We start from the raw sequence: 55,170 nt of genomic DNA, 5'->3' as shown, positions 1-55,170 counted from the left end.
GATCTCGGCCAGCTGGGCGAGCAGGGCCACGTGACCGTCGCCGCGGGCGGCGATCGCCACGCAGAGCACGACCTGCTCGCCACCCCAGTCCACGCCGGCCGGGAAGCGGAGCACCGCGAGCGCGTCCCGGCGGACGGCGTCCTTGCCGGCGAGGGTGCCGTGCGGGATGGCCACTCCCTCGCCCACGTACGTCGACACCGCGCGTTCCCGCGCCAGCATCGTCTCGACGTACGCGGGATCGACGGCACCGGTCTCGACCAGCACCGCGCCGCTGCGCCGGATCGCGTCCTCCCGGTCGGCGGCGGTCTCGCGGAGCCGGATCGCCCGTCGGTCGAGCAGCGCGGCGAGCCGTCCGGTCGTCACCTCAGCCATCGACCGCACCGCCGTTCTTCACCGCGGCGACGACCTTTGCCACCGCCGGGTCGCCGACGAACACCTGGAACGGCACGACGACCTTCTCGGGGGCGACAGCCCGGGCGCGGGCGGCGAGTCCGGTGTGGACGACGACCACGTCGGCGTCGGCGGGGATGTGCTCGACCGGGGTGTGCTCCACCGCCACCGAGTGCTTGCCGAGCTGCTTCCGGAGCTGGCTGGCGAGCATCACGCTGCTGCCCATGCCGGCGTCGCAGGCGACGACGATCTTGCGGATGTCGCTTCCCTGGATGGTGGTCATGTCGCTCAGGCCTCCGAAGCTGCGGTGGGGGTACTGGTTCCGGCGGTCTGCCGCGGCAGGGGCGCCCCGTGGGCGGTCGCCGGCGTGGGTTCCGCGTCGTCGCCGCCCGCCTGGTCGTCCGGCTGGTCGTCCTTGAGCCGGCCGAAGCCGAGCAGCGCGGACGCCACGACGAACGAGACCGCCGCGGCGATGAGGACACCGAGGAAGACGCCGAACCAGCCACCCCGCGGCGTGACGGCCGCGTAGGCGAAGATGCTGCCCGGCGACGGGGTGGCGACCAGACCGGCGCCGGTGATCATGAAGGTGCCGACGCCGGCCGCCCCTCCGGCGATCATGGCGAGGATGAGCCGCGGCTTCATCAGCACGTACGGGAAGTAGATCTCGTGGATACCACCGAGGAACTGGATGATGATCGCGGCCGGCACGGTGGGGCGCAGCGTGCGGGGCCCGAAGAACAGGAAGGCCAGCAGCAGCCCGAGCCCGGGACCGGGGTTGGACTCGATCATGAAGAGGATCGACTTGCCGGTCTCCGCCGCCTGCGCGACGCCCAACGGGCCGAGCACGCCGTGGTTGATCGCGTTGTTGAGGAAGAGCACCTTCGCCGGCTCGACCAGGACCGAGGCGACGGGGAGCAGGTTGTTCGAGACCAGCCAGTCGACACCGTCACCGGCGAGGTCGGTGAACCACCGGACGACCGGACCGATGACCCAGACGCCGACCAGCGCCATGCCACCGCCGATGATGCCGGCGGAGAAGTTGTTGACCAGCATCTCGAAGCCGGCCCGGACGCGGTCCTCGACGGCCTCGTCGAAGAGCTTCAGCAGGTATGCGGTCAGCGGGCCGATCAGCATGGCGCCGAGGAACATCGGCACCTCACTGCCGACCACGATGCCCATCGTGGCGACGGCGCCGACGACCGCTCCGCGCTGGCCGTGCACCAGCCGGCCCCCGGTGTAGCCGATCAGCACCGGAAGCAGGACCGTGATCATCGGCCCGACGAGCTCGGCGAGGGTTTCGTTGGGGATCCAGCCGGTGGGGATGAACAGCGCGGTGATCAGGCCCCAGGCGATGAACGCACCGATGTTGGGCATGACCATCCCGGCCAGGTGACCGCCGACCCGCTGGATCCGGGCCTTGATGCCGGTCCCCGTGACGGCGGGGGTGTAATCCGTGGCCATGGGTGGCCTCCTGTTCGACTGCCGGCCGCCGGGCCGGTGCGGGTGGTGGGGGTGGGTCGGGTCAGTCAGTCCCTTGTGAGCAGGTGCCGGACCAGGTCCGGCCGATGGTGGATGTGGACGTGGTCGCGGCGCAGGTCGCCGGGTCCGGGCATCCGGCTGCCCGGCAGGCTGACCGCCGCCGCGCCCCAGGCGAGTCCCTCGGCGAGCGCCTCCCCGCCGGTGGCGCCACCGGCCAGGAAGCCGGCGAGCAGGGCGTCTCCGGCGCCGACGTTGCTGCGCCGCTCGGCGACGGGTGCGGTTCCGGTGACGACGCCGTCGCCGTCGACCAGGACCGCGCCGTCCGCGCCCAGGCTGGCCACCACGGCCCGGGCGCCCAACGCGCGTAGGTGCTGGGCGGCGGCGACGACGTCCTGGATCGAGTCGACCGCCCGCCCGGTGGCCTGGGCGAGCTCCTCCCGGTTGGGCTTGAGCAGCCATGCTCCCGCGGCCGCCGCGGCGACCAGCGCCGGGCCGCTGGTGTCGACCGCCAGCCGGACTCCCGCGTCGAGCAGCCGGCGGCACAGCTTGCCGAACTCGTCGACCGCCAGGGACGGCGGGTTGCTGCCGCACACCACAACCCAGTCGGCCGAGCCGGCGGCGGACAGCACCAGCTCGGTCACCGCCTCCAGCTCGGCGCCGGAGAGCGCCGGACCCGGTTCGTTGATCTTCGTGATCGTGCCGTCCGGCTCGGCGAGGGTGATGTTGGACCTGGTCCGTCCGGCGATCGGCACGGCGACCATGGGTACGCCCTCCGCTGCCAGCAGCCGGACCAGTTGCTCCCCCTCCGGGCCGCCGCACGGGATGACGGCCCGCGACGGCACGTCGTTGGCGAGCAGCGCCCGCGCGACGTTGACTCCCTTGCCGCCGGGGTCGAGGTGCGCGGGTGCCGCCCGCAGCACCGCTCCGCGCACGAGCGATTCGACGGCGACGGCCCGGTCCAGGCTCGGGTTGAGGGTGACGGTGAGGATCATGCCCGGATCACCTCCGGGCCGGCGTGCCGCAGCGCACCGGCGGCGGCGGTGCTCAACCCGGTGTCGGTGATGACCACGTCGACATCGGCGAGCCGGCCGAACCGTGCGAGGTAGTCGTTGCCGAACTTCGTGTGGTCGGCCAGCAGCACGGTACGCCGGGCCGCGGCGATCATCGCCCGCTTGACGGCCGCCTCGGCGGGATCCGGCGTGGTGAGTCCACGCTCGACCGAGCAGCCGTTGGTCGCCATGAACGCCACGTCGACGTACATCTGGGACAGCGCCTGCAGGGCCCAGTCGTCCACCGTCGCCATCGTCCGGCCCCGAACCCGACCGCCGAGCATGATCACGTTGAGATTGGGCCGGGCGGCCAGCAAAGTCGCCAGCGGCGGGGCGTTGACGATCACCGTCAGCTCGCGCTCCGTGTTCAGCGCCTGGGCCAGCCGCCCGGTGGTCGTGCCCGCGTCGATGATGACGGCTCCCTCGTCCGGGACTTCGGCGAGGGCCGCCTTGGCGATGCGTTCCTTCTCCGCGGTCAGCACCGCGTCCCGAGCGGCGAGTGCCGGCTCGAAACCCAGCCGCTCGACCGGGATCGCACCCCCGTGCACGCGGCGCAGCACCCCCGCGCGCTCCAACGCGGTCAGGTCCCGCCGGATGGTCTCGCTGGTCACCGCCAGTTCCTCGGCCAGGACCATCACATCGACGCGCCCCTGGGCCCGGGCCCTGCGGAGGATCTCCTGTTGCCGTTCCTCGGCGTACATCGCTTGGTTTCACCGCCGTTTCGATGTGGCTTCCTCTTTGTTTACGCCCGAGTGTGTGGGAGGTCAAGAGGTCAGCACTGGCAATCTGCCGCCACCGCGCCCCGGGATGGGCGACGACCACGACCTGGGCCAGGGCCGCCCTGGTCAGGATCAGACCGGCGAGGGGCCGCAGCACGTCCGGATGGAGAAAGGTCAGCGCCGGCGTGGGCGAGAACCGGCGTCCGGGTGCCGATCTGCGGGCGGCGTGCCGGCGCGACCGCGTCGTGCACGGACGGTCAGCAGCGGCCGTCCCGGATGCGCAGCGCGGTGCCCGACGGCGCGGAATCCGCCAGCAGCCGGAGCGCCCGGTACAGGCTCGACTTGCCGGTGCCGTTCGGCCCCGTCGCCACCGTCCGGCGGCCCAGCGCTCACCAGTACGTGTTGAGCTCCCGGATCAGGTTCCAGGTCGCCCCGCCCTCGGGCTTCTGGTAGAAGTCCACCGCGACGTAGTTGGGCTTGCGCCGGGCCGACGGGCCGCAGATCCGCTGCACGCGGTCCCGCAGCTTCGCCCCGTTGTCGGCGGCCGCCGCCCACTCGGTGGGGATGTCGCGGTAGTGGTTCATCACGTGCAGCCGGCGGAAACCCGGCTCCTCCTTCGCCAGCGGCACCCCGGCCCAGCGGCTGTGGCAGTCCAGCGCGCCCCCGCCGGTGCCGACGGACCAGTAGTTCTCGGCGGTCCAGTCCCGGTCGTACATCACGCCGAACGCTTCCCGCCCCGGCCGCTGAGAGAAGATGAGCAGCCGCTGGTTGCTCGCCCGCAGCTCGGACAGGCGGGGCCACCCGTGGTCGCGGACGCCGGACCGGTCGGGGCGGAAGAGCAGCGCGTCCAGCCCGGCGACCCGTCCGACGGCGGCACGTAGCTCGTCCACGCCGGTGTAGTCCTCGAGGAAGAGAGTGACCACCGCGTCCCGGTCGGCGGCGAGGAAGACCACCACGTCACGCAGCCCGTCACTCAGCGTCCGCTCGTTGCCCCAGCAGCTGCCGTGGCACATCCGCACGTCGCCCCGGTACGGGTGCACGTCCAGTTGCAGGCCGCGGACGCCGTGGCCGAGCTGGTCGCGCAGCCGGTACGACTGGTTCGGAAACCGCCCCCAGAAGCCCTCGTCGGTGTTGGCCATCGCGTTGTGCGCGACCAGGAACGTGACCTGGTCCAGGCGCGGGTCGGCGGGCAGGGCGCGGCGCGGCAGGGTCAGGTCGGTGAGGTACCACTCGGCGCCCGTCCCGCCGTCGGCGCTCATCACCAGGTCCCGTCCGTTCGTCGGCACCGCGTCGCGCACGCGCAGGTGGCGGCCACCGGCCGGGTCGGTGATCCGGTACCGCTCCCCGCCCAGCGTCTGGAACCGCCAGTCGGTCAGCCCGTCGGCGCAGCGGCGCAGGAGGACCCGGGCGAGGTCGCCGGCGTGTTCCCGGCCGAGGCAGTACGCCGGATCGCTGGCGGCCTCGATCCGGTAGCCGGCACCGCTCGGCCGCAGGCGCCACTGCTGGGCTCCGGTCCCGTTGTACGTCCACTCCTGGATCTTCCGCCCGTCCTGCAGCACGCCGCCGTCGACGTCGACCATGCGTCCGTTCGGCACACTCTGGATGGTGAGCGGCCCGGTGGTGTGCGGGTCGTCCGACGCCGCCCGTGCCCCTCCAGGCACCGGGAACAGCGCGGTGGCGGCCACCCCTCCCATTAGCAGACCAGCCAGAATCCGGTGCATGCGCCCTCCCGGTGGGCCGACCGCCGCAACGGTTCCGGCGCCGCTCCACGACCAGCCATCGATCGATGGGAGTATATCAATCAGTTGTTCGCTGGCGGGCTGCGGGGGCGCCCCCGCCGGTGTCAGGCGCCGGCGACCAGGCCGCGCAGCGTCACCAGGCCGGGCACCGGCACGCGGCCCAACTCGGCACCGGTGGCCGGATCGTGCCAGCTGACGGAATCGGTCTGGCCCACGTACAGCCGCCGGCCGTCCGGGCTCGGCACGAGACCGGTGACCGGCTCGCGAACCTGCCATCCACCGGTCGGCCCGAGGTCGGCCAGGCCCATGGTCCGCACCGTCGTACCCACGCCGACGAAGAGGCGAGCACGGTCGGCGGCGGCGTAAGCCGTCCCGATGCCGCTGGGCAGCCGGACCGTTCGCCGTACGGTCAGGTCCTGGGTCGAGATCTCCGCCGCCGCACCGGACGTGGCGTCGACGACGACGAGCCGGCCTCCGTCCGGGGTGATCGCGATGGCGTGACCGCTCCCGGGCGCCGCACCGAACGGGTTCGGCAGATCGACGCAGAACGCCCACCGCCCGGTGAGATGCAACGTGTGGACGAACGCGTGCACGTTGCCCGGCCGACCGCTGACCAGGTCCCGGGTGTGCCGGTGGCCGGGCTGGTGGGTGTAGAGCGTGTAGAGGGTCGACCGGTCCGGCGCCATCACCGCCTGGCGTCCCTCACCCCGCATCTCCTCCTCCGCGCCGACCGGGACCGGCCCCTTGTCTCGCGTGAAGAGCGGACCGGGCTGCGTGGTGGCGAGGTCGACGACGCGGACCCGGTAGCGGTCCGGCGACGTCGGCGGAAGCCACTCCAGGACGAACAGCCCGGTGAGATCCTCGGTGAAGGTCTCCGGGACGTAGTTGCCGGGGAGTTCCAGTCGCCGAGGGAGCCCGTTCCCGTCGACAATCATCAGTGGGGTGGCGATCCGCCCCTCCGGGCGCCCGTCGGTCACGTTCACGGCGTCCGACGTCAGCGCGACCGTCGTACCGCTGGCCGAGACCGCCTGCGGCAGCCAGCGTCCGGGCAGCGTGATCCGCGCGGAGGTCCGGCCCGTGGCGGTGTCGACCCGCCAGAAGGCGGTGTCACCGCCGTCGGGTGCGGTCGCGTGGATGACCGACCCGTCGGCGGCGGGAAGCGAGCCCGGAAAGCTCTGCCGCTCGTCACCGCGCAGCAGCCCGAGCCCGTCCGCGATGTCGACGACCAGCGCATCCGGAATCGGGACGTTCGCCGCCGGGGTCTGCCGGCGGGTTCGCTCGCAGCCGACAACCGTGGCGGTGCCGGTGGCCACGAGCAGGGTCAGGACGGTACGCCGCGAGATCGTCGTCTTTGCCATCATGCCCGGGTGACACCGGCGGCGGCGCCGAGGTTCCGGTCGGCCAGGTGGAACCCGATCGCGCCGGGCGGTGTCATGAGGTCGTCCCCACCGGAGGTTTCCACTGGACGACGAGGATCTCGTCACCCGCGCCCGGGCAGGTGACCTGGAGGCGTACGAACTCCTGGTCGCCCGGCACACCGCGTCCGCGTACCGGACCGCGGTGCTCCTCGGCGCGGGCGCGGATGCCGAGGACACCATCCAGGAGGCGTTCGTGAAGGCGTTCCGCAGCCTCTCCCGCTACCGGGGCGAGTCCTCCTTCCGCTCCTGGCTGCTGGCCATCGTCGCCAACGAGACCCGCAACCTGCACCGGTCGCGCATCCGCCGGGACGGGCTCGCCCTCCGCGCCGCGACGAGCAACCCGGCACCGGAGGTCACCGGGGACGTCGCCGTCGACACCGTCCTGGCTGCGGAACGCCGCGCCACGCTGGTCCAGGCGTTACGCCGGCTGCCGGTGAAGGACCGCGAGGTCATCGCCTGCCGGTTCTTCCTCGATCTCAACGAGGAGGAGACCGGTACTGTGCTGGGCTGGCCCCGGGGCACGGTGAAGTCGCGGATGTCGCGGGCCCTGAAGAAACTCCGCAGCCTGCTCGACCTCGCCGAGGTCCGCAATGGATGACCTCGAGAAGGAGCTGCGCGACCTTTCCGGCTGGCTGGAGACACCTGACCCGCCCGAGGTGGCCGCCCGGGTACGCGCGCGGCTCGCCGCGCCAGCGGCCCGCCGGCGCCGGTGGCGCTACTGTCTGGCCGCCGCGCTCGCCGCCCTGCTCGCCATGGCGCTGCCCCCGGGGCGGGCCGCCGTCGCCGACGCCGTGGCGGAGCTGCTGAGGTTCGCCGGGGTCGCCGTCGCCACGTCTCCCGGACGGGCGCTTCCCACCACGACGTCCGTGCCGTTGCCGTCGCAGCGGCCCGCCGCCCTGACCGAGGCGCAGGACAAGGTCCGCTTCCCGATCCGCCTGCCGGCGAAGCTGGGCCCGCCCGAGCAGGTGCTGGTGGCTGATCGCGACGACACGGGGAGGTACCGGGTCGCGACCCTGCTCTATCGCGGCGGCACGCTGCGGATCGACGCGTTCGACGGTCGTCTCGACCCGGTCTTCCAGAAGCAGGCCGGCGGACCAGGGGTGGACTGGGTCCAGGTCGGTGACGGCAGCGCCGTCTGGGTCGGCGGGCCGCACGAACTGGTGTACGTGGATCGCAACGGCACGCCGCGCGTGGAGACCGCCCGGCTCGCCGCCTCGACCCTCATCTGGGAGACCGACGGGGTGAGCTACCGCCTCGAGGGCGACCTCACCAAGCTGGCGGCGATCGAGATCGCCACCTCGCTGGGGTGAGCGAAGCACCCGGCCTGGCGACGGTCTCAGGAGAACAGCGCGCTGTAGCCGTTCAGCGCGGGCTGGCCGCCGAGGTGGGCGTAGAGCACGGTCGAGTCGCGACCGATCTCGCCGGTACTGACCAGGTCGACGAGGCCGGCCATCGACTTCCCCTCGTACACCGGGTCGGTGATCATCCCCTCCGTCCGCGCGGCCGTGCGCATGGCGTCCAGGGTGCGCTCGTCCGGGATGCCGTACGTGCCGCCGTGGTAGCGCTCGTCGAGGACGATCTCGTCGTCCGCGAGGGGGCGGTCGAGCCCGATGAGGGCGGCCGTGTCGCGGGCGATCCGGGCCACCTGGTCCCAGGTCTCCTTCGGCTTGGCGGAGCCGTCCACGCCGACGACCCGGCGGGGCCGGCCGCCCGCGGCCTGCAGGGCGGCGAAGCCGGCGACCATGCCGGCCTGGGTGCTCCCGGTCACCGAGCAGACGACGATCGTGTCGAAGAAGACGCCCAGCTCGCGTTCCTGCTCGGCCACCTCGTACGCCCACCGGGCGAAGCCGAGGCCGCCGAGCCGGTGGTCGGAGCCGCCGGCCGGGATCGCGTACGGCTTGCCGCCGGCCTCCTCGATCTCGCGGAGCGCCCGCTGCCAGCTCTCCTTGACGCCGATGCCGAAGCCCGCCCGGACCAGGCGGACGTCCGCGCCGGCCAGCCGGGACAGCAGAATGTTGCCGACCTTGTCGTAGCCGGCGTCCGGCCAGTCCACCCAGCTCTCCTGCACGAGGACGCAGCGCAGGCCGACCCGGGCCGCCACCGCCGCGACCTGCCGGGTGTGGTTGGACTGCACGCCGCCGATCGACACCAGCGTGTCGCAGCCCTGCGCGAGCGCGTCGGCGACCAGGTACTCCAGCTTGCGGGTCTTGTTGCCGCCGAACGCGATGCCGGAGTTGCAGTCCTCCCGCTTCGCCCACACCGACGCGCCGCCGAGGTGCGCGGTGAGCCGCTCCAGCGGGTGCACCGGGGAGGCGCCGAAGAGCAGGGGGTACCGGGCGAAGGTGTCGAGTGCGGGGGTCATGGCATCTCCTGGGGAGGCTCGTGGGGTGCCTGGACGGCTTCGTCCGCGAGATCGGCCTGAAGGATCTCGTCGAGGCTGGACCAGATGGTGGCGGTGATGTCGGCGGCGGCTTCGGGGTCGCCGGACGCGCACGCCCGGATCAGCTCCTCGTGCCGGCGTACCGATCCCTCCCCGGGCAGGGTCGCGAACCGTTGCCGTTCGAGCCGTCGGATGAGCGGGGTGTAACGGTCGATCGTCGCGGCGACCGCCCGGTTGCCGCAGGCGGCCACCAGCACGTCGTGCAGGGTGTCGTCGGCGCGCAGCGCGCGCTCCACGTCGCCCCTCCGCACGGCGCCGGCGAACTCGGCGTTGGCCGCGCGCATGGTGGCGAGGTCATCGCCGCTCAGCCGGGGAACGGCCGACCGGGCCGCCAGCTCGTGCATGGTCCGCACGACCACCAGGGCGTCGCGGACGTCGCGCAGGATGAGCGGCGTCACCCGGGTGTGGCTCTGCGGCTTGGACTCGACCAGCCCTTCGTCGGCGAGCCGCGCGAGCGCGTCGCGGACCGGCGCCCGGGAGAAACCCAGCCGTTCGGCGAGGTCGAGGTCGCGGACGACCTGGCCGGGCGCGAGCGTCCCGGCGACGATCGCCGTCTTGATGGCGACGTACGCCTGGTCGCGCAGGAGCGTCCGGCCCACCGGCTTGAGATCCACAACTGATATGTTAGATGTCAATTTCGATTCGGGGAACCCCGCCGGGACTCTTGTTCGCACCGATGCAACCGCCGCTACCGGCCGGGCGTCAGTGGGGGTGTCACGCCGGCCGCCCGCGGGGCCGGGTCGACGGGCCGAGAGGGGAGGGGATCCGATGCCGGAGGTTGACACCGCCGCCACCACGGCGGAGGACCCGCAGAGCTCGTTCGACGCGTTCTACCGCGCGACCCGGCAGCGGCTCTTCGAGTTCCTCTACGCCCTGACCGGAAACGCCGCCGAGGCCCAGGACGTGCTGCACGAGGCGTACGCCCGGGCCTGGCAACGCTGGTCGACGGTGCGGGAGTACGACGCCCCCGAGGCATGGATGCGCACCGTGGCCCGGCGGATCGCGGTGAGCCGGTGGCGGCGGGCCCGCAACGCCGTCTTCGCCCACCGGCGGGCCGGCCCCCCGACGACCTGCCGGGACCCAACCCGGACAGTGTCGCGCTCGTCACCGCGCTCGCCCGGCTCCCGGTCGAGCAACGCACCGCCATCGTGCTGCACCACCTCTGCGACCTGCCGGTCTCGGCCGTCGCCCGGGAGACGGGGGCACCCGAGGGCACCGTGAAGGCCCGGCTCGCGCGCGGTCGCCGCGCGCTCGCCGGGCTGCTCGGCATCGACCTTGAGGAGGAGAGCCGTGTCTGATCAGCTCGATACGCTCTTCGCCGGGATGCGCGGCGCCCGGCCCCCGGCCGACTTCGCCGCCGCCGAGCAGGTGCGCCGGCGCGGCCGGCAGCGCACCCGGCGCACGGCGCTCGCGGCGGGGGCCGGTGTCCTGGCCGTCACCACCGCGGCCGCCGGCCTCGGCGCGACCGCGTGGCCGTCCCGGCCCGACGGCGTCGCGCCCCCGGGCGACCCGACCCCGACCGCCACCGTGCCGGCCCCGACGCCGCCCACCCCGACGCCGTCGCCGTCCCGGCCGGGGCCCACCGGGGACGCTGCCGGGCCACTTCAGCCCGACGACCTCGGTCCGGGCACCTGGCGCCCGTTCGAGGCGGAGCAGATCCAGAACCCGGACATGTGGTTCTGGGGATTCTGGGACGGCATCTGCGCGGCGTACCGGTCGAACCAGTTCCCCTCACTGCCGCACCAGGACTCCGTCGAGACGGTCGCCTACCGGTCGGGCGACGGCGACGCCGCCACCAGCGCCTTCCAGATCGTGGAGCGGTACGAGACCGGCTGGGGAGACGAGAACCTGGACGACGTCCGCGCCGCCGTCGACCGGTGCGGGGAGGCCGCCCCGGACGGGCCGGCCATCCGGGTCACCGTCGTCGACACGGGCATCGCCGGCGACGAGTCGCTGCTCCTCAAGCAGGAACAGACTCCGGCGGACAGCACGGAGCCACAGATCGACCACATCGCCGTCGTCCGCGTCGGGGACGTCGTGACCACGGTCCGGGCGTACCCGTCGGACCCGGCCCGCGTGCGCGACCTCGCCGAACGGGCCGCCGCCCGACTCGGCTGAGGGTGCCCTCCCGGCGTCGCCGGGCCGGCGGATCACCCTTGGACGCGAGCCGCCGGCCGGAGCAGCCGCCGGAAGTCCTTCGGCAGTTCCGCGACCAGGTCGTCGCGCTCGTCGGCGCCGACCGCCTCGCAGACGGTGGTCAGCACGGCCCGGGCACCCGTCTCGGCCCGCTCGTCGTCCAGTCCCGAGCGGTCCTTGACCTCCTCGAGGAACTGGACCAGATCGAGCGGTTCGGGGAAGTCCACCTCCTTGCGCAGGTGCCCCTGGAACTCCTCGGGGAGCTGCGCGGCCAGGTCGTGGGCCACGTCGCCGCTGACCCGCGCCGTCAACGTCTTCAGGGTGGCGCGGGTGACCGTCGCCGCCCCGGGGAGCGGCAGTCCGGAGCGCTCCGCCACCGCGTTGAGGAACTCCGTACTGTCCACCGGGTCTCTCCTTCCGAGGGCCCGTCGCCGACTGTTGGAAGGGCGATTGGGCGGCGGCGCACCGCCTGGCGCACGGGTCGCGTTCCCGTTGCCGCAGTGGGCAAACGGGGCGCACGGAAGCCCGGTGAGCGATCCTCCGACGGCTCGCCCGCCCGGCCGCCGTTCTTTGAACCGGCCCTCGGGCGGGCAGTACCACGCAGACCGGACACGGCGGCACGATCGACGCCGGCCGCAGCATGCCGAGCCGATCAGCATCGCGGACTGGACCGGCCCGGACGGCGACCCCGGGTTGACTCCGTCACTACCGTGGTCCGGCCTGGCGGGGCCGGCACGGTCCGTCGTGGCCGTCGCGCCGCCGGCAGCGACCGGCACCGTCGATCCGGGCGTCACACCAGACGCGGGTACGCAGGAACTGCCGGTCCTCCTCGCTGAGCGTGGTCTCGCCGAAGTCGATCGCGCTGACGTGATCTAGCGAGTCGCGCAGTGCCGTGGCGAGGATGATCGCGCCTTCGGGGCTGGTCAACGTGGTCGGCAGGTGGATGACCCAACGAGGCGCGGTCACTGGAGCTGCCTGCGGTCCGCGCGGCAGGCGTGGTGGCGGGACTGCCACTGCCGTAGTGCCTGACGAATCCGTTCGGACTCAATGATCGCAGTGGCCAGTTCGCGGTGCAGCCGGTCGAGTTCGTCGGCCACCCGGTCGAGGTAGTCGTGCACCTGCGCGGGATCGAGCCCGCGCCAGCGGCTGTCGAAGACGGCAGCCCGCACCTGGTACGGATGCAGGCGTTCTCCGGTCACGTAGATCATCGCTGCGGCGCCTCCTACTCGGTGATCGAGTTCATGTCACTTCCTGGCTCGGGATACGGCTCCGAGGCGGGCGGGGGCGGCGCCGTCGACCGGGTCGACCGCGCCGGAGCCCAGCACCCGCCCCGGGCCATGCGTCCACCCTGATCAGCCGGCCGATGCCCCGACATGACTACAGACTGCACTTTGTCGGTAACTGTTCTGCACTTCGTCGCGCTAGGCTGCCCGCAAACCGATCTAGACGTGACCGGAGGCGGCATGACGACGACCGTGCACCGGTGGACTGGCCGTGAGACCCGGCTGCTACGCCAAGCTCTACGCCTGAGCATCCGGGAGTTCTCGGCCCGTCTCGGCGTCGCGGAGCGGACGGTGTCGAAGTGGGAATCCGGCCAGGATGCCGTAGTGCCACGGCCGGAGATGCAGGCCGCGCTCGATACCGCACTGGGCGCGGCAGCGGCGGACGTACGTGACCGGTTCTCAGCGGCGCTCGGCACCGCCGGGACGCGGCCGGCAACGGGTGCTGAACACGTGGGCACATCGCCAGATCGGATTGGCGAGTTGGGCGGTCTGACCGCCGTCTTCCTCGACCGTTCTCAGCTTTCTGCGCACCTGCCTACGCATCAGTTGTTCGACGGTGCCGACGACATCCGCGCGTCGGGCCTGTCCCTCAATCTGCTCTGCCAGGACTATGCCGACCGTCATTGGCTGGACCTTCTGGCAAGGGGTGGTCGGATCCGCTGCCTGTTCCTCGAACCCGGCGGTATGGCAATTCGGGCTCGCGAGGCGGAGGAAGGCTTTCCCGCCGGCCAACTGTCGGCGCTGACCAGGCTCAACATCGAGACGCTGCTGCGCGTCCGTGACCGGCTTCCGGCCGACCTGCGGGACCGCATGACCCTGTCGACGTACGACGAGACACTCCGGTTCAACATCCTGCTCGTGGACGATGTGTGCGTGGCGCAGCCCTACCTCCCCGAGACACGGGGAGTCGACTCCCCCGCCTTCGTCATCCGCCAGGACCAGCCGGGCACCGGCCTGTACACCGTGTTCGAGCAGGTCTTCGAGTCGCAGTGGCGACGCGGACAGCTACTGTGAGCGAGTATCGCGACCTGCTGCCGATCGCGCTGGAAGCGATGGCGCGCGCGACGGCCGCGATGCGTCACCGGTCGCCTGGCGCCCTGATCGTCAAGGGTGACCGTGACCCCGTCTCGGACCTCGACTACGCGATCGAGCGTGACGTACGCGCGTTCCTTCGGGAAGAGACGCCGGAGATCGGATTCCTCGGCGAGGAGGAAGGGCAGACGGGCTCAGCGGAAATGCGTTGGGTGCTCGATCCGATCGATGGTACGGCGAACTTCATACGTGGTCTGCCGATGTGCGCCGTGTCGCTCGCCCTCGTGCGGGGCGATGAGGCGGTGCTCGGGGCCATCGACGTTCCCTTGCTGGCGACGAGGTACACCGCGACCAGGGACGGCGGCGCTTATGCCAACGGGCAAAGAATCACGACCAGTGCGACGACCAGGCTGCGCGAGGCCATGGTCGCCATCGGGGACTACGCGGTGGGCCCGGGCGCGGAATCCCGCAACAACGTCCGTCTCGCCTTGACCACAAGACTCGCAGCCGAGGCGCAGCGAGTGCGGATGACCGGCAGCGCAGCGCTCGACCTGGCGTGGCTCGCCGAGGGGAAACTGGACGCAGCGCTGACGCTGTCCAACCATGTCTGGGACATGGCGGCCGGAGTGGTCATCGCGCGGGAGGCGGGAGCCGCCGTCGTCGACCAGGATGGCCGCGACCACGACATCGCGTCCGTCGTGACGCTCGCAGTCACTCCTGGGCTCCGGGAGGCAGTCATCGACTGCTACCGCGGCGCCGTGTCATCAGCCAACCTGCACGAACGGTGACAACAGAACGGCGGCTTGTACGACGACAGCCCGGGTTGGCCATGTAGACGCGGCTGATAATCAGTCTGCCCTCGACGGCGGTAGTGGCTGGTCCGGGCACGTGCTTGGTCTCGGCGCCGCGAGGCGGCCACCGCACTAGCGGGCAGCCTCGTCACGGCTGGATCGCGTGTGCAGGAAGGCAGCCAGCAGGGCGGTGACGAGGCCAGCCACCAGCAGGATCCTTATCACGTTGAACAGCACCACGTCGCCCACGGAGTGGGGCGGAAAGACGTCCTTGACCAGCCAGCCGACGCCCATCCCCAGCCCCAGACAGCCGTGCATCGCGGCCCGCAGGCGCGGGAAGGGCTGCGGGCGGCCAAAGATCCGAGGCACCGCTGTGCCGCCACCGGTCCTGGCGAGCAGCACGGCGGCGACGGCCAGGTTGGCCGCAGCGGCCACGACGGCCAAGACCAGGTCCACCGACCCCATGGGGCCACACGCTATCGCACAGGTGTCCGGCCGGGATCAGCGGAAATTGCCGGCCAGTCTTCCGATCCCTCACCCGCCCGGCCGCCGTCCTCCGCAAGCCGGACGGGCCGATACGACGCAGACCAGGCAGGGCGCCACAATCGTGGTCCGGCCTAACGGGACCGGCACGGTCCGTCGTGGCCGTCGCGCCGCCGGCAGCGGCCGGCACCGTCGATCCGGGCGTCACACCAGACACGGGTGTGGGCCTAGCTGGGAGTACTTCGCATGCCCGCACCACGGAAGTTCGAGCCGCACTACCGGCGGATTCTCGCCGACATCAGAGGGCGCATCGCTTCGGGCGAGTGGCCACCCGGCCACAAGCTGCCCTCGACCAAGGCGCTCGCCGAGATGTACGAGGTCGGCAGCCAGACGACAGTCCGCCAGGCCATCACGATCCTCATCGAGACGGGTGAGCTGTACGGCCACCAAGGCCTGGGCGTCTTCGTCGCCGAACGAGACAACGAGTCGTAGAAGATGAGCGAGGGCAGCCCTCCGGTGCGGCCGCGCCCAGCGTCCGACATGGCGAACCGCAGCGTGCAACTCCGCGGCGATGGTCTCCTGCTCCGCGAATGGGTGGACGCTGATCTCGCTGAAATGGTGCCGCTCTTCGATGATCCCGAAGTTGCCTACCGGACTCCGGTGGTGACTCCGTTCGGCCGCCACGCCGCTGAGGACTACCTGGCAAGAGCCCGCCAGGCGACGGCCGACGGTACGAGGCTCCACCTGGCGGTAACGGTTGGTGGCGGACCGATCGGAGGCGAGGTCATCCTCAACCGAATCACCGCCATGATCGCTTACACGGTGGCACCGGCGTATCGACGGCAAGGGCTAGCGACCAGAGCTGTCCGGCTGCTGACCCGGTACGCGTACGAAGTCGCCGGCCTACCCGCGGTCTTCCTCCAGATCGAGGCCGACAACGTCGGTAGCGTCGCGGTCGCCAGAGCGACCGGATTCCGACTTCTTGAGGAGTCACCCGAGATGGTGGAGGACAAGGGCAGACGCTATGCCCTGCATCGGTGGGCGCACGTGAACGGCGTCAGGAGGCAGGCGTCTTCGTGACGCCACCACCGTCAGAACTCGGATCGAGGCGCTGGGGCTGGCTCCGCGAGGCTCCGTGATCAGCCGCGATCGGCTGGCCGCGTCGGCGGGGAACGTGCCGGCGGTAGGTGCTGACGGTCGGGTCGCCGGTGATCCAGAACCGCCAGGGCACGTCGTGCGCGCCGGTCACCCCGACCCGCGGCCCGGCCGTGACGGCCTCCTCCGGCACCGGTTCGGCCGGCGGCAGCAGCCGGACCGGGCCGTCGCCGAGCAGGTACGCGCCGTAGACCGACCGGTCGATCCCCAGCGCCGCGCAGAGCCGGGCCGGCCCGCGCGCGAGATCCACATCCCGGCGTACGGCGGGGCGCCGGGCGCGGGCGGCGTCGAGGCCGTCGACCACCTCGCCGGCCCGCAGCAGCACCGCCGAGGCCTCCCCGTCCGGGCCGGTCACCACGTTCACGCACCAGTGCATGCCGTAGGTGAAGTAGACGTAGGCGTGCCCGGCCGGCCCGAACATCACCGTGTTGCGCGGGGTGCGGCCCCGGTGGGCGTGCGAGGCGGGATCACCGGCCGTGCCGGCGTACGCCTCCACCTCGGTGACGCGGACGGTGACCCCGCCGGCGGACAGTCGGGCGCCGAGCAGGCCGCGGGCGGCCGGCACCACCGGCCCGGCGAGCAGGTCGGCAAGCTCCGCGAGGGCAGCGGGGCGTCGGTCGGGACGGGTCACCACGGCTGCGACCCTATCCGGCCGTGACGGCGGTCGCCCGGCACTAGGAAGCAAGGCCAGCCTTACCTTAGAGTTGGTGCCCGTGACACCCCTGTCCTCCCTGGTCCCGGCCGTCGGGGCGGTGCCGTTCGTTCGCGACCTGGCCGCCCACGGCGGCCGTCCCGCCGTCGTCACCCGGGACGGGCAGATCTCCTACACCGACCTCGCCGAGCGGGTCGCCGTCACGGCCCGGCGGCTGGGCGCCGGCCGACGGCTGGTGCTGGTGGTCGGCGCGAACACGGTCGACTCGCTGGTCGCGTACCTGGCCGCCCTGCACGCCGGCCACCCCGTGCTGCTGGTGCCCGGCGGGCACGACGCGGCGCTCAGCGGCCTGGTCGACGCGTACGACCCGGACGTGGTGGTCGGCCCGGCCGACGGCGGCTGGCGGGTCGAGCACCGCCGGGCGGCGTCGGCGCACGACCTGCACCCGGACCTGGCGTTGCTGCTCAGCACCTCCGGCTCGACCGGCTCACCGAAGCTGGTCCGGCTGTCGCAGGCGAACCTCCAGGCCAACGCGGAGTCGATCGCCGGCTACCTGGGCATCCGGGACACCGACCGGGCGGCCACCACCCTGCCCCTGCACTACTGCTACGGCCTGTCGGTGGTCAACAGCCACCTGGTCCGGGGCGCCGCACTGGTGCTGACCGACCTGTCGGTCGCCGACACCTGCTTCTGGGAGCTGTTCCGGGACACCCGGGCAACCACGTTCGCCGGGGTGCCGTACACCTTCGACCTGCTGGACCGGGTCGGCTTCGCCGCGATGGACCTGCCGCACCTGCGCTACGTCACCCAGGCCGGCGGCCGGCTCGCCCCGGACCGGGTGCGCCGGTACGCCGAGCTGGGCCGCCGCGCCGGCTGGGACCTCTTCGTGATGTACGGGCAGACCGAGGCGACCGCCCGGATGGCGTACCTCCCGCCGGACCTGGCCCTCGACCACCCGGCGGCGATCGGCGTGCCGGTGCCCGGCGGCGCCTTCCGGCTCGCCCCGGTCGCCGACCACCCCGACCCGGACGCCGGCGAGCTGGTGTACGCCGGCCCGAACGTCATGCTCGGCTACGCGCACTCCCCCGCCGACCTGGCGCTCGGCCGCACCGTCGACGAGCTGCACACCGGCGACCTGGCCCGGCGGACGCCGGAGGGCCTGTGGGAGATCGTCGGCCGGCGCAGCCGGTTCGCCAAGATCCTGGGGCTGCGGATCGACCCGCAGCAGATCGAGGCGCTGCTGGCCGCGCACGGGATCACCGCGACCTGCGTGGGCGGGGACGACGAGCTGATCGTGGCAGTGGCCGGCGCGGGCGACCCTCGCCGGCTCCGCCGCCTGGTCGCCGACGAGGTGGGGCTGCCGCCCCGGGCGGTGCGGATCCTCGTGCTCGCCGAGCTGCCCCGGCTCGCCTCGGGCAAGCCGGACCTGGCGGCGCTGCGCGGGCTGGCCGCCGCCGGGGTCGAGGCCCCGGCGCCCGAACCGACCGCCGCCGGTGACCTCTGCCAGCTGTACGCGCAGGTGCTCGACCGCACCGACGTCACCCCGGACCTGAGCTTCGTCGACCTCGGCGGCGACTCCCTGTCGTACGTCGAGATGTCGGTGCGGCTGGAGCAGGAGCTGGGGCACCTGCCGGCGAACTGGCACACCCTGCCGATCGCGGAGCTGCGCGGCCGGGAGGGGGATCGGGGGCGGCGCTCCCCCGAGTCGCGCCGGCGGCGCTCGCTGGAGACCAGCGTGGCGCTGCGGGCGGCGGCGATCGTGCTGATCGTCGGCTCGCACATCCCGCTGTTCACGATCACCGGCGGGGCGCACCTGCTGCTCGCGGTCGCCGGCTTCAACTTCGCCCGGTTCCAGCTCACCGGCGCCGGCCGGCGCGACCGGCTGCGGCAGATCGGCGCGAGCCTGCTACGCGTCGTGCTGCCGACGACCGCCTGGATCGGCGCGGTCATGCTGGTCAACGACCAGTACGAGCTGAGCACCCTGCTGCTGGTCAACAGCGTCCTCCGGCCCGACGTGCCGGACGGCTGGCACTTCTGGTTCGTCGAGGCGGTGGTCTACCTGCTGGTGGGCCTGGCCGCGCTGCTCGGGCTGCGCCGGGTGGACCGCTGGGAGCGACGGCATCCCTTCGCCTTCCCGCTGGGGCTGACCGCGCTCGCGCTCCTCGGCCGGTACGACGTGTTCGGCCTCGACGCCCGCCACGACCTGCCGTCGGCGCTGGTGGCCGGCTGGCTGTTCACGCTGGGGTGGGCGGCCGCCCGGGCCGACGGGGTGCGACAGCGGCTGCTGGTGACCGCCGCGGTCGCCGTCACGGTGCCGGGCTTCTTCGGGCAGCCGTGGCGGGAGGCGCTGATCGTGGCCGGCTTCGCGCTGCTGACCTGGAAGCCGACCGTGCCGAGCCTGGCCGTGGTCAACAAGGTGGCCGGGGTCCTCGCTGCCGGCTCGCTCTACATCTACCTGACCCACTGGCAGGTCTACCCGCACCTGCGGGACCTGCCGCTGGTCGCCCTCGCCGCGTCGATCGCGCTGGGCATCGCGTACGCGGCCCTGGTCAACCGGGTCTGGCGGTGGGTGACCTCGCTCCGCCGCCGCGAGACTGTCGCCGTGATCGATTGACGCTCAGCCGGCCCGTCCACGGGTCGACACCCGACGGACCATCATCCGATCTTGGCAGCACCTCAACGCTTCAATAGTTCGTTGAGAACAGGACGTTGATGTGGTTGGGTCGGAGGCATGACCGACGCCTTCGTCACGCCTGACGCCTCCCGCGCCCGCGCCGAGCGCACGTACGCGGCCCTGCACCGCATCGCCGAGCGGCACGCCGGCACCGATGCCCGCCGCCGCCGGCACACGAACCCGTACCTGCCCGACGCGTACGAGGCCGTCGCTCTGGTCACCGCGCTCGCCGCCGGGGGCGCACAACGTGAGCCCGACGAGGAGCCACTCGACGACGCGGACCTCACCGCCGCGCTCACCCTGGTGCCGCACCTGCGCGCCGAGATCGACGCGATGGAAGCCGGGCTGCTCGCCCTCGCCCGCGCCCGGGGGCTCACCTGGCAGGCAGTCGCCTTCGGCCTGGGACTGGGCAGCGCGCAGGCCGCCAAGCAGCGCTACGAACGCCTCGCCGCCCGCACCGCCCCCGACTGAGGCCGGCCCTGCTCACCCGGGCCTGGGTCGGCTGCCTGCCGGTCCGGGTGCCACGGCAGCCATTTGCGTTCCACCTCGGCGACGAGGTCGACGCCACCGTGCCGGGCCAGCAGCAGGACCTGGCACAGCACGTCGGCGAGTTCGGCCCGGTACGCCTCGTCGAGCTGCTCCGGCGTGTGCCCCTTGTCCCGCGCCTGCCCGGCGCGCATGAGGAACACCTGGGTCAGCTCCCCCACCTCCTCCTGCAGCTTCACAGGAACCAGGTGCCGGACCGGTCGATGCCGTGCCGCGTGGCGTAGAGGCGGGAAATGGCCTCGACCTCGTCGGTGAGCTGATGCAGATCCACGGCGGCGAGCATAGGAGACTGGGCGCTGCCGGGTCGGTCGGCAGGGAGGGTGTGATGGAGCGCGAGGAGATGCGGGCGTACTGCCTGGGCAAGCCGGGCGCGTGGCTGGACCAGCCCTGGGAGGGCGACGAGGTGGTCAAGGTCGGTAGCCGGATCTTCGCCTTCCTCGGCTCGCCCGAGGCGGAGCCGAGGATCGGGGTGAAGTGCGGCCCCAACCGGGACGTCGCCGACGAGTGGATCCACCGGTACCCGGCGGACGCGAAGCCGTCGCCCTACATCGGCCGGTCCGGCTGGAACACGCTGCGCCTGGACGGCGAGATCGAGGACGAGGAGCTGACCGTCGCCGTCGACGCGTCGTACGACGCGGTGGTGGCGAAGCTGCCGAAGCGGGAACGCCCGACGGGGTGAGCTCGGGACGGGTCGGGCGGCAACTTCGGGGAAACTGCTGTTTCACCAGGCCGGGAGGCAACAGCTTCCCCGAAGTTGCGCGAGATCGCGCGCGCGACGAGGGGTGCGGCGGTCGCTCAGCGAGGGACGACCCGCTCGGCGGCCCACTCCTTCCAGCCGGCCAGCTTGTCCGCGGCGGCGGCGAGCTGGTCGGCGACCGGACCGGGGCCGGTGGACCCGGGCGTGGTCCGGGCCGCCAGGGCGGAACGCACCGAGAGGACGTCCCGCACCGACGGGTCGAGGTGCTCGCTGACCGCCGCGAGGTCGTCGTCGGAGACCTCGTCGAGGGCGCAGTCGCGCGCCACGCACAGCGCGACCAGCTTGCCGGTGATCTCGTGCGCGTCCCGGAACGACACGCCCCGGCGGACCAGCCAGTCGGCCACCTCGGTGGCGAGGGAGAAGCCCACCGGCGCGGCGGCGACCAGCCGGTCGACGCGTACCGTCATCGTCGAGATCATGCCCGCGAGCGCCGGCAGCAGCAGCTCCAGGGTGTCGACCGCGTCGAAGGCCGGCTCCTTGTCCTCCTGCATGTCCCGGTCGTACGTCATCGGCAGGCCCTTGAGCATGGTGAGCACGCTCATCAGCCCGCCGACCAGCCGGCCGGACTTGCCGCGGGCCAGCTCGGCGACGTCTGCGTTCTTCTTCTGCGGCATGATCGACGAGCCGGTGGCGAAGGCGTCGTCCAGCTCCACCCAGCCGAACTCCTGCGACGTCCACAGCACCACCTCCTCGCCGAGGCGGGACAGGTGCACGCCGATCAGCGCGGTGACGAAGAGGAACTCGGCGACGAAGTCCCGGTCGGCGACCGCGTCCATGGAGTTGGCGAAGGACGTGCGGAAGCCCAGCTCCTTGGCGACCGCCACCGGGTCCAGCGGCAGGCCGGAACCGGCCAGCGCGCCGGCGCCGAGCGGGCTGATCGCCGTGCGGTGATCCCAGTCGCGCAGGCGTTCCAGGTCGCGCAGCAGCGGCTGTACGTGGGCGAGCAGCCAGTGCCCGAACGTGACCGGCTGGGCGTGCTGGAGGTGCGTCATGCCGGGCGCGGCGGTGTCCACGTGCCGCTCGGCCTGCTCGACCAGCGCCTCGGCGAGTTCGACCAGGCGGGCGGCCACACCTCGGGCGTGGTCCCGCAGGTACAGCCGCAGGTCGGTGGCGACCTGGTCGTTGCGGGACCGGCCGGCGCGCAGCTTGCCGCCGAGGCTGCCGAGCCGCTCCAGCAGGCCGCGTTCCAGCGCGGTGTGCACGTCCTCGTCGTCGATGGTGGGGCGGAACTGGCCGGAGGCGCAGGCCGCCTCCAGGTCGTCCAGCGCCGCCAGGATCCTCCCCAGCTCCTCCGGGTCGAGCAGGCCGGCACCGGCCAGGACCCGGGCGTGCGCCCGGGAACCCGCGATGTCGTACGGGGCGAGGCGCCAGTCGAACTGCACGCTCACCGACAGCCGCGCGAGGGCCTCGGCGGGGCCGCCGGCGAACCGGCCACCCCACAGGCTCGTCCGGTTGGTGGCGGCGGTGTTCTCGGTCAGGCTCTTGTCGTCCACCCCGCCCATTGTGGTGCCCACGATCAGGAGCCACCCAACCGGGCGTCCCGGGCGGCGGCCATCTTGCTGGGCAGACCCCACAGCTGCACGAAACCCTTGGCGAGCGACTGGTCGAAGGTGTCGCCGGTGTCGTAGGTGGCCAGGCCGAAGTCGTAGAGGCTGGCCTCCGACCGCCGGCCGGTGACGGTGGCCCGTCCACCGTGCAGGGTGAGCCGCACCTCGCCGGACACCTGCTTCTGGGCGTCGTCGATGAACGCGTCCAGCGCGTACTTCAACGGGGAGAACCACAGGCCGTCGTAGACCAGCTCGCCCCAGCGCTGGTCGACGCCGCGCTTGAACCGGGCCAGGTCCCGCTCGACGGTGACCGCCTCCAGTTCCTGGTGGGCGGTGATCAGCGCGATCGCGCCCGGCGCCTCGTACACCTCGCGGCTCTTGATGCCGACGAGCCGGTCCTCGACCATGTCGAGCCGGCCGACGCCCTGGGCGCCGGCGCGCCGGTTCAGCTCCAGGACCGCCTGGTACGGGGTGACGGTCTCGCCGTCGATGGCGACCGGGTTGCCGCCGTCGAAGGTGATGACGACCTCGTCGGCGTCCCGCTCCTGCGCCGGGTCGGACGTGTACGAGTACAGGTCCTCGACGGGGCCGTTCCAGATGTCCTCCAGGAAGCCCGTCTCGACGGCGCGGCCCCACAGGTTCTGGTCGATCGAGTAGGGCGACTTCGCCGTCACGTCGATCGGCAGGCCCTTCTCCTCGGCGAAGGCGATGGCCTTGTCCCGGGTCCAGGCGAAGTCCCGGGCCGGCGCGACGATCTTCAGGTCGGGGGCGAGCGCGCCCAGACCGACCTCGAAGCGGACCTGGTCGTTGCCCTTGCCGGTGCAGCCGTGCGACACGATGGTGCCGCCGTGCTTGCGGGCTGCGGCGACGAGGTGCTTGACGATCAGCGGGCGGCTCAGCGCGGAGACCAGCGGGTAGCGGTCCATGTAGAGGGCGTTGGCGCGGATCGCCGGCAGGCAGTAGTCGGCGGCGAACTCGTCGCGCGCGTCGACCACCTCGGCCTCCACCGCGCCGCAGTCCAGGGCGCGCTGCCGGATCGCGTCGAGATCCTCGCCGCCCTGCCCGACGTCGACCGCCACCGCGATCACCTCGGCGCCGGTCTGCTCGGCCAGGTAGGGAATGGCGACGGAGGTGTCCAGCCCTCCGGAGTACGCCAGGACGACCCGCTCGGTCATGATGTGCTCCCTTCAACGTTGTCTTCGCGGCGGGCCCAGCCGGCGAGCTTGTCGCCGAGCGCGGCTCCGCCGTCGGCCTCGCGGGCCACGACGAGGATGGTGTCGTCGCCGGCGATCGTGCCGACGACCTCGGGCAGGCCCGCTCGGTCCAACGCGCTGGCCAGGTAGTGGGCTGCGCCCGGCGGGGTGCGCAGCACGGCGATGTTGCCGCTGGAGTCGACCCCGTTGAGCAGCTCGCGCAGCAGCCGCACCAGGCGGGCCGGTGCGGCCTCCGCCTCGCGGAGCGGGCGGTGGCCGTCCTCGGGGATCAGGTAGACGCCGCGCCCGTCGCCGCCGCGGACGGTCACCGCGCCCAGCTCCTTCAGGTCCCGCGAGAGGGTGGCCTGGGTGACCTGGACGCCCTCGCCGGCGAGCAGTTCGGCCAGCTCGGTCTGCGAGTGGATCGCCTTGTCACGGATCAGCTCGACGATGCGGCCGTGGCGGGCGGCCCGGGTCAGCGGGGCGGTCATGGTGTCTCCCTGGTGGTGGCGTCCAGCGCCACCACGTCCGGGGCGGGTGCGGCCCCGAGGAGGAACGTCAGCAGCGCCTTCTGGGCGTGCAGCCGATTCTCCGCCTGGTCGAAGACCGCGCTCCGCGGGCCGTCGAGCACCTCGTCGGTGATCTCCTCGCCGCGGTGCGCGGGCAGGCAGTGCAGCACGATCGCGTGCGGCGCGGCGTGCGCGAGGAGCGCGGCGTTGACCTGGTACGGCAGGAAGGGCGTGATCCGGTCCAGGCCGTCCTCCTCCTGGCCCATGGAGGTCCAGGTGTCGGTGGCGATCACGTCGGCGCCGCGGGCGGCCCCGACCGGGTCGGTTCCGGCGCGGACCGACCCGCCGGTGCCGGCGGCGATCTTCTCGGCGCGGGCCAGCACGTCCGGGTCGGGCTGGAAGCCGGCCGGCCCGGCCACCCGTACGTGCATGCCGGCGATGGCTCCGGCCAGCAGGTACGAGTGGGCCATGTTGTTGCCCGCGTCCCCGACGTAGGCGAGGGTCCGCCCGGCGGTGCCGCCGAGGCGCTCCCGGACGGTGAGCAGGTCGGCCAGCAACTGGCACGGGTGGTAGGTGTCGGTGAGCGCGTTGACCACCGGCACGGTGGCATGGGCGGCGACCTCGGCGATGCGGTCGTCGCCGTGGGTGCGCAGCACGATCGCCGCCACGTAGCGGGACAGCACCCGGCCGGCGTCGGCGAGGGTCTCCCCGCGACCGAAGTGGGTGACCTGCGTGTCCACGACGAGCGGGTGCCCACCCAGCTCGGCGATGCCGGCGTCGAAGGAGATCCGGGTGCGCAGGCTCTGCTTGTCGAACAGCACCGCCACCGACCGCGGCCCGGCGAGCGGCTTGTACGCGAACCGGTCGGCCTTCATCCGCGCGGCGAGGCCGAGCACGGTCGACTGCTCGGTGGGCGAGAGGTCGTCGTCCCGCAGGAAGTGCCGGATCATGTGGTCTCCTCCGGGCAGGTCGGGCCGGTGCCGCCGAGGACGGCCGGCGCGCTGTCGGCGAAGCCGGCCGGGCCGGCGGGTGCGGCGGCCTCGCGGGCCTCGCTGACCGACGGTGCGGTGGCGAGCGCGGCGTCGGCGAGCGCGGCGGAGTCGAGGGCGGCCGGCAGGGCGGCGAGGAACGCGTCGACCTGGGCGGCGCCGAGGATCAACGGCGGGGCGAGCCGGACCACGTCCGGTTGCACGGCGTTGACCAGGAAACCGGCGTCCCGCAGCGCGCTGGCCACGGTGCCGGCGACCGGCCCGGTGAGCGCGATCCCGAGCAGCAGGCCAGCGCCTCGGACCTCGATGACCAGGGAGTGGCCGAGCGCCTCGATCCCCCGGCGCAGCCGCTCCCCGATCCGTTTGACGTGGTCGAGCAGCCCCTCGTTGGCGATGGTGGCGACGACCGCGAGGGCGGCCGCGCAGCTGACCGGGTTGCCGCCGAACGTCGTGCCGTGCGAGCCGGGACCGAGCAGTTCGGCGGCCGGGCCGAAGGCCAGGCAGGCACCGATGGGCAGCCCACCGCCGAGGCCCTTGGCGAGGGTGACCACGTCCGGCTCGACGCCGTCGGCCTGGTGGGCGAACCAGTGCCCGGTCCGGCCGACGCCGGTCTGCACCTCGTCGAGCACCAGCAGGGCGCCGTGGGCGGCGGTGATCCGCCGGGCCTCGGCCAGGTAGCCGGGGGGCGGGACGACGACGCCGTTCTCGCCCTGGATCGGCTCCAGGATCACCATCGCGGTCGCCTCGGTGACGACCGCCGCCAGCGCGGCGGCGTCGCCGTACTCGACGTGGGTGACGTCGCCCGGGAGGGGCCGGAACGGGTCGGCCTTGGCCGGCTGCCCGGTGAGCGCCAGCGCGCCCATGGTCCGGCCGTGGAAGCCGCCCCGGGTGGCGACCACGTGGGTGCGCCCGGTGAGCCGGGACAGCTTGAAGGCCGCCTCGTTCGCCTCCGCGCCGGAGTTGGTGAAGAACACCCGGCCGGGCCGCCCGGCGAGCGCCAGCAGCAGCTCGGCGAGGGCCACCGGGGGTTCGGCGGCGTACAGGTTGGACACGTGCCCGAGGGTGGCGACCTGCTTGGACACGGCCGCCACCACCGCCGGGTGGGCGTGTCCGAGCGCGTTGACGGCGATGCCGCCGAGCAGGTCGACGTACTCCCGGCCGGCATCGTCGACCACGACGGCGCCGGAGCCGGAGACCAACGCGAGCGGCGGCGTGCCGTAGCTGTCCATCATGGACTGCCGCCAGCGGTCGAGAAGGGTGCTCATGCCGGCACCACGCCTTCCTCGGTCACGACCGCGGGACCCGCGGGCTCCGCGCTCACGACCATCGTTCCGAAGCCTTCCGACGTGAACACTTCCAGCAGCGTGGAATGGGCGACCCGGCCGTCGACCACGTGCGCGGCGGGCACTCCCCCGCGCACCGCCCGCAGGCACGCCTCCATCTTCGGGACCATGCCGGACTCCAGCGACGGCAGCAGCTTCGCCAGCTCGTCGTCGCTGATCTCGCTGATCACGCTCGACGTGTCCGGCCAGTCGGCGTAGAGGCCCGGCACGTCGGTGAGGACGACGAGCTTGCGGGCCTCCAGGGCGACCGCCAGCGCGGCGGCGGCCGTGTCGGCGTTGAGGTTGTGCAGCACCCCGTCCGCGTCCGGGGCCACCGTGGAGATCACCGGGATCCGGCCGGCCGCGATCAGGTCGGTGACCGCCGAGACGTCCACCGACTCCACGTCGCCGACCTGGCCGACGTCGACCGGCTGCCCGTCGACGTACGCGGGCCGCCGGACGGCGGTGAACAGGCCGGCGTCCTCGCCGGAGAGGCCGACGGCGAACGGGCCGTACGCGTTGACCAGCCCGACGAGCTGCCGTCCCACCTGGCCGACGAGCACCATGCGGACCACGTCCATCGCCTCCGGCGTGGTCACCCGCAGCCCGCCCCGGAACTCGCTGTCGATGCCCAGCCGGCCCAGCATGGCCGAGATCTGCGGGCCGCCGCCGTGCACCACGACCGGCTTGAGGCCCGCGTAGCGCAGGAACACCATGTCGGCGGCGAACGCCTGCTGCAGCTCCGGGTCGACCATGGCGTTGCCGCCGTACTTGACCACGACGGTCGAGCCGGAGAAACGGGCCAGCCAGGGCAGCGCCTCGATCAGCGTCGCGGCCTTGGCCTGGGCGCGGGTGAGGTCGGTGGTGAGGCTCATGTCGAGTACGCCGAGTTCTCGTGCACGTACGCGTGCGACAGGTCGTTCGTCCAGACGGTCGCCTCGGCGTCACCGGCGTGCAGGTCGATGCGGATGGTCACGTCCCGCCCGGTCAGGTCCACCTTCGACCGGTCCTCGGCGGCGGCCCCGCCCCGGCACACCCACACGCCGTTGACGGCCACGTCGACCGCGTCCGGCTCGAACGCGGCGGCCGTGGTGCCCACCGCGGCGAGGATCCGTCCCCAGTTCGGGTCGTTGCCGAACAGCGCGGTCTTGACCAGGTTGTTGCGGGCCACGCTGCGGGCGACCTCGACCGCGTCGTCCTCACGGGCCGCGCCGACCACCTCGATCGCGAGCTGCTTGGTGGCGCCCTCGGCGTCGGCGATCAGCTGCTGCGCGAGGTCGTGGCACGCGGCGGTGACCGCGGCGGTCAGCTCCGCCTCGGTGGGCGCGATGCCGCTCGCGCCGCTGGCCAGCAGCAGCACGGTGTCGTTCGTGGACATGCAGCCGTCGGAGTCGATCCGGTCGAACGTCACCCGGCAGGCCGCCCGCAGCGCCGCGTCCAGGGTCTCCGGGCCGGCCACCGCGTCGGTGGTGAGGACGCAGAGCATCGTGGCCAGCGCCGGCGCGAGCATCCCCGCGCCCTTGGCCATGCCGCCGACGGTCCAGCCGCTGCCCTGGGCGACGGCGTTCTTCGGCCGGGTGTCGGTCGTCATGATGGCCTGGGCGGCGGCCGGCCCGCCGTCCCGGCCGAGCGCCCGGACGGCGTCGCGGACGCCGGGGAGCAGCTTGCCCATGGGCAGCCGCTCGCCGATCAGGCCGGTGGAGCAGACCGCGACCTCGCCGGCGGCGAGCAACAGCCGGGGGCTGGCCCCGGTGAGCGCGGCGGCGGTGTGCTCGGCGGTGGCGTGGGTGTCCTGGAAGCCGCCGGGGCCGGTGCAGGCGTTGGCGCCGCCGGAGTTGAGCACCACCGCCCGGACCACGCCGCCGTGGACGACCTGCTGGGTCCAGAGCACCGGCGCGGCCTTGACCCGGTTGGCGGTGAAGACGCCGGCCACGCCGGCGTCCGGGCCGTCGTTGACGACGAGGGCGACGTCGGCCGCGCCGCTGGCCTTCAGGCCGGCCGCCACCCCGGCCGCCCGGAACCCCCGGGGCGTGGTGACACTCACGGCGCGGTCCCCCAGACGGACAGGCCGGTGGTCTCCGGCAGGCCGAGCATGATGTTGGCGTTCTGCAGGGCCTGGCCGGCCGCGCCCTTGCCGAGGTTGTCCAGGGCGCTCACCACGATCATCCGGCGGGAGTCGACGTCGACGGTGGCCTGGAGGTGGCAGGAGTTGGAGCCGAGGGTGGCGGCGGTGTGCGGCCACCGCCCCTCGGGCAGCACGTGCACGAACGGCGCGTCCGCGTACGCCTCCGCGAGCACCGCCTGCGGGTCGACACCCCGGGCGGGCACGGCGGTCACCGTCGCGAGGATGCCGCGGGGCATCGGCGCGAGCACCGGCGTGAACGACAGGCTCGTCGCGCCGGTGGCCTGCTTGATCTCCGGGACGTGCTGGTGCGCGCCGACCCGGTAGGGCGACAGGTCGCCCATCACCTCGCTGGCGAGCAGGTGGGGCTTGGCGGCGCGGCCGGCGCCCGAGGTGCCGGAGGCGGCGACCACCACCACGTCGGCGGGCTGGGCGGCGCCGGCGGCGATCAGTGGGGCGAGCGCCAGGGTGATCGTGGCGGCGTAGCAGCCGGTGTTCGCGACCCGGGTGGCGCCGGCGATCAGCTCCCGCTGGCCGGGGAGCTCGGGCAGGCCGTAGGTCCACTGCCCGGCGTGGGTGCCGCCGTAGTAGTTGGCCCAGTCGTACGGGTCGGCGAGCCGGTGGTCGGCGCCGAGGTCGACGACCCGCACGTGGGGAGGGAGCTGGGCGGCGAGCGCCGCCGACTCGCCGTGCGGCAGGGCCAGGAAGATCAGGTCCGCGTCGGCCAGGGCCGCCGGGTCGGTCGCGGTGAGCACCAGGTCCAGCCCGGTGAGCTGCGGGTGTACGGCGTCCAACCGGTGCCCGGCCTGGCTGTGCGCGGTTGCGGTGACCAGGTCGAACTCCGGGTGCCCGGCGACCAGGCGCAGCAGCTCGCCCCCGGCGTAGCCGCTCGCCCCGGCGACCGCGACTCGGATTCCCATACTCACCTCCGCATGACTATGCAGACAAGGCTAGCAATCGGCTGCATGGTCATGCAATCAGTTGCATGGGAATGTGGTCGTGTCGCGGATCACCCCGTCCGTGACGCAACGAGGCCCGTGCCGCGCTGAGCACGACACGGGCCTCACCGGTGCTGCACAGGTGTTAACAGGGGTCCCTCCCTCTACCGGAGGCGTTAACAGGGGCCCCTTCCTTTCACGCGCCCCGGAGGGTGGCGCCGTGGCGTTCGGCGGCGCGGGCGACCGCCGCGTCGCGGGCCGCCACCGCCTCCTCCACCGTCAGGGTGCGGTCGGGCGCCCGGAACGTCAGCTTGTACGCCAGCGACCGACGCCCCGCCCCGAGCTGCTCGGAGGAGTACACGTCGAACAGGCGCACCGACTCCAGCAGCTCACCGGCGCCCTCCACCAGCGCCTGCTGGACCTGCGCCGCCGGCACCGAGGCGTCCACGACCAGGGCCACGTCGATCAGTGCGGGCGGGAACGACGAGACAGCCGGCGCCTGGAGCATCGGGGCGGCGGGCACGGCGTCCAGGTTCAGCTCCATCGCGGCGGTCCGCCGGGGCAGCTCCAGCGCGGCGACGACCGCCGGGTGCAGCTCACCGGCGTGCCCGACGACGGTGTCGTCGACCAGCACCTGCGCGCACCGCCCGGGGTGCCAGGGCGCGTGCTCGGCGGCCCGCACGGTGACCCGGTCGTCGGGCAGGCCGGCCACCGCCAGCACCGTCCGCGCCGCCTCGACCGCGTCCGCCCAGCCCGCCGGGCGGCCCGCACCCCACCAGCCGGTCGGCTCGATCTCACCGGCCAGCACCACGGCGACGTGCCGCGGCTGGTCCGGCAGGACCGCGTCGGCGGCGGCGAACTCGGCGTCCGACGGGCGGTGCTCCACCCCCATGTGCGGCGGGGTCCCCGCGTCGGGGCGCAGGTGGAAGACCGCGCCGACCTCGTACAGGGCGAGGTCACGCTGGCCCCGGCCCAGGTTGCGCCGGAGCACGCCGAGCAGCGGGCCGAGCAGCGTGGTGCGCAGCAGCGGCTCCTCCTCCGACAGCGGGTTGGCCAGGCGCACCGCCCGCCGGCGCGGGTCGTCGGCCGGCAACCCGAGCAGGTCGGCCAGGTCGGGGGCGACGAACGGCTGCGACAGCACCTCGACGTACCCCTGGTCGGCGAGCGCCCGGGCGATCGCCCGGCGGCGCCGCTGCTGCCAGGTGAGGCCGCGGCCGGCCGGCGCGACCGGTAGCACGGACGGCACGCGGTCGTACCCGTCGAGGCGGACCACCTCCTCGACCAGGTCGGCCGGGTCGGTGAGGTCCGGCCGCCAGGTCGGCGGGGTGACCGTCAGCGCGACCGCGCCGCCGGCCGACACGCCGACCTCGCCCGGATCCTCGGCGAGCCGGTCCGCGCCGCCGGCGACCGTGCAGCCGACCCGCTCCAGCAGGTCGGCCACCCGCGCCGGCGGGTACGCCACCCCGACCCGCCGCGACGGCAGGTCGGCCGGCATGCTGATCGGCGTACGCGGCCGGACGTGGTCGAGGTCGAGGATCTCGTCGCCGACCGTGCCGCCGCCGTGCTCGACCAGCAGCCGGACCGCCCGCTCGATGGCGACCAGCGGCAGGGCCCGGTCGACGCCCCGTTCCCAGCGCTTCGCGGCCTCGCTGAACAGCTTGTGCCGGCGGGCGGTGCGCCCGACCATCACCGGATCCCAGTGGGCGGCCTCGAACAGCACGTTCGTGGTGCCCTCGACCACCTCGCTGGTCTCCCCGCCCATCACCGCGGCGAGCGAGACCGGCCCGGTGTCGTCGCAGATCACCATGTCCTCGGCGGCGAGCGTACGGGTCACCCCGTCCAGGGTGGTCAGCTTCTCCCCCGGCTCGGCGCGGCGGACCACCAGCGTGCCGGCGATCCGGTCCGCGTCGAACGCGTGCATCGGCTGGCCCAGTTCGAGCATCACGTAGTTGGTGATGTCGACCGGCAGCGAGATGCTGCGGACGCCGGCGGTGGTGAGCCGCTGCACCATCCAGGCGGGCGAGGGCGCGGCCGGGTCGACGCCACGCACCATCCGGGCGGCGAACCGGTCGCAGCCGACCGTGTCACGCACCTCGACCGGGTACGCGGGCCGCTCGGTGGCGCCCGGCGCCGGCACCAGCCCCGGGTCGCGGAACGGCACCCCGACGGCGTGCGCCAGCTCGCGGGCGATGCCGCGCACCGACATCTGGTAGCCGCGGTCGGGCGTCAGCTCAACCTCGACCACGACGTCGTCGAGCCCCACCACCGGGCGGGCGTCGTCGCCGGGCTTGGCCGGGCTGGACTCGGGCAGCACGATGATGCCCGAGTGGTCGTCACCGAGCCCCAGCTCCTTCGCGGAGCAGATCATGCCGTTGGAGTTGCGCCCGTACGTCCTGCGGGCCCCGATGGCGAAGTTCCCGGGCAGCACGCCGCCGGGGAGGATCACCACCACCCGGTCGCCGACGGTGAAGTTCCGCGCCCCGCAGACGATCTCCTGGAGCTCGCCGGTGCCGTTGGCGTCGCCCACGTCGACCCGGCAGAACCGGATCGGCTTCTTGAAACCGGTCAGCTCCTCGATCTCCCGGACCTCACCGACCACCAGCGGCCCGGTGACCGTCTCACCCAGGTCCACGATGGACTCGACCTCGATGCCCAGGTCCACCAGGGCCTGCTCCAGGTCGGCCGGGGCCAGGTGGGCCGGCAGCTCGACGTACTCGCGCAGCCAGCTGACAGAAACTCGCATGACTCAGACCACCGTCTCCGTAACTCGTGCCCGCACTACGCCCCGTATCCGAACGCCCGGGTGAACCGGACGTCGCCCTCGACCATGTCCCGCATGTCGCCGACACCGTGGCGGAACATGACCGTCCGGTCGATGCCCATGCCGAAGGCGAATCCGGAGTAGACCTCCGGGTCGATGCCGCAGGCCCGCAGCACGCGCGGGTTCACCATGCCGCAGCCACCCCACTCGACCCACTGCGGACCCTTGCGGTGCTCCGGGAACCACACGTCGAACTCGGCCGACGGCTCGGTGAACGGGAAGTAGTGCGGGCGCCACCGGGTCTTCGCGTCCGGGCCGAACATGGCCCGCGCGAAGTGGTCCAGGGTGCCGCGCAGGTGCGCCATCGTGATGCCCTTGTCGACCACCAGGCCCTCCACCTGGTGGAAGACCGGCGCGTGGGTGGCGTCCAGCTCGTCGGTGCGGTAGACCCGGCCGGGGCAGATCACGTAGATCGGCGGCTTGCGGGTCAGCATCATCCGCGCCTGCACCGGCGAGGTGTGGGTCCGCAGCACCAGGCCCGAACTCTCCGGTGCGACGTGGAAGGTGTCCATCAGGCCGCGCGCCGGGTGGTCCGGCGGGATGTTCAGCGCGTCGAAGTTGGTCCACTCCAGCTCGACCTCGGGACCCTCGGCCACCTCGTAGCCCATCCCGACGAAGAAGTCGCTGATCTGCTCCATGAGGGTGCTGACCGGGTGCCGCGCGCCCTGCGGGCGCCGGTCGTACGGCAGGGTGACGTCCACCCGCTCCTCGATCAGCATCCGTTCGGCCTGCTTCCGCTCGAGGACCTCGGCGCGGGCGGCGTACGCGGACTCGATCGCCCGGCGGGCCTCGTTGACCCGCTTGCCGGCGTCGGCCTTGGCGGCCGGCGGCAGCGCGCCGATCTCGCGGCGCGCCAGGGAGACCGGGGCCCGGTCACCCAGGTGCGCGGGGCGCAGCGCGGTCAGCGCGTCCGGGTCGGCGGCGTCGGCGAACGCCTTCTCGGCGGCGGCGACGGCCTCGGCCAGGGCGGCCGGGTCGAGCAGGGCGACCTGCTTCGGGTCGTACGGATCGTTGCGGTAGGTCATGGCGTACGGGCACTCCCTCACGGCGGCGCCGGCCCTCGTCAGGCGGCGAAGCGAGTCTACGGACGCGCGGCTTCGCCGCAGCCCGCCGGTGGGAGTTGTGCGGAGAGCAGGTCAGGCCCGCCGCCCGCCGACACCGGCGGGCTGGCTAAACGAACGCCGTGGCGCGTTCATGGGCGGGCACTCTCCCCTGTTGTCTCGGCCGCGCGGCCGGTCGACGGCCGGCGCTGCGCTCTCGCTGAAGCGTACAGGCACACCGCGGCGGCCGCAGCCAGGTTGAGGCTCTCGGCGCGCCCGTGCAGCGGCACCCGGACGCGGGCGTCGGCGGCGGCGGTCAGCTCGTCGGCCAGCCCGTGCGCCTCGGAGCCGAACAGCCAGGCGGTGGGGGCGGCCAGCCGGCCGGCGTCGGCGAGGTCGTCCAGGTCGTCCGCGCCGTACCCGGTGGTGGCCAGTACGGCGAGCCCGGCGGCCCGCAGCGCGGCGACCGCCGCGAGGGGGTCGGGCGCGCGCACCACGTCGACGTGGAAGAGGCTGCCGGCTGAGGCCCGCACCGCCTTGCCGTTGTACGGGTCGACCGCCTCGCCGGCGAAGACGACCACCTGGGCGCCGGCCGCGTCGGCGGTGCGCAGCACGGTGCCGGCGTTGCCCGGATCACGGATGCCGGCGAGCACCGCGACCAGCCGCGGCCCGCGCGCCAGGGCGGTGTCCAGCGGTACGTCGAGGTGCCGGCACACGGCGACGAGGCCCTGCGGGGCGACGGTCTCGGTGAGCGCGGCGAGGGCCTCGTCGGTGACCTCGGAGACGGGTACGTCGGCGGCGGCGGCGCGGGCGGCCAGGTCCGTGTACCGGTCGAGCGCGGCCGGCGTACCGAAGAGTTCCAGGACCGTGCGGGGCCGGGTGAGGGCCTCGCGGACCGCCTGCGGCCCCTCCGCCAGGAACCGGCCGGCCGCGTCGCGGTCCCGGCGGCGCTGGAGCCGACGGGCGGCGACAACCCGTGGGGTACGCGGCGTGAACGGCCCGGAGACGGCGTCGAGGCGCCTCCCGTGCGGTCGTGACTGCATGGGAGACGCCTCGATCTGCCGTGGGTGGATCAGGCGGCCTGGGCCGCGGCGCCACCGGTGCCCTCGGCCGCGACGGCGGCGCGGGCCAGCTCGACGATCGCCGCGAAGGCGGCGGCGTCGTTGACGGCCATGTCGGCCAGGATCTTCCGGTCGACCTCGATGCCGGCCAGCTTGAGGCCCTGGATCAGGCGGTTGTAGGTGAGCCCGTTGGCGCGGGCACCCGCGTTGATCCGCTGGATCCACAGCTGCCGGAAGTCGCCCTTGCGGTCACGACGGTCCCGGTAGGCGTACTGCATCGAGTGCAGCACCTGCTCCTTGGCCTTGCGGTACAGGCGGGAGCGCTGACCGCGGTAGCCGCTCGCGGTCTCCAGCAGGGTACGGCGCTTCTTCTGGGCGTTCACAGCCCGCTTGACGCGTGCCATCTCAACTCCTTCTTCGGTTCAGGTGGCGCGCGTCAGCGGCCGAGCAGCTTCTTGATGCGCTTGACGTCGGCCTTGGCGGCGACGACGGTGCCGGTCAGGCGGCGGGTCCGGGTGGAGGGCTTCTTCTCCAGGTTGTGGCGCAGGCCCGCCTGCTGCTTCACGACCTTGCCCTTACCGGTCAGCCGGACGCGCTTGCCCATCCCGGTGTGGCTCTTCATCTTCGGCATGTGGAACGTCTTCTCCCCTGTTACTCGCCGGTGGTCCCGGCGGGTCCGGCCGGCTCGACCGGCGGCGCCGCCTCGGGGGCGCCGGATTCCCGCTCGCCCCGCGGTAGCGCGCCGCCGCGGGCCGCCGTGGCGGCCGCCTTGGTGGCGCGGTGCGGTGCGAGCACCATGATCATGTTGCGGCCGTCCTGCTTCGGCGCGGCCTCGACGTACCCCAGCTCCGAGATCTCGGACTCGAGCCGGCGCAGGAGCCGGTACCCCAGCTCCGGGCGGCTCTGCTCCCGACCGCGGAACATGATCGTCACCTTGACCTTGTCGCCGGCCTTGAGGAACCGCACCACGTGACCCTTCTTGGTCTCGTAGTCGTGCGGGTCGATCTTCGGCCGGAGCTTCATCTCCTTGATGACGGTCTGCTGCTGGTTACGCCGCGCTTCGCGCGCCTTGAGTGCGCTCTCGTACTTGAACTTGCCGAAGTCCATGAGCTTGCACACCGGCGGGCGCGCCATCGGCGCAACCTCGACCAGGTCCAGGTCGACGTCCGCGGCCAGCTGAAGGGCGCGCTCCAGCGGGACGATGCCCACCTGCTCACCCTCAGGGCCGACCAGTCGGACCTCACGTGCCCGGATCTGCTCGTTCACGCGTGGTTCGACGCTGATGGGGCCTCCTCGAGTCGAGTGTTCCTGCGTGGCCGACCCCGCGGCTCCCGGGTGGGAACCGACCCGGAAAGCAGAAGGCCCCGGCGCATGCCAGGGCCCGCTCGACCGGTCGGCACGACCACATGGTCGCGCATCCGGCGCCGGGACGTGCCCGGAACCGGTGACCGGACCCGGCCGCCTCGCGGCGACTCGGGTGGGAGCAGGCGCCCCACTTTCACGGCCGCCCGCACAAACGCGGACAGCCTGGTCGACTCGACAACACTACACCCCCGCCCAGGGTGACCCCAAACCGGGCATGGCGGCCGGCCGGGAACGCGCGCCGGCCGGGGTGCCGCCCGGCCGGTCAGCGGCCGGAGGCGCCCTCGGCCAGGCGGGTCTGGTGGGCCTGGTGCAGGCGGCGCAGCGCGCGGACCCCCTCGACGGCCAGTTCCTTGTCGGCGGCCTGGAGGGCCACCATCGGCACCAGGTCGTCGTCGTGCAGCTCCAGGCTGGCCCACGGGGCGCCCCGGTCGAAGCGGACCCCGCGGACGACCTCCCACGGCAGCTCGTACGAGCCGATCACGTTGCGCACCCGCACCCGCCGCGCGTCAGCCTCGACCATCGGGCGGGTGAAGAGCAGGAAGCCGAGCGCGCCGAACACGCCGAGGCCGATCATGGCGAGCTGGTCGCCCCGCTGGAACGTGCCGTAGCCGTTGCCGGTCGGCCCGGTCAGCGACGTGGCCAGGAGGGTGAACACCACCACCAGCACCGCCGCCGAGGCCCAGCAGACCAGCCGGATGCGGCGGGGCCGGATGCGGATCGACTCGGTTTCGCTCACCCCACCAGTCTGCCACCCGCCCCGGGCCCGCCCGCGCCCGCCACACGCGACCGGCCCCGGCCCGCTGATCCGCCACGGCGGGCCGGCGGATGGTGGGCGCGGGCCGGCCTGGGTGGCCAGCCGACGAGCCGCCGGTGGCGGCGACCGGGTGATGCAGGCCCTTTGCTCTGCTTCACCCCACGCGGAGGTTTCGGGCCGGAACTGGTGCGTCCGTTGAAGCAGAGCAAAGGGCGCCGGGCGGTTGGCCGGGGCTCGGGCGATCAGGAGCGGCGGCCGGACGGCCGGTCCACCGGTTCACCCAGGTCCGGCCGAGTGCTCTGGGTGGGCAACCCCGCCGGCCCGACGGACGGGGCGGGCACTGTGTCACCCCGCCCGGAACCCTGCCCGACGCCCCGTCCGGTGCGCCATCCACGGCCCTGCCCGGAGCCCCGGCCGGCGAGCAGAGCGGCGGCCAGGGTGAGCAGCGCCCCGGCGAGCACCGGCAGCCGGACGCCGGGGCCGCCGGGCAGCAGCGCGTCCAGCACCAGCGCGCCGCCGAGCTGGCCCGCGACCAGCAGCAGCCCGGTCCGCAGGACGCCCACCACCCGGACGCCGACCACCAGGCTGGCGACGATGCCGACGCCGAGGAGACCGCCGGTGTAGAGGAACCAGGCGTCCGGCCAGGACGGGGCGGGACCGGTCAGGGCCCCGGCCAGCGCCGCGACGAGCAGCACGGCCGGGGTGCTGACGGCGAAGTTCACCGCCACCCCGGCGGCGGCGGAACTGGCGGCCGAGACCCGGCCGTTGAGCGCGGACTGCAACGCCACCGCGACGCCGCCGACGACGGCGAGCAGGACCACGCCCAGAGCCAGGTCGCCGACGGGCTGCCCGAGCTGGGCCAGCGTCACCGCCGCCACCCCCAGCAGCGCCCCGGCCAGCCGGGGACCGGTGAACGCGATCCGCCCCACCGGTGCGAGACCGGCCCGGTCCACCGCCAGCCCGCCGAGGCTGCCGCCCGCGACCTGGGCGATGGTGAACACCGCCACCCCGAGCACCGGCACCACGTACGCGCCGAGCACGACGATTGCCGCGCCGCCGAGCCCACCCAGGTACGCCCACCAGGGCAGGCGCGCCCCGCGCAACCCGCGCAGGTCGGCGCGGAGCGACCGGAGCGCCAGTACCCCGAGCCCCACCAGGAGACATCCGCCGAGGTTGTTGACCACGGCGGCGAGGGTGGCGTCGCCGGCCCGCTCGCCCAGCTCGCCGTTCACCGCACCCTGCGCCGCCGAGGCGACCCCGCCGAGGGTCACCACGACCAGCGCGACCCAGGCGGGCACCAGGCGGGGTGCCGCCGGGGCCGGCGGTAATACCGACGAGGCTTCGGGCGCCCGGAAGGGCCGCCTCACAGCCGGCACGCGTGGATGTTCGTGACGAGGATCGCGCGAGCACCCAACTCGTACAGCTCGTCCATGATCCGGTGCACGTCGTCGCGGAGCACCATCGCCTGCACGGCCACCCAGCCCTCGCGGTGCAACGGGGAGACAGTCGGCGACTCGATGCCCGGCGTCAGCGAACTGGCCCGGTCGAGCAGGCCGGCCGGCACGTCGTACGCGAGCATCACGTAGCGCCGGGCGACGAGGACCCCGTGCAGGCGGCGCAGAAGCTGCTCGCACTGCGGGTGGGTCGGCGCGGCGGCGCGGCGGACCAGGACGGCCGAGGACCGCAGCAGCGGCTCGCCGAACACGACCAGGCCGGCCTGCCGCAGCGTGGCGCCGGTCTCCACCACGTCCGCGACGACGTCGGCGACACCGAGACGGATGGCGTTCTCCACCGCGCCGTCGAGGCGGATCACGTCGGCCTTCACACCGAGGTCGGCGAGGTGCCGCTCGACCAGGCCGGGGTACGCGGTGGCGATCCGGTGCCCGCCCAGCTCCTGCACGGAGTCGACGTCCTCGGGGCGGGCGGCGAAGCGGAAGGTGGCCCGGCCGAAGGCCAGGTCGACGATCTCCTCGGCCGGCGCGCCGGAGTCGATCAGCAGATCCCGGCCGGTGATGCCGACGTCCAGGTCACCGGAGCCGACGTAGGTGGCGATGTCCTTCGGGCGCAGGTAGAAGAACTCGATGTCGTTGGGCTCGTCCCGGCAGACCAGGTCCTTCGGGTCGGTGCGCTGGCGGTAGCCCGCCTCGCGCAGCATCTGGGCGGCCGAATCGGCGAGGGCGCCCTTGTTGGGAACGGCGACACGCAGCATGACGGAGTGCTCCTTGGGATCGGGGAGGATCGACACGGGGACGCACTCAGAGATGTCGGTAGACGTCCTTGAGGTCGAGACCGGTGGCAAGCATCAGCACCTGCACCTGGTAGAGCAGCTGCGAGATCTCCTCGGCGGCCCGCTCGGGCCCCTCGTGCTCGGCGGCCATCCACGACTCGGCCGCCTCCTCGACGACCTTCTTGCCGATGAAGTGCACCCCCTTCTCCAGGGCGGCGACCGTGCCCGAGCCCGGGGTGCCGGCGGCGGCCTTGGCCTGCAGCTCGGCGAACAACTCCTCGAACGTCTTCACCGGCCGATTCTCTCAACCACCGGGCCGCCGCGGCGCCGCAGGGGTCCGGCGCGTCCGTCCCGTGGTCAGCCGCCGAAGCCGACGCGCTGGGCGGAGGCCGCCGACACGCCGCGGATGGCGAGGGCGGCGTCGAGCGCGGCGACGGTGGCCGCCCAGCCCTTGTCCTCGGCCGAGCCGGGCAGGCCGGCCCGGTCCCGGGCCTGCTCGATGGTGTCGACGGTCAGCACGCCGTGCGCGACCGGCTTGCCCTCGTCCAGCGCCACCCGGGTGAGCCCGTCGGTGACCGAGCGGCAGACGAAGTCGAAGTGGGCGGTGGCGCCGCGCACCACGACACCGAGCGCGACCACCACGTCGCAGCGGCGGGCGAGGGCCTGGGCGACCACCGGCAGCTCCACCGAGCCGGCCACCCGGGCCACCACCGAGCGCGCCGCGCAGGCCTCGGCGGCGGCGACCGCCCGGTCGAGCATGTGGTCGGTGAGGTCACCGTGCCAGCGGGCCGCGACCACTCCCACCGTCAGACCGGTCGCGTCGACGGTGTCGATGCCCGGCTCCCCGAATCCCGCCATGTCTACGCTCCGATCTCGTCGCCGGGAACCGGGCGGCCCATCGGCGCCTCGGTCACCTCGTCCAGTTCGTCCAGCAGGTGACCCATCCGGTCCCGCTTGGTCCGCAGGTAGCGAACGTTCTCCGGGTGCGGCCGCACCGGCAGGCCCTCGCGCCCGGTGATGGTCAGGCCGTACCCCTCCAGGCCGGCGCGCTTGGCCGGGTTGTTGGTGAGCAGCCGCATCGAGCGCACGCCCAGGTCGTAGAGGATCTGCGCGCCGGTGCCGTAGTCCCGGGCGTCCGCCGGCAGGCCCAGGTCCAGGTTGGCGTCGACGGTGTCCCGGCCCAGGTCCTGGAGCTGGTACGCCTGGAGCTTGTGCAGCAGGCCGATGCCCCGCCCCTCGTGCCCGCGGACGTAGAGCACCACGCCCCGCCCCTCCTGGGCGACCCGGTCCAGGGCGGCGTTGAGCTGCGGGCCGCAGTCGCAGCGGACCGAGCCGAACACGTCGCCGGTGAGGCACTCCGAGTGCACCCGCACCAGCACGTCCCGGCCGTCGCCGATGTCACCCATCACCAGCGCGACGTGCTCGGCCGAGTCGTAGTCGCTGCGGTAGCCCAGGGCCCGGAACACGCCGTGGCTCGTCGGCATGCGGGTGTCGGCGACCAGCTCGACCTGCTTCTCCGTCCGCCGCCGGTAGGCGACCAGGTCCGCGATGGTGACCAGGGTCAACGAGTGCTCGGCGCAGAACTTCTCCAGGTCCGGCAGCCGCATCATCGTGCCGTCGTCGTTCACCAGCTCGCAGAGCACGCCGGCCGGGCGCAGCCCGGCCAGCCGGGTCAGGTCGACCGCGGCCTCGGTGTGCCCGGGCCGGCGCAGCACGCCGCCCTCGCGGGCCCGCAACGGCACCACGTGGCCCGGTCGGGCCAGGTCGGCGGGGCCGGTGGTGGGGTCGGCGAGCAGCCGGATCGTGTGCGCCCGGTCGGCGGCCGAGATGCCGGTGCTCACGCCCTCCCGGGCGTCCACGGTCACCGCGTACGCGGTGCCGCGCTTGTCCTGGTTGGTGTGGTGCATGGGCGGCAGGTCCAGCCGGTCGCACTCGCTCTCGGTCAGCGGCACGCAGATGTAGCCCGACGTGTACCGGACCATGAACGCGAGCAGCTCCGGCGTCGCCAGCTCGGCCGCGAAGATCAGGTCGCCCTCGTTCTCCCGGTTCTCGTCGTCGACCACGACGACGGGCCGGCCGGCCGCGATGTCCTCCACGGCCTGCTCGATGCTGCCAAAGGTGCTCATGCGACTGCCTCCGAGTAGGTCGGCGTGATCGGGGCGGGGCGGGTGGCGCGCGACGTGCGCCACCACGCGGCGAGGCCCCAGACGCAGAACGCGCCGTAGACGAGGTACATGGCCGCCGAGGGGTAGTAGCCGCCGCGCAGCAGCAGCGGCACGCCCACCGCGTCGACGGCGATCCAGATGAGCCAGAAGTCGACGTAGCCGCGGGCCATCCCGTAGGTGGCGAGCAGGCTGCCGGTGAGGATCCACGCGTCCGGCAGCGGGCCCCAGGAGCCCAGTGCGGCGAGCACCGGGTACGCGGCCGCGGTCCCGGCGACGGCGGCGAGCAGCAGGCCGAGCCGTTCCCGGCCGGTGGCCCAGCGCGGCTCCACGGCCGGCGCCCCGTCGGCGCCCCGGCGGCGGTTGTGCGACCAGCGCCACCAGCCGTAGAGGCTGACGCCGAAGAAGAACAGCTGCCGGCCGGCCTGGCCGTAGAGGTCGTGCGCCTGCGGCGTGGCGAACGCCCCGCCGAGGAAGACGGTGAACAGCAACGCGTTGCCGATCATGCCGACCGGCCACGCCCACACCAGCCGGCGCAGCCCGAGCAGGGCGGACGCGAGGCCGAAGACGTTGCCGACGATCTCGCGGACCAGCACGGGCGAGCCGGCGATGCTCACCTGGGCGTCGAGCAGCCAGCCGAGCGGGCCCATCAGGCCACCCCGCCCGCGGCCGCGACGCCGGGCAGGCCGCCGCTGCCGGGCAGGCCGACGGCGCCGGGCAGGCCGACGGCGCCGGGCAGGCCCCCCTCCGGCCGGCCCGCCTCGCCCGGCAGGTGCGCGCCGAGCAGGCGCTCGACGTACTTGGCCAGCACGTCGACCTCGAGGTTGACCGGGTCGCCGACACCGCGCGTCCCGAGGGTGGTGAGCTTCAGCGTGGTCGGGATCAGGCCGACCGAGAACCAGTCGGTCCCGACGCCCGCCACGGTCAGCGACACCCCGTCGACGGTGATCGAGCCCTTCTCCACCACGTACCGGGCCAGGGCGGCGGGGAGGCGGAACCGTACCGTCTCCCACTGGTCGGCCGGCTCCCGGGAGACGACCTCGCCGACGCCGTCCACGTGCCCCTGCACCAGGTGCCCGCCCAGGCGGCTGCCGAGCGCGGCGGCCCGCTCCAGGTTGACCGGGTCGCCCGGCCGCAGCGCGCCGAGCGCGGAGCGGCGCAGCGTCTCCCCCATCACGTCGGCGGTGAACGTCCCGTCGGCGACGTCCACCACGGTCAGGCAGACGCCGTTGACCGCGATCGAGTCGCCGTGCCGGGCGTCCGAGGTGACCAGGGGGCCACGGATCGCGACCAGCGCGGAGTCGCCCGCGGTCTCGGTGACCCGGACGACCTCGCCCAACTCCTCGACGATGCCGGTGAACATGTCAGCCCTCCCTCTTCCGGGGCAGCGCGGTGATCCGCAGATCGGGACCGACCTGCGTAACGTCGACGAGCTCCAATTCGATGGCCTCGGCGATCGTGGTCACACCCGCGTCGACCAACGCGGTCGGGCCGGCGCCGAGCAGCCGGGGCGCGACGTACCCGACGATCTTGTCGACCAGGCCGGCGGCGAGGAACGCGCCGGCCAGGCGCGGCCCGCCCTCCAGCAGCGCCGCCCGCACCCCGCGGCCGTGCAGCACGGCGAGCAGCGCCGCCAGGTCCACCCGGCCGTCGGGGCCGGCGCCGACCTCCGCCGCGGTGGCGATCCAGGTCGAGGCGGCGGCGTCGCGGACCCGTGCCCCGGACGGGGTACGCCCCGCCGAGTCGACCACCACCCGCAGCGGCTGGCGGATGGCCAGGCTGCCGTCGCGCAGGTTCCGGGCGGTGAGGCGGGGGTCGTCGGCCAGCACGGTGCCCACGCCGGCGATGACGGCGTCGACCGTCCCGCGGAGGGCGTGCACGTCCATCCGCGCCGCCTCGGAGGTGATCCACATGCTGGTGCCGTCGGCGGCCGCCGACCGGCCGTCCAGCGTCGCGGCGTACTTCCAGATGACGTACGGCCAGCCCCGGCGCATCGAGGTCAGCCAGGAGATGTTGCCGGCCTCCGCCTCGGCGGCGCGTACCCCCGTGTCGACCTGGACCCCCGCGGCGCGCAACGTGGCGGCGCCGCCGGACGCGACCGGGTTCGGGTCGGGCACGGCGATGACCACCCGGGACACCCCGGCCTGCACCAGCGCGGTGCTGCAGGGGCCGGTGCGACCGGTGTGGTCGCAGGGTTCCAGGGTGACGACGGCGGTGCCACCGCGGGCCCGCTCCCCCGCCTGGGCCAGCGCGACGATCTCGGCGTGCGGCCCGCCGGCGTACGCGTGGAAGCCCTCACCGACGACCTGGCCGTCCGCGTCGAGCAGCACGCAGCCGACGACCGGATTGGGGCTGGTGGTGCCGAGACCGCGCGCGGCGAGTTCGACCGCGCGACGCATCGCCTCGTCGACGGAGACGCCGGCCATGCCCTGCCCTCTCACTCGCCGGTCGGCGCGCGGGCGGCGACGGGAGCGACGGCATCGGGCCGCGGGCGTGCGGCGGCGGAATCCGGGGACGGCAGGGCCGACCCGGGGGGCGGTCACGGCATGCCGAGGTCGGCAGCCGGGCACGGCCCGTCCGTCCCGCGCGCTGTCTCCCATCCGGACTGTCTGAGCGCGGGTGTGCCCGCACCCAACCGTCGGCCCCGGAGTCTCACCAGGTCCACCGGGCGGACGAACCGCTCCCGGGTCGCGGGCTTACCACGGTCGCACCGTGGATCACCGCCGGTTCGGAATTACACCGAGTCCCGCCAGCGCGTGGTGGGTACTACCGGCAGTCTTACACGCTCCGGGGCGACTGTCGCCACCCTCGCGAGCTACTTCACATGACGATCGCTCGGATCGGCCACGCCGCGGCGCCGGTCCACCGCCACGTACGAGCCGGGCTGGCTCTTCGCCACCGTCTTCATCTCCGAGGCGATCGTCATCGCCTCCAGGGGGCTGGTGATGCGTCTGTCGGCGTCCGAGACGGAGACGCCGATCGAGAGCGTGACCAGGGCGGCACGGCGCAGGTTGCCGCGCCGGTCCTTCAGCTCGACGTAGCCGCGGGCGGCGTCCGACGGGTCGTACAGCGCGTCGGCGGCCTTCTCGAAGTCGGCCGAGACCCGCGAGGTGAGCGGCCGGACCTGCTCCGGCGTGCAGACGAAGACGAAGTCGTCACCGCCGACGTGCCCGAGGAAGGCCGGTGGGAGGCCCACCGACACCACGGCCCGGTGCAGGCTGCGGGCCAGCGCGGAGATGAAGTCGTCGCCGCGGACGAAGCCGTACCGGTCGTTGACGCTCTTGAACCGGTCGATGTCGATGTAGCCGACCGCGTAGTCCGACCCGACCCGGACGCGGTCGGCGATCTCCCGGCGGATCCGGCTGTTGCCGGGCAGCCCGGTCAGCGGCGAGACCTCGCGGAACTCCTTGTTGCGACGGAGGGTGGAGCTGACCCGGGCCACCAGTTCGGCGGTGTCGAAGGGCTTGACCAGGTAGTCGTCGGCGCCGGCGCTGAGGCCGTGCACCTTGTCCACGGTGAGCCCCTTGGCGGTCAGCATGATCACCGGCAGCGCCGCGGTCATCGGGTCGGCGCGCAGCCGCCGGGTCAGCTCCAGGCCGTCGACGCGCGGCATCATCAGGTCCACCACGGCGAGGTCGGGACGCTGACGCCCGATCACCTCGAGGGCCTCCTGGCCGTCGCTGGCGTGGATCACCTCGTACCCGTGCAGGCGGAGGTTGAACTCGACGAAGCGCGCGATGTCCTCGTCGTCGTCGACGACGAGGATGACGTCCGGGCGGTCGCCGGCCGGGTCCACCTCAGGCCCCGGAAGCCGCGCGTTCCGCCATGGCCCGCAGTTTTCGGACGGCCTCGGCCGGGTCGTCCGCGCCGTAGACGGCGGTGCCGGCGACGAAGGCGTCGGCACCGGCCTCGGCGGCCTGGGCGATGGTGTCGGCGGCGATGCCGCCGTCGACCTCGATGCGCACCTCCAGGTGGCCGGCGTCGACGTGCCGGCGCGCCGTGCGCACCTTGTCGAGGAGGTGCGGGATGAACCGCTGCCCACCGAAGCCCGCCTTGATCGTCATGATCAGCAGCGTGTCGAAGCTGGGCAGCAGGTCCAGGTACGGCTCGACCGGAGTGTCCCGGTCGATCGCCAGCCCCGCCTTCGCCCCGGCCGACCGCAGGTCCTTGGCCAGCGCCACCGGGTCGTCGCAGGCCTCCGCGTGGAAGGTGACGTTGTACGCCCCGGCGTCGGCGTACCCGGGGGCCCACCGGCGCGGATCCTCGATCATCAGGTGCACGTCGAACGGGAGCTTCGTGGCGGCCCGCAGGCTCTGCACGACCGGCAGCCCGATGGTCAGGTTCGGCACGAAGTGGTTGTCCATGACGTCCACGTGCAACCAGTCGGCGGCATCTTCGACGGCACGGACCTCGTCGGCGAGGCGGGCGAAATCGGCGGCCAGGATGCTCGGCGCGACGATGGGCGGCGGTACGGTCACGGGGCCAGTGTACGAACGCGGCCACCAGCCGCCGCCGGCACGGCACCAACCGGGACGCCCTGTGACCCAGCGGTGACCAGTGGTGCAGAATTGGCCGTTCCGGACGGGTGAATCCGGACGAAGGGTCATTCGTGACTGGCTGGATGACGGAAACACGGCAAAACTCCATGAGGGACGGTGACGTGGGCCGCACGACCACCTGGCGCGCCGGCCGGGTCCGCGGTGGCCGGCCGTCAGCTCCCGGAAAGGGCGGATGATGCGACGGTGGCTTCCTCTCCGAGCGGTGGCGCTGGCCGGCGCGGCCGCGCTCCTGCTCGGCGGCTGCGTACGGCCCGGCGGATCCGACGGCGACCTCACCGACGACTGGCCCGCGCTGGCCGAGGCGCGGCTGTTCGTCCCGGCCGCCGGGGTCTGCCTCCCCCGGATCACCGCCGTGGTGCAGGCGAGCACGTACGAGACGGTGGACTGCGCCCGCAACCACCTGGCGGAGGCCGTACACGTGGGCACGTTCACCGGCCCGGTCGCCGACGGCGCCCGCCGGCCCGAACCGGGCTCGCCGGACCTGCGCGCCGCCCGCGCCGAGTGCGACCAGCGGGTCCGCGAGGTGCTCGGCGGTGACTGGCACTCCGCCCGCCTCACCATGAACATCGCCCTGCCGTCCGTTCCCGCGTGGACCGGTGGCGCCCGCTGGTTCCGCTGCGACCTCAGCGAGACCGACAGCATCGACAACACCCGGCCGGTCAACCGGACCGGGAGCCTCCGCGGCGCGATGCTCGGCGACTCCGCGCTGATCCACCGCTGCTTCGACCCCAAGCTGATCGGCGAGAACCTCAACTACATGGCGCCGGTGCTGTGCACCGAGCCGCACCGGGCCGAGTTCGTCGGCGTGTACGTGGAACGCGACATGAGCTGGGCGGAGTTCACCCGCAACGAGCAGCGGGCACACCAGCGCTGCATGGCGCTCATCGCCGCCTTCGCCGACGTGCCCAACAACAGCGACCTGCCGTACCGGGCCGGCTCGATCTTCTACCCGCCGTCCCAGCGGGAGTGGGAGGAGGGCGACCGGGGCGTGCGCTGTTTCCTGTGGAGTGACGACCGGAAGCTGACCCGCTCGATGCGCGGCGCGGGCCCGCAGGGGCTGCCGGCGATCTGACGTATGCTCCCGCTCCGTGGCCGGCATCGACGGTGCCGCGTCCACCGGGCGACGGGAGGTCGGAGGGTGAAGCGACGCTGGTTCGCGGGAATGGCGCTCGGCGTGGTGGTCGTGGCGCTCACCGGCTGCGTCGCGCCGCCGGCCGGCACCGACGGTGACCTGGTCGACGACTGGGCCACGATCAGCGCCCCGACCGCCTTCGTCCCCGAGGCGGGGACGTGCCACGCGCACGTGGCCCGGGTCGGCTACCTCGGGGCGTACGACCCGGTGCCGTGCGAGCGGCCGCACCGGGTGGAGACGCTGCACGTGGGCACGCTGACCGGCGCCGGCGCGACGGGGACGACGCCGCCGTCGCCCGGCTCCGCCGGGACGCGCACCGCGCACGCCACCTGCGACCGGGAGGCCACGCGGGCGCTGGGCGCGGACTGGCGCAGCGGCCGGGTCGGCCTGTCCGTGGTGTTCCCGTCACCGGCCGCCTGGACGGGTGGGGCCCGCTGGTTCCGCTGCGACGCGGCGGAGATCCGGAGCATGGACGACCCGAGCGTGGTCACCCGCACGGCCCGTCTCGGCGGGGCGCTGGCCGGCTCGTCGCCGCTGCGGCACACCTGCTTCAACCCGGCCGTCAAGGACGACCGGATCATTCGGATGACCCCCGTGTCGTGCACCCGCCCGCACCACGCCGAGTTCGTCGGCGTCTGGGTCGCGCCGGACACCAGCTACGCGGCGTTCACCAAGAACGACCGCCGCGTCCGCGACGGCTGCCTGGCGCTGATCGCCGCGTACGCGAAGGTGCCGCGCGGCGAGGTCCGCTTCCGCACCGGTTCGATCTGGTACCACCCGCTCGAGGCGGAGTGGCGCGACGGCAACCGCGGCGTGCAGTGCTTCCTGTGGGTGAGCGAGCGCAACCTCACCCGCTCGATGAAGGGCGCCGGCCGCTCAGGCCTGCCGATGGGCTGAGCGGCCGGCCGCGTCAGCCGCGGCGCAGCACCGCGAGGAACATCGCGTCGGTGCCGTGCCGGTGCGGCCACAACTGCACCGTCGGCCCACCGCCGAGCCCCGGCATCCCCGCCGGCAGCAGCGGGCGGGCGTCGACGAAGTCGACCGGCACCCCGGCCCGGCGGGCCGACTCGGTGACCGTCACGTGCGTCTCGACGGTGTGCGGCGAACAGGTGACGTACGCGACCACACCGCCGGGGCGCACCGCCCGCAGCGCCGCCCCGAGCAGTTCCCGCTGCAACCGGGTCAGCGCCGGCAGGTCCGACGGCTGCCGGCGCCAACGCGACTCGGGCCGCCGGCGCAGCGACCCCAGGCCGGTGCACGGCGCGTCGACCAGCACCCGGTCGAAGTGCTCCTCCGCGAGCTTCGGGTGGTCGCCGACGGCGCGGCCGTCGGTGTTCAGCACGGTCACCGGCAGATCGCGGGTGGCCTGCGCGACGAGGCGGGCGCGGTGCTCGGACACCTCCACCGCGGTGAGCCGCGCCCCCCGCTGGGCGGCGATGGCGCCGAGCAGGCCGGACTTGCCTCCCGGGCCGGCACACAGGTCGAGCCACCGCCCGTCCGGCCCGTCGAGCGGGGCCACGGCGAGGGCGTCGGCCACCAGCTGGGAGCCCTCGTCCTGCACGTGCGCCCGGCCCTCGGCGAGCGCCGGCAGGTCGCCCGGCGCGCCGCCGCCCAGGTAGACCGCGTACGGGGAGAACGCGCCGGGCGCGCCGCCGACCTCGTCGGCCAGCTCGACCGGGTCGGCGAGCCCGGGGCGGGCGCACAGGTGCACCGGCGGGCGTTCGTTGTCCTCGATGAGCAGGCGGGTGGTCTCACCGAGGTCGCTGCCGAGCGCCTCGGCGAACGCCCGCACGATCCACTGCGGATGGCTGTACGCGAGCGCCAGGTGGCCGACCGGGTCGGTGTCCATCGGCGGGGCGAGCTTCGCCACCCACGCGTCGGCGTCCCGACCGGCGACCTCGCGCAACACCGCGTTGGCGAACCCGGTCGCGCCCGGCCCGACGGTCCGGACCAGGTCGACGGTCGACGAGACGGCGGCGTGCGCGGGCACCCGGGTGTGCAGCAGCTGGTACGCGCCGAGCCGCAGCGCGTCGCGGACCGGGGGGTCGATCCGGGCCACGTCCCGCCCGGCGGCGTCGGTGAGGATCGCGTCGAGGGTGCCGAGGTGGCGCAGTGTGCCGTAGGTCAGCTCGGTGGCGAAGGCGGCGTCACGGCCGGCCAGCCCGGCGTCGCGGAGGATCGCCGGGAGCGCCAGGTTGGCGTACGCGTCATCCCGGTTGACCGCCTCGATCGCCTGGTACGCGGCGTACCGGGGCCGGTCGGCGGGGCCCGGACGGCGACCGGGGCGTGCGCCCCCGGTGGGGGCACCGCGCTCCGGGCGGCCGGCGCCCGCCCGCCGGTCGTCGCGGGGCGCACCGGCCCGCCGGGGCGCGGCGCGGTCCGGCCGGCCACCGGTGGCCCGCCCGAACCGGGTGGAGCCGGGCTCGTCGGCCCGGCCGAGACGGGCGGCGTCCGGGACGCCCGCGGGGCCGGCGTCGAAACGGCCGCCGTGGGGGTGGTCGGGACGGTCGGAGCGGTCGGCGCGGTCGGTCACGCGAAGACCTCCCCGGCGGCGACCCGGGCGCCACGCGCCCAGTCGCTCGCCGGCATGGCCTTCTTGCCGGCGGCCCGGACCTCGCCGAGGCGCACCGGCGTGGTGGCGGTGCCCGCCAGCACCCGGGACTTCTCCACCAGCAGTTCCCCCGGCTTCAGGTCGGGACCGTCGGCGACCGGCGTCACCGGGCCGAGCTTCACCCGCTCGTCGCGGAAGGTGGTCCACGGGCCGGGGGCGGGGGTGGCGGCGCGGATGCGGCGGTCCACCGCGAACACCGGGTCGGTCCAGCGGACCCGCGCGTCCTCGACGGTGAGCTTCGGCGCCAGGGACACCCCGTCGGCCGGCTGCGGCTCGGCCCGAGCGGTGCCGTCCTCGATCGAGTCGAGCACGGCGACCAGCAGGCCGGCGCCGGAGTGGGCGAGCCGCTCCAGCAGGTCCCCGGAGGTGTCGGTGGGGCGGATCTCGTCGGTGACGGTGCCGAACACCGGCCCGGTGTCCAGCCCCTCCTCCAACTGGAACACGCTGGCGCCGGTCAGCTCGTCGCCGTGCAGCACCGCGTGCTGCACCGGCGCCGCGCCCCGCCACGCGGGCAGCAGCGAGAAGTGCAGGTTGATCCAGCCGTGCCCGGGGATCTCCAGGGCGGCCGGCGGGACCAGCGCCCCGTACGCCACGACGGGCACGCAGTCGGGCGCCAGCTCGCGCAGCCGGTCGAGGAACTCGGGCTCGCGCGGCCGGGCGGGGGTGAGCACCTCGACGCCGTGCTGGTCGGCCCAGGCGCCCACCGGGGAGCGGGACAGCCCACGACCGCGCCCGGCGGGGGCGTCCGGCCGGGTGACCACGGCCACGAGCTCGTGGCGGGAGGCGGCGACCGCCTCCAGAGCGGGGACGGCGACGGCCGGCGTGCCGGCGAAGATCAGGCGCATCGGCCGGTCACCGCCCCAGGCCGAGGGGGCTGCTGGCGGCGTGCGGGCTGAGTTTGACCGTCGGCGGGGCGGCCGGGTCGTACCACTCGGCCTGGCGGATCGCCTTCATGGCCGCCTTACGGCCGGCCGCGTCGAGCCGGTCGACGAAGAGGACACCGTCGAGGTGGTCGGTCTCGTGCTGCACGCACCGGGCCATCAGGCCGGTGCCGACGATCTGCATCGGGTCGCCGTAGCCGTTGAAGCCCTTGGCGATGACGTTCTGCCGACGCTTGGTGTCGAAGTAGAGCCCGGGAATGGAGAGGCAGCCCTCCGGGCCGTCCTGCTCCTCCTCGTCGGGGAACTCGAGCACCGGGTTGACCAGGTGGCCGACCACGTCGTCGACGTCGAAGGTGAACACCCGAAGGCCCACGCCGAGCTGCGGCGCCGCGAGGCCGGCCCCGTTCTGCTCGCGCATCGTGTCGGTCAGGTCGGCGACGAGCTTGCGCAGCTCGACGTCGAAGTCGACCACCGGATCGGCCGGCGTGCGCAGCACCGGGTCGCCGAACAGACGGATGGGCTGGACGGTCACGCGGGGTGGCTCCTTCGTGGGCTCGGCGACGGGCGTGCCGTACCAGTCTACGGAGTGGCCGGGCCGGCCCCGGCCGGCGTACCGCGATCGCCGACCGCCGCGGCGACGGTGACCGGGAGGGTGTCGTAGCCACGCAGCGTCAACCGGGTCCGGCGGCGGGGCGTGCCGGCCAGCGCCAGGCCGGGCAGCCGGCGCAGCAGCAGCGGGAAGGCGACCTGCGCCTCCAGCCGGGCCAGCCCGGCGCCGAGGCAGTAGTGCGGGCCGGCCCCGAAGGAGAGCGGATGCGGCTGGGCGCGCCACGGGTCGAACCGGGCCGGCTCCGGGAAGCGCCGGGGGTCGCGGTTGGCGGCACCGAGCAGCAGCAGCGCCCAGCTGCCGGCCGGCAGCTGCGTGCCCCCGACCCGGGCCGGCGCGTCGCTGCGGCGGGTGGTGAGCTGGACCGGGGAGTCGTACCGGAGCAGCTCCTCGACGTACGCCGGCGCGAGGTCGGGGTGCGCGCGCAGCGCGGTGGCCTCCCGGGGGTGGTCCAGGAGCACGACCAGGCCGTTGCCGAGCAGGTTGGTGGTGGTCTCGAAGCCGGCGACCAGCAGCACCACGAGGTTCGCCAGCAGCTCGTCGCCGGAGAGCCGGTCACCGTCGGCGTCGTGCACCTGCACGAGGGCGGTGGTCAGGTCGTCGGCGGGTGCCCGCCGTCGCGCCGCGACCAGCTCGGCGAAGTAGTCGCTCAGCTCGGTGGCGCCCCGGTCCGCCACCGCCAGGTCCTCCGGGGTGATCTCCGGCTCCAGGATGCCGGTCAGGTCGGCCGCCCAGCGGCGGAACAGCGGCCGGTCCTGCGCGGGTACGCCGAGCAGCGCGCAGATCACCCCCACCGGCAGCGGGTACGCGAAGTCGGCCATGACGTCGGCCGGCGTGCCGTCCCGTCCCCGCTCGGCCATCGCGTCGATGAGCTGGTCGGCCTGCGCCGCGACGACGTCCCGCATGGCGGCGACCCGGCGTGGCGTGAAGGCCCCGGCGGCGAGCCGGCGCAGCCGGGTGTGGTCCGGCGGGTTGGTCCGCAGCATCGAGCGGGAGATCGACGCGACGGCCGCACTCTGCCGCCATCCGGGCCAGAGGTTGTCCCGCAGGTCGTCGTCGAGCACGCCGAACCGGGCGTCGCGCAGGATCGCGTCGGCTTCCGCGTACCCGGTGACCACGAAGAAGGCGGGCGCGGCCTCCACCACCGGCCCGTGCGCGCGCAGCCGCTCGTACGTCGGGTACGGGTCGAGCCGCCCCTGCGGCGACATGAGCAGTGCGACCGCCTCGGATGCGTCCATGAGTCGCCTCCCGCGTCGAGGGGTGCCGGAGGCTCCATCATGCGCGCGCGGCGGCCCGCCGTCAGCCCCGCCGAGGCACGGGCCGCCGGTGCGGGTCGCGCCGACGCGACGGGGCCGGGAGCCCCGCCGGGGCGGGCCGGGCCGACCCGGCGGTCAGGAACCGGCGCCGGGCTCCCCCGCCAGCACGGCGCCGCGCCCCAGCAGGGCGTGCTCCGGCAGCGGCAGCTCGATCTTGTGGGCCGCCTCCCAGTCGTGGATCAGGCTGGGCCGCACCTGGGCGGTGAAGTAGTCGATCGCGCTCATCCCGCCGACCACGGGCTCGTCCACCTCGGCGACCAGCCGCGCGGGCACCATCCGGAACCCGTTCTGGAGCGCGGCGCTGAGCCGGCGGTGCCCGTCGACGACGAAGAAGTACTCGCCGGTGTAGCCGATCCGCAGCGGTTCGAGGGCCTCGTCGCCGGCCGCGGCGACGTCGTCGACGAACTCGGTGTCCCACAGGTCGCGCAGGGCGGCGATGTCCTCGGTCGGGTAGACCCGGGCCGGGTCGAGCAGCAGCAGCGGCGGGGTGTCCCGCAGCACGTCCGGGCCGAGCCGCCCCTCGTACGCGTCGACGATGTGCTCGATCACGTCCTCGGCGGTGGCCCGGGTGGTGTCGCAGATCAGGTCGTAGTTCCGCAGCCGGGCCTTGTCCACCCCGTACCGGACGATGAACCGGCCGCGCTCGCTCTCGCTGCGCTCCTTGAGCCTGGCCTTGGCCTCCTCCAGGGAGGTGTAGCTCTCGGCGGGGCCGGAGGGCCGCAGGAGCACCCGGCGGGCCGCCTCGCCCGGCTCGGTGATCATGTGGACCTTGAGCGCGTCGGTGAAGAAGTGCCAGGCCAGCCGGGAGTCCATGACGAGGCTCTCGCCGGAGGCGGCGATGTCCCGCTGGAGCTGGTCGACGTAACCGTCGACGGCCTGGTCCAGCTCGGCGTGCAGGTTGAGCTGGAGGGCGGTCATCTGCCGCTCCTGCGCCATCTGCCGGTAGAGGTCGCCGACACTGACCCGGCGCATGCCGAGGCGTTTGGCGATCTCCACGGAGACGGTGCTCTTGCCGCTGCCGAGGTCACCGTTGAAGACGATCGACTGACGAACGGTCACGACTGGTCCACCTCTGATCACCGGCTGATGACGGGCGATGCTATCACCCGGACCCGGGTCACTTCCCACACAGCGTGTCCGTCACACCCGCTTCGGTGACGGACGGTGATGACCGTGGCGCGGCGTGCGACCGGTCAGAACAGGGCGAGGGGGTCGACCTGGAGCCGGACCGGGTCGGCGGCCTTGCGGGCGGCGCGCACCCCGGCCGCGGCGTGCAGCGCCCCGGCGAGGGCGGCGGCGCGGGCCCGGGGCACCCGGACCAGCATCCGTTCCCGGTCGTCGTCGGCGGGGACGGGGCCCAGCACCTCCGCGTCCTCGGGCAGCCGGGCCTCGGCGAGCAGGTCGGCGACGGCGGCCGGTGGGCCGGTGACGCTGGCCATCCGGACCGCCGGGGGGAAGCCCAGGTCGCGGCGCTCGGCCAGTTCCCGGGCGGCGAACCAGGCCGCGTCCCACCGCAGCAGCGCCTGGACCGGGGCGAGCCCGCCGTCGGCGACGACCACCACCCGGCCGCCGGCCGCCGCGGGACGGGCCAGTGCGGCGGCGCCGAGCCACCGCCGTAACGCCTCCTCCCCCGCCCGCAGGTCGGCGCGGGTGAGCAGCGCCCACGAGTCGAGCAGCAGCACGGCGCCGTAGCCGCCGTCGGCCACCGGCTCGGCGCCCGGGGTCGCGATGACGAGGCCGGCGCCGCCGGGCACGGTCGCGAGGACCTCCTCCCGCCCGGAGGTCCGTACCGGCACGCCCGGGAACGCCCGGCCCAGTTCCTCGGCGGTCCGCCGGGCGCCGGTGACCGAGGCCCGCAGGCGCCGTCCCCCGCACTCCGGGCAGGCGTACGCGGCGGCGACGCGCCCGCACCAGCGGCAGGCGGGAGCCCCCTCGGCGGACGGGAGGGCCAGGGGGCCGGCGCAGTGTGGGCAGCGGGCCGGAGTGCGGCAGGTGGCGCAGGCCACCGACGGCAGGTAGCCGCGGCGGGGCACCTGGACCAGCACCGGGGCGTCGGCGCGCAGCGCGTCGCGGGCGGTGGTCCAGGCGAGGCTGGGCAGCCGGGCGGTGGCCGCGCCCGGGTCGCGGGCCAGTTGCGGGTCGTCGCCGGTGGGGGCGATGGCCGGGGTACGGGCGCGGACCGTGGCCCGGTCGGCCACGACCTCGCGGGCCCATCCGGTCTCGACGAGCAGTTGGGCCTCGGCGGTGCGGGCGTACCCGCCGACCACGGCGGCGACGTCGGCGAGCTGGGCGCGGGTCAGCAGCACCTCGCGGGCGTGCGGGTAGGGGGCCCGGGGTTCGGCGTGCAGGTCGTCGCCGTCGTCCCAGATGGCGACCAGACCGAGCCGGTGCACCGGGGCGAACATGGCGGCCCGGGTGCCGATCACGACCGGGACGTCGCCACGGCGGGCGGCGAGGAACGCCCGGTACCGCCGGGCCGGACCGAGCGCGGCGGTGAGCTGGACGTGCCGGCCGGGACCGAGGGCGCCGGTCAGGGCCGCGTCGAGCCGGTCGAGGTCGCGCGCGTCGGCGACCACCACCACGGCGCCCCGGCCACCGGCGACGGTCGCGGCGACGGCCTCCGCGTACCGGGCGGGCCAGTCCTCGCCGGCCAGCGCGGACCAGACCGCGCGGGCGGGGCGGCCGTCGGCGAGGGCCCGCAGCAGGGCCGGACCAGCGGGGTAGTCGCGCCAGCCGTCCGGTACGGGAGGCGGTTCGCCCGCCTCGGGTGGCTGGTGGGGTTCCTTCTCCACCCGGGCGTGGCGGGGCGGGACGGCGAGGCGGAGCACGTCGGCGAGGCTGCCGGCGTACCGGTCGGCCACCACGCGGGCGAGCCGTGCGATCTCCGGCGCGAGCGCCGGTTCCGGGGAGACGACCTTGTCGAGGTACGCGAGCCGGGGGTGCTCGGACGCGTCGGCCCGCTCCAGCAGCCAGCCGTCGACGAGTTGGCCGGCGAAGCGGACCTTCACCCGGGTGCCGGGGACGGCGTCGGCGTCGAGGGCCTCGGGCACCAGGTAGTCGAAGGGGCGGTCGAGGTGGGCCAGGGGCACGTCGACGCAGACACGAGCGACCGGCGACCCCTCGGCGGGTCGCCGGTCGCTGCGCGTGGTGCCGCTCAGGCTCCCGCTACCGACTTGAGGTCGGCGGCGCGGTCGGTGCTCTCCCACGTGAAGTCGGGCAACTCCCGACCGAAGTGCCCGTACGCGGCGGTCTGCGCGTAGATCGGCCGCAT

At 74.0% G+C, this 55,170-nt stretch carries 57 protein-coding genes and 2 pseudogenes (1 of these 59 only partly in view); 13 read left to right on the top strand and 46 right to left on the bottom strand.

Annotated elements, in window-relative coordinates:
• The 7 genes from AB0873_RS25645 to AB0873_RS25615 form a co-directional block, all read right to left on the bottom strand.
• On the bottom strand, positions 1-372 hold the 5' portion of the coding sequence (locus AB0873_RS25645) for a PTS sugar transporter subunit IIA (protein ID WP_366602721.1). It extends 96 nt beyond the left edge of the window; the window shows 372 of its 468 coding nt (coding positions 1-372); the start codon lies at positions 370-372; the stop codon falls past the left edge of the window.
• Positions 365-673 carry a PTS lactose transporter subunit IIB gene (locus AB0873_RS25640; protein WP_155332684.1) on the bottom strand — a complete coding sequence of 103 codons (309 nt, stop codon included), beginning with the start codon at positions 671-673 and terminating at the stop codon, positions 365-367. The genes AB0873_RS25645 and AB0873_RS25640 overlap by 8 nt, the downstream gene beginning before the upstream one ends.
• Before the next feature lie 5 nt (positions 674-678).
• Complete coding sequence (locus tag AB0873_RS25635) at positions 679-1,851, bottom strand: PTS mannitol transporter subunit IICB (protein WP_366602719.1); 1,173 nt, start codon at positions 1,849-1,851, stop codon at positions 679-681.
• A 65-nt stretch (positions 1,852-1,916) separates the two neighbouring features.
• Positions 1,917-2,861 (bottom strand): 1-phosphofructokinase family hexose kinase, encoded by a 945-nt coding sequence (locus AB0873_RS25630; RefSeq protein WP_366602717.1) that lies wholly within the window; start codon positions 2,859-2,861, stop codon positions 1,917-1,919.
• The gene (locus AB0873_RS25625) at positions 2,858-3,619 is read right to left on the bottom strand and encodes a DeoR/GlpR family DNA-binding transcription regulator (RefSeq protein ID WP_155332687.1); all 762 of its coding nucleotides are present in this window, start codon (positions 3,617-3,619) and stop codon (positions 2,858-2,860) included. The genes AB0873_RS25630 and AB0873_RS25625 overlap by 4 nt, the downstream gene beginning before the upstream one ends.
• A 407-nt stretch (positions 3,620-4,026) precedes the next feature.
• Complete coding sequence (locus tag AB0873_RS25620; protein WP_366602716.1) at positions 4,027-5,358, bottom strand: RICIN domain-containing protein; 1,332 nt, start codon at positions 5,356-5,358, stop codon at positions 4,027-4,029.
• A 122-nt stretch (positions 5,359-5,480) separates the two neighbouring features.
• On the bottom strand, positions 5,481-6,734 hold the full coding sequence (locus AB0873_RS25615) for a hypothetical protein (RefSeq protein ID WP_366602714.1): 1,254 nt from the start codon (positions 6,732-6,734) through the stop codon (positions 5,481-5,483).
• Between the two features lie 202 nt (positions 6,735-6,936).
• Here AB0873_RS25615 and AB0873_RS25610 point away from each other — a divergent pair, with 202 nt between their 5' ends.
• Both AB0873_RS25610 and AB0873_RS25605 read left to right on the top strand, forming a co-directional pair.
• A complete protein-coding gene (locus AB0873_RS25610; RefSeq protein WP_366602713.1) occupies positions 6,937-7,392 on the top strand; it encodes an RNA polymerase sigma factor in 456 nt (151 codons plus the stop codon).
• Positions 7,385-8,104: a hypothetical protein gene (locus tag AB0873_RS25605; RefSeq protein ID WP_366602711.1), complete on the top strand. Its 720-nt coding sequence runs from the start codon at positions 7,385-7,387 to the stop codon at positions 8,102-8,104. Before AB0873_RS25610 ends, AB0873_RS25605 begins: the two co-directional genes overlap by 8 nt.
• A 26-nt stretch (positions 8,105-8,130) precedes the next feature.
• Here the strand turns inward: AB0873_RS25605 and AB0873_RS25600 are convergent, their stop codons facing one another.
• Together AB0873_RS25600 and AB0873_RS25595 are read right to left on the bottom strand one after the other, a co-directional pair.
• Positions 8,131-9,156 carry a 1-aminocyclopropane-1-carboxylate deaminase gene (locus tag AB0873_RS25600; protein ID WP_366602709.1) on the bottom strand — a complete coding sequence of 342 codons (1,026 nt, stop codon included), beginning with the start codon at positions 9,154-9,156 and terminating at the stop codon, positions 8,131-8,133.
• On the bottom strand, positions 9,153-9,848 hold the full coding sequence (locus AB0873_RS25595; protein ID WP_366602707.1) for a GntR family transcriptional regulator: 696 nt from the start codon (positions 9,846-9,848) through the stop codon (positions 9,153-9,155). Before AB0873_RS25595 ends, AB0873_RS25600 begins: the two co-directional genes overlap by 4 nt.
• Before the next feature lie 154 nt (positions 9,849-10,002).
• Between AB0873_RS25595 and AB0873_RS25590 the strand changes: the two are divergent.
• Together AB0873_RS25590 and AB0873_RS25585 are read left to right on the top strand one after the other, a co-directional pair.
• A pseudogene (locus AB0873_RS25590) lies at positions 10,003-10,532 on the top strand (SigE family RNA polymerase sigma factor).
• Positions 10,525-11,352, top strand: a complete 828-nt coding sequence (locus AB0873_RS25585; RefSeq protein ID WP_366602706.1) for a hypothetical protein — start codon at positions 10,525-10,527, stop codon at positions 11,350-11,352. The pseudogene AB0873_RS25590 and the gene AB0873_RS25585 overlap by 8 nt, the downstream one beginning before the upstream one ends.
• Positions 11,353-11,384: 32 nt before the next feature.
• Here the strand turns inward: AB0873_RS25585 and AB0873_RS25580 are convergent, their stop codons facing one another.
• The 3 genes from AB0873_RS25580 to AB0873_RS25570 form a co-directional block, all read right to left on the bottom strand.
• Complete coding sequence (locus AB0873_RS25580) at positions 11,385-11,774, bottom strand: DUF2267 domain-containing protein (protein ID WP_366602704.1); 390 nt, start codon at positions 11,772-11,774, stop codon at positions 11,385-11,387.
• A 301-nt stretch (positions 11,775-12,075) separates the two neighbouring features.
• Positions 12,076-12,336, bottom strand: a complete 261-nt coding sequence (locus tag AB0873_RS25575; protein WP_366602703.1) for a hypothetical protein — start codon at positions 12,334-12,336, stop codon at positions 12,076-12,078.
• A complete protein-coding gene (locus tag AB0873_RS25570) occupies positions 12,333-12,578 on the bottom strand; it encodes a DivIVA domain-containing protein (RefSeq protein ID WP_366602701.1) in 246 nt (81 codons plus the stop codon). The genes AB0873_RS25575 and AB0873_RS25570 overlap by 4 nt, the downstream gene beginning before the upstream one ends.
• Positions 12,579-12,833: 255 nt before the next feature.
• Here AB0873_RS25570 and AB0873_RS25565 point away from each other — a divergent pair, with 255 nt between their 5' ends.
• A complete protein-coding gene (locus tag AB0873_RS25565) occupies positions 12,834-13,667 on the top strand; it encodes a DUF5919 domain-containing protein (protein ID WP_366602699.1) in 834 nt (277 codons plus the stop codon).
• Positions 13,664-14,473 carry an inositol monophosphatase family protein gene (locus tag AB0873_RS25560; protein ID WP_366602697.1) on the top strand — a complete coding sequence of 270 codons (810 nt, stop codon included), beginning with the start codon at positions 13,664-13,666 and terminating at the stop codon, positions 14,471-14,473. Before AB0873_RS25565 ends, AB0873_RS25560 begins: the two co-directional genes overlap by 4 nt.
• A 135-nt stretch (positions 14,474-14,608) precedes the next feature.
• On the opposite strand, the gene AB0873_RS25555 is transcribed toward AB0873_RS25560, so the two are convergent.
• Positions 14,609-14,941 carry a hypothetical protein gene (locus tag AB0873_RS25555; protein WP_366602695.1) on the bottom strand — a complete coding sequence of 111 codons (333 nt, stop codon included), beginning with the start codon at positions 14,939-14,941 and terminating at the stop codon, positions 14,609-14,611.
• Positions 14,942-15,205: 264 nt separating this feature from the next.
• On the opposite strand from AB0873_RS25555, the gene AB0873_RS25550 reads away from it, so the two are divergent.
• On the top strand, positions 15,206-15,451 hold the full coding sequence (locus AB0873_RS25550; protein WP_366602694.1) for a GntR family transcriptional regulator: 246 nt from the start codon (positions 15,206-15,208) through the stop codon (positions 15,449-15,451).
• A gap of 48 nt (positions 15,452-15,499) precedes the next feature.
• The gene (locus AB0873_RS25545; RefSeq protein ID WP_366602693.1) at positions 15,500-16,039 is read left to right on the top strand and encodes a GNAT family N-acetyltransferase; all 540 of its coding nucleotides are present in this window, start codon (positions 15,500-15,502) and stop codon (positions 16,037-16,039) included.
• Here AB0873_RS25545 and AB0873_RS25540 read toward each other — a convergent pair.
• On the bottom strand, positions 16,017-16,745 hold the full coding sequence (locus AB0873_RS25540) for a DNA-3-methyladenine glycosylase (protein WP_366602756.1): 729 nt from the start codon (positions 16,743-16,745) through the stop codon (positions 16,017-16,019). The genes AB0873_RS25545 and AB0873_RS25540 overlap by 23 nt on opposite strands.
• Positions 16,746-16,821: 76 nt before the next feature.
• On the opposite strand from AB0873_RS25540, the gene AB0873_RS25535 reads away from it, so the two are divergent.
• Entirely contained in the window at positions 16,822-19,380 is a 2,559-nt protein-coding gene (locus AB0873_RS25535) for a non-ribosomal peptide synthetase (protein WP_366602691.1), read from the top strand.
• Positions 19,381-19,497: 117 nt separating this feature from the next.
• A complete protein-coding gene (locus tag AB0873_RS25530) occupies positions 19,498-19,911 on the top strand; it encodes a DNA-binding protein (protein ID WP_366602690.1) in 414 nt (137 codons plus the stop codon).
• Here AB0873_RS25530 and AB0873_RS25525 read toward each other — a convergent pair.
• On the bottom strand, positions 19,875-20,165 hold the full coding sequence (locus AB0873_RS25525; protein WP_366602688.1) for a hypothetical protein: 291 nt from the start codon (positions 20,163-20,165) through the stop codon (positions 19,875-19,877). The genes AB0873_RS25530 and AB0873_RS25525 overlap by 37 nt on opposite strands.
• 146 nt (positions 20,166-20,311) lie before the next feature.
• Between AB0873_RS25525 and AB0873_RS25520 the strand changes: the two genes are divergently transcribed.
• Complete coding sequence (locus tag AB0873_RS25520; protein WP_366602686.1) at positions 20,312-20,665, top strand: MmcQ/YjbR family DNA-binding protein; 354 nt, start codon at positions 20,312-20,314, stop codon at positions 20,663-20,665.
• Between the two features lie 116 nt (positions 20,666-20,781).
• On the opposite strand, the gene argH is transcribed toward AB0873_RS25520, so the two are convergent.
• The 25 genes from argH to rpe form a co-directional block, all read right to left on the bottom strand.
• Entirely contained in the window at positions 20,782-22,245 is a 1,464-nt protein-coding gene (gene argH, locus AB0873_RS25515) for an argininosuccinate lyase (protein ID WP_366602754.1), read from the bottom strand.
• A gap of 14 nt (positions 22,246-22,259) precedes the next feature.
• On the bottom strand, positions 22,260-23,465 hold the full coding sequence (locus AB0873_RS25510; protein WP_366602684.1) for an argininosuccinate synthase: 1,206 nt from the start codon (positions 23,463-23,465) through the stop codon (positions 22,260-22,262).
• Positions 23,462-23,974, bottom strand: coding sequence for an arginine repressor (locus AB0873_RS25505; protein ID WP_366602682.1), 513 nt, complete (start codon positions 23,972-23,974; stop codon positions 23,462-23,464). The genes AB0873_RS25510 and AB0873_RS25505 overlap by 4 nt, the downstream gene beginning before the upstream one ends.
• Positions 23,971-24,942: an ornithine carbamoyltransferase gene (gene argF / locus AB0873_RS25500; RefSeq protein WP_366602680.1), complete on the bottom strand. Its 972-nt coding sequence runs from the start codon at positions 24,940-24,942 to the stop codon at positions 23,971-23,973. The genes AB0873_RS25505 and argF overlap by 4 nt, the downstream gene beginning before the upstream one ends.
• Positions 24,939-26,246, bottom strand: coding sequence for an acetylornithine transaminase (locus tag AB0873_RS25495; protein WP_155332702.1), 1,308 nt, complete (start codon positions 26,244-26,246; stop codon positions 24,939-24,941). Before AB0873_RS25495 ends, argF begins: the two co-directional genes overlap by 4 nt.
• Positions 26,243-27,178 carry an acetylglutamate kinase gene (gene argB / locus AB0873_RS25490; protein WP_366602678.1) on the bottom strand — a complete coding sequence of 312 codons (936 nt, stop codon included), beginning with the start codon at positions 27,176-27,178 and terminating at the stop codon, positions 26,243-26,245. The genes AB0873_RS25495 and argB overlap by 4 nt, the downstream gene beginning before the upstream one ends.
• Positions 27,175-28,347, bottom strand: a complete 1,173-nt coding sequence (gene argJ, locus AB0873_RS25485; RefSeq protein ID WP_366602676.1) for a bifunctional glutamate N-acetyltransferase/amino-acid acetyltransferase ArgJ — start codon at positions 28,345-28,347, stop codon at positions 27,175-27,177. The genes argB and argJ overlap by 4 nt, the downstream gene beginning before the upstream one ends.
• Positions 28,344-29,345, bottom strand: coding sequence for an N-acetyl-gamma-glutamyl-phosphate reductase (gene argC, locus AB0873_RS25480; protein ID WP_366602674.1), 1,002 nt, complete (start codon positions 29,343-29,345; stop codon positions 28,344-28,346). Before argC ends, argJ begins: the two co-directional genes overlap by 4 nt.
• Before the next feature lie 214 nt (positions 29,346-29,559).
• A complete protein-coding gene (gene pheT / locus AB0873_RS25475) occupies positions 29,560-32,106 on the bottom strand; it encodes a phenylalanine--tRNA ligase subunit beta (RefSeq protein WP_366602672.1) in 2,547 nt (848 codons plus the stop codon).
• A gap of 35 nt (positions 32,107-32,141) precedes the next feature.
• Positions 32,142-33,209, bottom strand: coding sequence for a phenylalanine--tRNA ligase subunit alpha (pheS, locus tag AB0873_RS25470; protein ID WP_366602670.1), 1,068 nt, complete (start codon positions 33,207-33,209; stop codon positions 32,142-32,144).
• A 167-nt stretch (positions 33,210-33,376) separates the two neighbouring features.
• Positions 33,377-34,267 (bottom strand): RNA methyltransferase, encoded by an 891-nt coding sequence (locus AB0873_RS25465; RefSeq protein WP_366602668.1) that lies wholly within the window; start codon positions 34,265-34,267, stop codon positions 33,377-33,379.
• A 29-nt stretch (positions 34,268-34,296) separates the two neighbouring features.
• Entirely contained in the window at positions 34,297-34,689 is a 393-nt protein-coding gene (gene rplT, locus AB0873_RS25460) for a 50S ribosomal protein L20 (RefSeq protein ID WP_155332709.1), read from the bottom strand.
• Between the two features lie 32 nt (positions 34,690-34,721).
• Positions 34,722-34,916 (bottom strand): 50S ribosomal protein L35, encoded by a 195-nt coding sequence (gene rpmI, locus AB0873_RS25455; RefSeq protein WP_155332710.1) that lies wholly within the window; start codon positions 34,914-34,916, stop codon positions 34,722-34,724.
• A 20-nt stretch (positions 34,917-34,936) separates the two neighbouring features.
• Positions 34,937-35,551, bottom strand: a complete 615-nt coding sequence (gene infC / locus AB0873_RS25450; RefSeq protein ID WP_155332711.1) for a translation initiation factor IF-3 — start codon at positions 35,549-35,551, stop codon at positions 34,937-34,939.
• Positions 35,552-35,912: 361 nt separating this feature from the next.
• Entirely contained in the window at positions 35,913-36,386 is a 474-nt protein-coding gene (locus AB0873_RS25445; RefSeq protein WP_366602665.1) for a PH domain-containing protein, read from the bottom strand.
• A gap of 260 nt (positions 36,387-36,646) precedes the next feature.
• Positions 36,647-37,702 carry a DMT family transporter gene (locus AB0873_RS25440; protein ID WP_366602663.1) on the bottom strand — a complete coding sequence of 352 codons (1,056 nt, stop codon included), beginning with the start codon at positions 37,700-37,702 and terminating at the stop codon, positions 36,647-36,649.
• Between the two features lie 65 nt (positions 37,703-37,767).
• A complete protein-coding gene (gene hisG / locus AB0873_RS25435) occupies positions 37,768-38,613 on the bottom strand; it encodes an ATP phosphoribosyltransferase (RefSeq protein WP_366602661.1) in 846 nt (281 codons plus the stop codon).
• A 46-nt stretch (positions 38,614-38,659) separates the two neighbouring features.
• Positions 38,660-38,923, bottom strand: coding sequence for a phosphoribosyl-ATP diphosphatase (locus tag AB0873_RS25430; protein ID WP_155332715.1), 264 nt, complete (start codon positions 38,921-38,923; stop codon positions 38,660-38,662).
• A 65-nt stretch (positions 38,924-38,988) separates the two neighbouring features.
• Positions 38,989-39,489: a 6,7-dimethyl-8-ribityllumazine synthase gene (gene ribH / locus AB0873_RS25425; RefSeq protein WP_366602659.1), complete on the bottom strand. Its 501-nt coding sequence runs from the start codon at positions 39,487-39,489 to the stop codon at positions 38,989-38,991.
• Between the two features lie 2 nt (positions 39,490-39,491).
• Positions 39,492-40,757, bottom strand: coding sequence for a bifunctional 3,4-dihydroxy-2-butanone-4-phosphate synthase/GTP cyclohydrolase II (locus AB0873_RS25420; RefSeq protein WP_155332717.1), 1,266 nt, complete (start codon positions 40,755-40,757; stop codon positions 39,492-39,494).
• The gene (pnuC, locus tag AB0873_RS25415; protein WP_366602657.1) at positions 40,754-41,443 is read right to left on the bottom strand and encodes a nicotinamide riboside transporter PnuC; all 690 of its coding nucleotides are present in this window, start codon (positions 41,441-41,443) and stop codon (positions 40,754-40,756) included. The genes AB0873_RS25420 and pnuC overlap by 4 nt, the downstream gene beginning before the upstream one ends.
• Positions 41,443-42,156, bottom strand: coding sequence for a riboflavin synthase (locus AB0873_RS25410; protein WP_366602655.1), 714 nt, complete (start codon positions 42,154-42,156; stop codon positions 41,443-41,445). Before AB0873_RS25410 ends, pnuC begins: the two co-directional genes overlap by 1 nt.
• 1 nt (position 42,157) lies before the next feature.
• A complete protein-coding gene (gene ribD / locus AB0873_RS25405) occupies positions 42,158-43,219 on the bottom strand; it encodes a bifunctional diaminohydroxyphosphoribosylaminopyrimidine deaminase/5-amino-6-(5-phosphoribosylamino)uracil reductase RibD (protein WP_366602654.1) in 1,062 nt (353 codons plus the stop codon).
• Between the two features lie 389 nt (positions 43,220-43,608).
• Positions 43,609-44,589, bottom strand: a complete 981-nt coding sequence (locus tag AB0873_RS25400) for a response regulator (protein WP_366602652.1) — start codon at positions 44,587-44,589, stop codon at positions 43,609-43,611.
• 1 nt (position 44,590) lies between these two features.
• Positions 44,591-45,271, bottom strand: coding sequence for a ribulose-phosphate 3-epimerase (rpe, locus tag AB0873_RS25395; RefSeq protein ID WP_155332722.1), 681 nt, complete (start codon positions 45,269-45,271; stop codon positions 44,591-44,593).
• A gap of 256 nt (positions 45,272-45,527) precedes the next feature.
• Here rpe and AB0873_RS25390 point away from each other — a divergent pair, with 256 nt between their 5' ends.
• Positions 45,528-46,424: a septum formation family protein gene (locus AB0873_RS25390; protein WP_366602650.1), complete on the top strand. Its 897-nt coding sequence runs from the start codon at positions 45,528-45,530 to the stop codon at positions 46,422-46,424.
• Between the two features lie 90 nt (positions 46,425-46,514).
• Positions 46,515-47,381, top strand: coding sequence for a septum formation family protein (locus AB0873_RS25385; protein ID WP_366602753.1), 867 nt, complete (start codon positions 46,515-46,517; stop codon positions 47,379-47,381).
• Between the two features lie 13 nt (positions 47,382-47,394).
• Here the strand turns inward: AB0873_RS25385 and AB0873_RS25380 are convergent.
• The 6 genes and pseudogenes from AB0873_RS25380 to AB0873_RS25355 all read right to left on the bottom strand — a co-directional run.
• A pseudogene (locus AB0873_RS25380) lies at positions 47,395-48,738 on the bottom strand (transcription antitermination factor NusB); the annotation flags it as partial.
• Between the two features lie 275 nt (positions 48,739-49,013).
• Positions 49,014-49,940 carry a methionyl-tRNA formyltransferase gene (gene fmt / locus AB0873_RS25375; protein WP_366602649.1) on the bottom strand — a complete coding sequence of 309 codons (927 nt, stop codon included), beginning with the start codon at positions 49,938-49,940 and terminating at the stop codon, positions 49,014-49,016.
• A 7-nt stretch (positions 49,941-49,947) separates the two neighbouring features.
• Positions 49,948-50,508 (bottom strand): peptide deformylase, encoded by a 561-nt coding sequence (gene def, locus AB0873_RS25370; protein WP_366602647.1) that lies wholly within the window; start codon positions 50,506-50,508, stop codon positions 49,948-49,950.
• 47 nt (positions 50,509-50,555) lie between these two features.
• Positions 50,556-51,821, bottom strand: a complete 1,266-nt coding sequence (locus tag AB0873_RS25365; RefSeq protein ID WP_366602646.1) for a cytochrome P450 — start codon at positions 51,819-51,821, stop codon at positions 50,556-50,558.
• A 153-nt stretch (positions 51,822-51,974) separates the two neighbouring features.
• Positions 51,975-52,958: an AAA family ATPase gene (locus AB0873_RS25360; RefSeq protein WP_366602644.1), complete on the bottom strand. Its 984-nt coding sequence runs from the start codon at positions 52,956-52,958 to the stop codon at positions 51,975-51,977.
• A gap of 134 nt (positions 52,959-53,092) precedes the next feature.
• On the bottom strand, positions 53,093-55,057 hold the full coding sequence (locus tag AB0873_RS25355) for a primosomal protein N' (protein ID WP_366602751.1): 1,965 nt from the start codon (positions 55,055-55,057) through the stop codon (positions 53,093-53,095).
• Between the last annotated feature and the right edge of the window lie 113 nt (positions 55,058-55,170).

The organism is Micromonospora sp. NPDC047707, from assembly GCF_040704235.1.
Classification (GTDB): Bacteria; Actinomycetota; Actinomycetes; order Mycobacteriales; family Micromonosporaceae; genus Micromonospora.
The sequence above is the reverse complement of the archived record's forward strand: the minus strand, read 5'-3'. Positions and strand labels throughout refer to the sequence as shown.

Coding starts and splice junctions, on each gene's coding strand:
- AB0873_RS25620 (WP_366602716.1), bottom strand. CDS start 5,358: ATGCACCGGATTCTGGCTGGTCTGCTAATGGGAGGGGTGGCCGCCACC.
- AB0873_RS25625 (WP_155332687.1), bottom strand. CDS start 3,619: ATGTACGCCGAGGAACGGCAACAGGAGATCCTCCGCAGGGCCCGGGCC.
- AB0873_RS25635 (WP_366602719.1), bottom strand. CDS start 1,851: ATGGCCACGGATTACACCCCCGCCGTCACGGGGACCGGCATCAAGGCC.
- AB0873_RS25510 (WP_366602684.1), bottom strand. CDS start 23,465: ATGACCGAGCGGGTCGTCCTGGCGTACTCCGGAGGGCTGGACACCTCC.
- AB0873_RS25365 (WP_366602646.1), bottom strand. CDS start 51,821: ATGGACGCATCCGAGGCGGTCGCACTGCTCATGTCGCCGCAGGGGCGG.
- AB0873_RS25410 (WP_366602655.1), bottom strand. CDS start 42,156: ATGTTCACCGGCATCGTCGAGGAGTTGGGCGAGGTCGTCCGGGTCACC.
- AB0873_RS25555 (WP_366602695.1), bottom strand. CDS start 14,941: ATGGGGTCGGTGGACCTGGTCTTGGCCGTCGTGGCCGCTGCGGCCAAC.
- AB0873_RS25495 (WP_155332702.1), bottom strand. CDS start 26,246: ATGAGCACCCTTCTCGACCGCTGGCGGCAGTCCATGATGGACAGCTAC.
- AB0873_RS25615 (WP_366602714.1), bottom strand. CDS start 6,734: ATGGCAAAGACGACGATCTCGCGGCGTACCGTCCTGACCCTGCTCGTG.
- AB0873_RS25420 (WP_155332717.1), bottom strand. CDS start 40,757: ATGAGCACCTTTGGCAGCATCGAGCAGGCCGTGGAGGACATCGCGGCC.
- AB0873_RS25605 (WP_366602711.1), top strand. CDS start 7,385: ATGGATGACCTCGAGAAGGAGCTGCGCGACCTTTCCGGCTGGCTGGAG.
- pheS (WP_366602670.1), bottom strand. CDS start 33,209: ATGACCTACCGCAACGATCCGTACGACCCGAAGCAGGTCGCCCTGCTC.
- ribH (WP_366602659.1), bottom strand. CDS start 39,489: ATGGCGGGATTCGGGGAGCCGGGCATCGACACCGTCGACGCGACCGGT.
- AB0873_RS25390 (WP_366602650.1), top strand. CDS start 45,528: ATGCGACGGTGGCTTCCTCTCCGAGCGGTGGCGCTGGCCGGCGCGGCC.
- AB0873_RS25550 (WP_366602694.1), top strand. CDS start 15,206: ATGCCCGCACCACGGAAGTTCGAGCCGCACTACCGGCGGATTCTCGCC.
- AB0873_RS25385 (WP_366602753.1), top strand. CDS start 46,515: ATGGCGCTCGGCGTGGTGGTCGTGGCGCTCACCGGCTGCGTCGCGCCG.
- rpmI (WP_155332710.1), bottom strand. CDS start 34,916: ATGCCGAAGATGAAGAGCCACACCGGGATGGGCAAGCGCGTCCGGCTG.
- argC (WP_366602674.1), bottom strand. CDS start 29,345: ATGGGAATCCGAGTCGCGGTCGCCGGGGCGAGCGGCTACGCCGGGGGC.
- AB0873_RS25640 (WP_155332684.1), bottom strand. CDS start 673: ATGACCACCATCCAGGGAAGCGACATCCGCAAGATCGTCGTCGCCTGC.
- argF (WP_366602680.1), bottom strand. CDS start 24,942: ATGATCCGGCACTTCCTGCGGGACGACGACCTCTCGCCCACCGAGCAG.
- AB0873_RS25630 (WP_366602717.1), bottom strand. CDS start 2,861: ATGATCCTCACCGTCACCCTCAACCCGAGCCTGGACCGGGCCGTCGCC.
- AB0873_RS25600 (WP_366602709.1), bottom strand. CDS start 9,156: ATGACCCCCGCACTCGACACCTTCGCCCGGTACCCCCTGCTCTTCGGC.
- AB0873_RS25565 (WP_366602699.1), top strand. CDS start 12,834: ATGACGACGACCGTGCACCGGTGGACTGGCCGTGAGACCCGGCTGCTA.
- pheT (WP_366602672.1), bottom strand. CDS start 32,106: ATGCGAGTTTCTGTCAGCTGGCTGCGCGAGTACGTCGAGCTGCCGGCC.
- fmt (WP_366602649.1), bottom strand. CDS start 49,940: ATGCGCCTGATCTTCGCCGGCACGCCGGCCGTCGCCGTCCCCGCTCTG.
- argH (WP_366602754.1), bottom strand. CDS start 22,245: ATGGGCGGGGTGGACGACAAGAGCCTGACCGAGAACACCGCCGCCACC.
- pnuC (WP_366602657.1), bottom strand. CDS start 41,443: ATGGGCCCGCTCGGCTGGCTGCTCGACGCCCAGGTGAGCATCGCCGGC.
- AB0873_RS25545 (WP_366602693.1), top strand. CDS start 15,500: ATGGCGAACCGCAGCGTGCAACTCCGCGGCGATGGTCTCCTGCTCCGC.
- AB0873_RS25530 (WP_366602690.1), top strand. CDS start 19,498: ATGACCGACGCCTTCGTCACGCCTGACGCCTCCCGCGCCCGCGCCGAG.
- rplT (WP_155332709.1), bottom strand. CDS start 34,689: ATGGCACGCGTCAAGCGGGCTGTGAACGCCCAGAAGAAGCGCCGTACC.
- ribD (WP_366602654.1), bottom strand. CDS start 43,219: ATGGCCGGCGTCTCCGTCGACGAGGCGATGCGTCGCGCGGTCGAACTC.
- AB0873_RS25570 (WP_366602701.1), bottom strand. CDS start 12,578: ATGATCTACGTGACCGGAGAACGCCTGCATCCGTACCAGGTGCGGGCT.
- AB0873_RS25465 (WP_366602668.1), bottom strand. CDS start 34,267: ATGCAGTCACGACCGCACGGGAGGCGCCTCGACGCCGTCTCCGGGCCG.
- hisG (WP_366602661.1), bottom strand. CDS start 38,613: ATGCTGCGTGTCGCCGTTCCCAACAAGGGCGCCCTCGCCGATTCGGCC.
- AB0873_RS25520 (WP_366602686.1), top strand. CDS start 20,312: ATGGAGCGCGAGGAGATGCGGGCGTACTGCCTGGGCAAGCCGGGCGCG.
- argB (WP_366602678.1), bottom strand. CDS start 27,178: ATGAGCCTCACCACCGACCTCACCCGCGCCCAGGCCAAGGCCGCGACG.
- AB0873_RS25505 (WP_366602682.1), bottom strand. CDS start 23,974: ATGACCGCCCCGCTGACCCGGGCCGCCCGCCACGGCCGCATCGTCGAG.